At 41.0% G+C, this 57,671-nt stretch carries 50 protein-coding genes (1 of these 50 only partly in view); 31 read left to right on the forward strand and 19 right to left on the reverse strand.

The annotated features are described in order from the left end of the window. Positions 1-1,437 carry the 3' portion of a M14 metallopeptidase family protein gene (locus KZZ04_RS13600; RefSeq protein ID WP_219422964.1) on the forward strand. Its footprint begins 1,113 nt before the window's first position, so 1,437 of the gene's 2,550 nt are visible here — the last part of the coding sequence; its start codon lies off the left edge, out of view; its stop codon occupies positions 1,435-1,437. 10 nt (positions 1,438-1,447) lie between these two features. Here KZZ04_RS13600 and KZZ04_RS13605 read toward each other — a convergent pair whose 3' ends face one another. Then, a complete protein-coding gene (locus KZZ04_RS13605) occupies positions 1,448-2,122 on the reverse strand; it encodes a ComF family protein (protein WP_219422965.1) in 675 nt (224 codons plus the stop codon). A 74-nt stretch (positions 2,123-2,196) separates the two neighbouring features. On the opposite strand from KZZ04_RS13605, the gene bioH reads away from it, so the two are divergent. The 3 genes from bioH (at position 2,197) to KZZ04_RS13620 (ending at position 4,191) form a co-directional block, all read left to right on the forward strand. Next, complete coding sequence (gene bioH / locus KZZ04_RS13610; RefSeq protein WP_138527380.1) at positions 2,197-2,937, forward strand: pimeloyl-ACP methyl ester esterase BioH; 741 nt, start codon at positions 2,197-2,199, stop codon at positions 2,935-2,937. 89 nt (positions 2,938-3,026) lie between these two features. Then, complete coding sequence (locus KZZ04_RS13615; RefSeq protein WP_006793799.1) at positions 3,027-3,335, forward strand: hypothetical protein; 309 nt, start codon at positions 3,027-3,029, stop codon at positions 3,333-3,335. A 4-nt stretch (positions 3,336-3,339) separates the two neighbouring features. Continuing rightward, positions 3,340-4,191 carry a putative metalloprotease CJM1_0395 family protein gene (locus KZZ04_RS13620; RefSeq protein WP_219422966.1) on the forward strand — a complete coding sequence of 284 codons (852 nt, stop codon included), beginning with the start codon at positions 3,340-3,342 and terminating at the stop codon, positions 4,189-4,191. Between the two features lie 161 nt (positions 4,192-4,352). On the opposite strand, the gene KZZ04_RS13625 is transcribed toward KZZ04_RS13620, so the two are convergent. The 4 genes from KZZ04_RS13625 to greB form a co-directional block, all read right to left on the reverse strand. Then, on the reverse strand, positions 4,353-6,677 hold the full coding sequence (locus KZZ04_RS13625; RefSeq protein WP_219422967.1) for a Tex family protein: 2,325 nt from the start codon (positions 6,675-6,677) through the stop codon (positions 4,353-4,355). A gap of 166 nt (positions 6,678-6,843) precedes the next feature. Next, complete coding sequence (locus tag KZZ04_RS13630) at positions 6,844-7,425, reverse strand: CBS domain-containing protein (protein ID WP_219422968.1); 582 nt, start codon at positions 7,423-7,425, stop codon at positions 6,844-6,846. A 47-nt stretch (positions 7,426-7,472) separates the two neighbouring features. After that, positions 7,473-7,784: a hypothetical protein gene (locus KZZ04_RS13635; protein ID WP_219422969.1), complete on the reverse strand. Its 312-nt coding sequence runs from the start codon at positions 7,782-7,784 to the stop codon at positions 7,473-7,475. A 110-nt stretch (positions 7,785-7,894) separates the two neighbouring features. Beyond that, a complete protein-coding gene (gene greB, locus KZZ04_RS13640; RefSeq protein WP_219422970.1) occupies positions 7,895-8,377 on the reverse strand; it encodes a transcription elongation factor GreB in 483 nt (160 codons plus the stop codon). A gap of 194 nt (positions 8,378-8,571) precedes the next feature. Here greB and ompR point away from each other — a divergent pair, with 194 nt between their 5' ends. The 5 genes from ompR (at position 8,572) to KZZ04_RS13665 (ending at position 13,334) form a co-directional block, all read left to right on the forward strand. Continuing rightward, positions 8,572-9,291, forward strand: coding sequence for a two-component system response regulator OmpR (ompR, locus tag KZZ04_RS13645; RefSeq protein ID WP_006793806.1), 720 nt, complete (start codon positions 8,572-8,574; stop codon positions 9,289-9,291). Between the two features lie 5 nt (positions 9,292-9,296). Further along, positions 9,297-10,613, forward strand: coding sequence for a two-component system sensor histidine kinase EnvZ (gene envZ / locus KZZ04_RS13650; RefSeq protein WP_006793807.1), 1,317 nt, complete (start codon positions 9,297-9,299; stop codon positions 10,611-10,613). 286 nt (positions 10,614-10,899) lie between these two features. Then, positions 10,900-12,672, forward strand: coding sequence for an RHS repeat domain-containing protein (locus tag KZZ04_RS21255; protein ID WP_368735893.1), 1,773 nt, complete (start codon positions 10,900-10,902; stop codon positions 12,670-12,672). A gap of 9 nt (positions 12,673-12,681) precedes the next feature. Further along, a complete protein-coding gene (locus KZZ04_RS13660) occupies positions 12,682-13,098 on the forward strand; it encodes a hypothetical protein (protein ID WP_138531023.1) in 417 nt (138 codons plus the stop codon). Positions 13,099-13,109: 11 nt separating this feature from the next. Next, positions 13,110-13,334, forward strand: coding sequence for a hypothetical protein (locus KZZ04_RS13665; RefSeq protein WP_138531025.1), 225 nt, complete (start codon positions 13,110-13,112; stop codon positions 13,332-13,334). A gap of 353 nt (positions 13,335-13,687) precedes the next feature. Here KZZ04_RS13665 and KZZ04_RS13670 read toward each other — a convergent pair whose 3' ends face one another. Next, a complete protein-coding gene (locus KZZ04_RS13670; protein ID WP_219422971.1) occupies positions 13,688-15,724 on the reverse strand; it encodes a glycoside hydrolase family 97 protein in 2,037 nt (678 codons plus the stop codon). Between the two features lie 162 nt (positions 15,725-15,886). Between KZZ04_RS13670 and KZZ04_RS13675 the strand changes: the two genes are divergently transcribed. The 3 genes from KZZ04_RS13675 (at position 15,887) to KZZ04_RS13685 (ending at position 19,406) form a co-directional block, all read left to right on the forward strand. Next, the gene (locus tag KZZ04_RS13675) at positions 15,887-16,513 is read left to right on the forward strand and encodes a methylamine utilization protein (protein ID WP_219422997.1); all 627 of its coding nucleotides are present in this window, start codon (positions 15,887-15,889) and stop codon (positions 16,511-16,513) included. Then, entirely contained in the window at positions 16,503-17,735 is a 1,233-nt protein-coding gene (locus KZZ04_RS13680; protein ID WP_219422972.1) for a hypothetical protein, read from the forward strand. The genes KZZ04_RS13675 and KZZ04_RS13680 overlap by 11 nt, the downstream gene beginning before the upstream one ends. Before the next feature lie 69 nt (positions 17,736-17,804). Next, positions 17,805-19,406 (forward strand): methyl-accepting chemotaxis protein, encoded by a 1,602-nt coding sequence (locus KZZ04_RS13685; RefSeq protein WP_219422973.1) that lies wholly within the window; start codon positions 17,805-17,807, stop codon positions 19,404-19,406. 51 nt (positions 19,407-19,457) lie between these two features. On the opposite strand, the gene speE is transcribed toward KZZ04_RS13685, so the two are convergent. Further along, positions 19,458-20,321: a polyamine aminopropyltransferase gene (gene speE / locus KZZ04_RS13690; protein WP_058403599.1), complete on the reverse strand. Its 864-nt coding sequence runs from the start codon at positions 20,319-20,321 to the stop codon at positions 19,458-19,460. Between the two features lie 197 nt (positions 20,322-20,518). On the opposite strand from speE, the gene speA reads away from it, so the two are divergent. Genes speA through KZZ04_RS13710 form a run of 4 tightly spaced genes read left to right on the forward strand, consistent with a single transcriptional unit; the run spans position 20,519 to position 25,533 of the window. Beyond that, positions 20,519-22,399: a biosynthetic arginine decarboxylase gene (speA, locus tag KZZ04_RS13695; protein WP_010557735.1), complete on the forward strand. Its 1,881-nt coding sequence runs from the start codon at positions 20,519-20,521 to the stop codon at positions 22,397-22,399. 57 nt (positions 22,400-22,456) lie between these two features. Then, positions 22,457-23,341, forward strand: a complete 885-nt coding sequence (locus KZZ04_RS13700; RefSeq protein ID WP_219422998.1) for an acyltransferase — start codon at positions 22,457-22,459, stop codon at positions 23,339-23,341. Between the two features lie 18 nt (positions 23,342-23,359). Then, the gene (locus tag KZZ04_RS13705) at positions 23,360-24,280 is read left to right on the forward strand and encodes an acetyltransferase (protein ID WP_058403598.1); all 921 of its coding nucleotides are present in this window, start codon (positions 23,360-23,362) and stop codon (positions 24,278-24,280) included. Next, positions 24,277-25,533, forward strand: coding sequence for a mechanosensitive ion channel family protein (locus KZZ04_RS13710; RefSeq protein WP_058551405.1), 1,257 nt, complete (start codon positions 24,277-24,279; stop codon positions 25,531-25,533). Before KZZ04_RS13705 ends, KZZ04_RS13710 begins: the two co-directional genes overlap by 4 nt. On the opposite strand, the gene chrA is transcribed toward KZZ04_RS13710, so the two are convergent. Next, positions 25,496-26,650, reverse strand: coding sequence for a chromate efflux transporter (chrA, locus tag KZZ04_RS13715; protein ID WP_219422999.1), 1,155 nt, complete (start codon positions 26,648-26,650; stop codon positions 25,496-25,498). The two genes, KZZ04_RS13710 and chrA, sit on opposite strands and share 38 nt — an antisense overlap. 178 nt (positions 26,651-26,828) lie before the next feature. On the opposite strand from chrA, the gene KZZ04_RS13720 reads away from it, so the two are divergent. After that, the gene (locus KZZ04_RS13720) at positions 26,829-27,461 is read left to right on the forward strand and encodes an OmpA family protein (RefSeq protein WP_219422974.1); all 633 of its coding nucleotides are present in this window, start codon (positions 26,829-26,831) and stop codon (positions 27,459-27,461) included. On the opposite strand, the gene KZZ04_RS13725 is transcribed toward KZZ04_RS13720, so the two are convergent. Continuing rightward, positions 27,458-29,236, reverse strand: a complete 1,779-nt coding sequence (locus KZZ04_RS13725; RefSeq protein ID WP_219422975.1) for an ABC transporter transmembrane domain-containing protein — start codon at positions 29,234-29,236, stop codon at positions 27,458-27,460. The two genes, KZZ04_RS13720 and KZZ04_RS13725, sit on opposite strands and share 4 nt — an antisense overlap. 88 nt (positions 29,237-29,324) lie before the next feature. On the opposite strand from KZZ04_RS13725, the gene KZZ04_RS13730 reads away from it, so the two are divergent. The 5 genes from KZZ04_RS13730 (at position 29,325) to pulA (ending at position 37,904) form a co-directional block, all read left to right on the forward strand. After that, on the forward strand, positions 29,325-29,723 hold the full coding sequence (locus KZZ04_RS13730; RefSeq protein WP_219422976.1) for a DUF3224 domain-containing protein: 399 nt from the start codon (positions 29,325-29,327) through the stop codon (positions 29,721-29,723). A 17-nt stretch (positions 29,724-29,740) separates the two neighbouring features. Further along, positions 29,741-29,923, forward strand: coding sequence for a hypothetical protein (locus KZZ04_RS13735; protein WP_058403592.1), 183 nt, complete (start codon positions 29,741-29,743; stop codon positions 29,921-29,923). After that, complete coding sequence (locus KZZ04_RS13740; RefSeq protein WP_219422977.1) at positions 29,924-30,541, forward strand: LysE family translocator; 618 nt, start codon at positions 29,924-29,926, stop codon at positions 30,539-30,541. Between the two features lie 156 nt (positions 30,542-30,697). Continuing rightward, a complete protein-coding gene (locus KZZ04_RS13745; RefSeq protein WP_219422978.1) occupies positions 30,698-33,577 on the forward strand; it encodes a TonB-dependent receptor in 2,880 nt (959 codons plus the stop codon). A 22-nt stretch (positions 33,578-33,599) separates the two neighbouring features. Further along, positions 33,600-37,904 carry a pullulanase-type alpha-1,6-glucosidase gene (gene pulA, locus KZZ04_RS13750; RefSeq protein WP_219422979.1) on the forward strand — a complete coding sequence of 1,435 codons (4,305 nt, stop codon included), beginning with the start codon at positions 33,600-33,602 and terminating at the stop codon, positions 37,902-37,904. Positions 37,905-37,986: 82 nt separating this feature from the next. Here the strand turns inward: pulA and KZZ04_RS13755 are convergent, their stop codons facing one another. Continuing rightward, positions 37,987-38,736, reverse strand: a complete 750-nt coding sequence (locus KZZ04_RS13755) for a MipA/OmpV family protein (protein ID WP_219422980.1) — start codon at positions 38,734-38,736, stop codon at positions 37,987-37,989. Between the two features lie 260 nt (positions 38,737-38,996). On the opposite strand from KZZ04_RS13755, the gene KZZ04_RS13760 reads away from it, so the two are divergent. Together KZZ04_RS13760 and KZZ04_RS13765 are read left to right on the forward strand one after the other, a co-directional pair. Further along, positions 38,997-39,542 carry a PH domain-containing protein gene (locus tag KZZ04_RS13760; protein WP_219422981.1) on the forward strand — a complete coding sequence of 182 codons (546 nt, stop codon included), beginning with the start codon at positions 38,997-38,999 and terminating at the stop codon, positions 39,540-39,542. Positions 39,543-39,649: 107 nt separating this feature from the next. Further along, positions 39,650-40,411, forward strand: a complete 762-nt coding sequence (locus tag KZZ04_RS13765) for a hypothetical protein (protein WP_219422982.1) — start codon at positions 39,650-39,652, stop codon at positions 40,409-40,411. Positions 40,412-40,493: 82 nt separating this feature from the next. Here KZZ04_RS13765 and KZZ04_RS13770 read toward each other — a convergent pair whose 3' ends face one another. Further along, positions 40,494-40,838, reverse strand: coding sequence for a rhodanese-like domain-containing protein (locus KZZ04_RS13770; RefSeq protein WP_219422983.1), 345 nt, complete (start codon positions 40,836-40,838; stop codon positions 40,494-40,496). Positions 40,839-40,843: 5 nt separating this feature from the next. After that, positions 40,844-41,032 carry a DUF2892 domain-containing protein gene (locus KZZ04_RS13775; RefSeq protein ID WP_006794224.1) on the reverse strand — a complete coding sequence of 63 codons (189 nt, stop codon included), beginning with the start codon at positions 41,030-41,032 and terminating at the stop codon, positions 40,844-40,846. A 131-nt stretch (positions 41,033-41,163) separates the two neighbouring features. Here KZZ04_RS13775 and KZZ04_RS13780 point away from each other — a divergent pair, with 131 nt between their 5' ends. Genes KZZ04_RS13780 through KZZ04_RS13790 form a run of 3 tightly spaced genes read left to right on the forward strand, consistent with a single transcriptional unit; the run spans position 41,164 to position 45,810 of the window. Then, a complete protein-coding gene (locus KZZ04_RS13780) occupies positions 41,164-41,466 on the forward strand; it encodes a metalloregulator ArsR/SmtB family transcription factor (RefSeq protein ID WP_058403585.1) in 303 nt (100 codons plus the stop codon). 5 nt (positions 41,467-41,471) lie between these two features. Beyond that, positions 41,472-44,747: an efflux RND transporter permease subunit gene (locus KZZ04_RS13785; protein WP_219422984.1), complete on the forward strand. Its 3,276-nt coding sequence runs from the start codon at positions 41,472-41,474 to the stop codon at positions 44,745-44,747. Beyond that, positions 44,737-45,810, forward strand: coding sequence for an efflux RND transporter periplasmic adaptor subunit (locus tag KZZ04_RS13790; RefSeq protein WP_219422985.1), 1,074 nt, complete (start codon positions 44,737-44,739; stop codon positions 45,808-45,810). Before KZZ04_RS13785 ends, KZZ04_RS13790 begins: the two co-directional genes overlap by 11 nt. On the opposite strand, the gene KZZ04_RS13795 is transcribed toward KZZ04_RS13790, so the two are convergent. Beyond that, the gene (locus tag KZZ04_RS13795) at positions 45,803-46,480 is read right to left on the reverse strand and encodes a nitroreductase family protein (RefSeq protein WP_058403582.1); all 678 of its coding nucleotides are present in this window, start codon (positions 46,478-46,480) and stop codon (positions 45,803-45,805) included. The two genes, KZZ04_RS13790 and KZZ04_RS13795, sit on opposite strands and share 8 nt — an antisense overlap. Before the next feature lie 187 nt (positions 46,481-46,667). Between KZZ04_RS13795 and KZZ04_RS13800 the strand changes: the two genes are divergently transcribed. From KZZ04_RS13800 to KZZ04_RS13815, 4 genes are all read left to right on the forward strand, one after another. Then, complete coding sequence (locus KZZ04_RS13800; RefSeq protein ID WP_219422986.1) at positions 46,668-47,549, forward strand: ABC transporter ATP-binding protein; 882 nt, start codon at positions 46,668-46,670, stop codon at positions 47,547-47,549. A gap of 9 nt (positions 47,550-47,558) precedes the next feature. After that, positions 47,559-51,137: a M1 family aminopeptidase gene (locus KZZ04_RS13805; protein ID WP_219422987.1), complete on the forward strand. Its 3,579-nt coding sequence runs from the start codon at positions 47,559-47,561 to the stop codon at positions 51,135-51,137. 171 nt (positions 51,138-51,308) lie between these two features. Beyond that, entirely contained in the window at positions 51,309-51,620 is a 312-nt protein-coding gene (locus KZZ04_RS13810) for a Bor family protein (protein ID WP_058403580.1), read from the forward strand. Then, a complete protein-coding gene (locus tag KZZ04_RS13815; RefSeq protein ID WP_219422988.1) occupies positions 51,617-51,946 on the forward strand; it encodes a hypothetical protein in 330 nt (109 codons plus the stop codon). Before KZZ04_RS13810 ends, KZZ04_RS13815 begins: the two co-directional genes overlap by 4 nt. 13 nt (positions 51,947-51,959) lie before the next feature. Here the strand turns inward: KZZ04_RS13815 and KZZ04_RS13820 are convergent, their stop codons facing one another. The 6 genes from KZZ04_RS13820 to KZZ04_RS13845 form a co-directional block, all read right to left on the reverse strand. After that, positions 51,960-53,198 (reverse strand): ABC transporter permease, encoded by a 1,239-nt coding sequence (locus tag KZZ04_RS13820; RefSeq protein ID WP_138530237.1) that lies wholly within the window; start codon positions 53,196-53,198, stop codon positions 51,960-51,962. After that, complete coding sequence (locus tag KZZ04_RS13825; protein WP_058403577.1) at positions 53,191-53,898, reverse strand: ABC transporter ATP-binding protein; 708 nt, start codon at positions 53,896-53,898, stop codon at positions 53,191-53,193. Before KZZ04_RS13825 ends, KZZ04_RS13820 begins: the two co-directional genes overlap by 8 nt. Then, positions 53,898-55,064: an efflux RND transporter periplasmic adaptor subunit gene (locus tag KZZ04_RS13830; protein WP_219422989.1), complete on the reverse strand. Its 1,167-nt coding sequence runs from the start codon at positions 55,062-55,064 to the stop codon at positions 53,898-53,900. Before KZZ04_RS13830 ends, KZZ04_RS13825 begins: the two co-directional genes overlap by 1 nt. A 55-nt stretch (positions 55,065-55,119) precedes the next feature. Then, a complete protein-coding gene (locus tag KZZ04_RS13835; protein WP_058551422.1) occupies positions 55,120-55,833 on the reverse strand; it encodes a YIP1 family protein in 714 nt (237 codons plus the stop codon). A gap of 266 nt (positions 55,834-56,099) precedes the next feature. Continuing rightward, entirely contained in the window at positions 56,100-56,765 is a 666-nt protein-coding gene (locus KZZ04_RS13840; RefSeq protein ID WP_219422990.1) for a hypothetical protein, read from the reverse strand. 168 nt (positions 56,766-56,933) lie between these two features. Then, complete coding sequence (locus tag KZZ04_RS13845; RefSeq protein WP_219422991.1) at positions 56,934-57,620, reverse strand: TorF family putative porin; 687 nt, start codon at positions 57,618-57,620, stop codon at positions 56,934-56,936. Between the last annotated feature and the right edge of the window lie 51 nt (positions 57,621-57,671).

Here is a 57,671-nt window from a genome sequence, read left to right on the forward strand (position 1 = left end):
AAATTTTATAATCAAGCAACAGAGCTTGCAGGTGACGAAAACTTTGCAGGTTACGTGGTTGAAGGTGCAAAAGACAGCACTCGCATTACCGACTTTTTAGCGCTATTAAAACAACATAAAATAGAGGCATTCGAGCTTACTAAACCATTAAAAGCAGGAGGCATAAACTTTACTACTAACAGCTACTACGTCCCTTTAGCCCAGCCCCAATATCGTTTAGTTAAAGCGATATTTAGCGAGCAGAAAAACTTTGCAGATAATACATTCTACGATGTATCTGGCTGGACATTAGCGCACGCATTTAATCTACCTTTTGCAAAAGTAAAAAGTAACTGGGGGCTAGGCGTTGCAGACACGCCTTGGAGTAGCGAACCTAAAGCACCCTTAGCAAGTTTAGAGTCTGCGTACGCGTTTGGTTTTGCATGGGACGACTACTTAGCGCCTAAAATGCTAAATACATTATTAAAGCAAGGTATAAAAGCACGCGTGGCATTGAGCGCCTTAACGGCAAAATCGAGCGCGGGCGACATAAATTTTGAACCAGGTAGTATTATTATTCCGGCTGGTTTACAAACACAGCAAAACTGGATTACTTTGTTAAACAGTGCGCAAAGTGAATTTGGTATTGCCATAAAACCTATTACAACAGGTTTAACGAGTAAAGGTGCTGATTTGGGTTCACGCTCTATGGCAGTTGTTAAAGCACCTAAGGTTTTACTGATTGGCGGCCAAGGCACTAGCCAGTACGAAGTAGGTGAAGTGTGGTATTACCTAGATAGGTTTGTAGGTGTTGCCCCTACGATTGTTGAAATGACGCGTTTAAGCTCGCTTGAGCTCAGTGATTATAGTCACATTGTGTTGGCCCACGGTAATTACACTAGCTTAACCGATGCAGAAAAAGTAGCGATTAAAAGCTGGGTAAGAAAAGGCGGGGTTATTTGGGGTCATAAAGGCGGTGCTAAATTTTTAGTCGACCAGCAATTACTTAAAGCAAACTATTTGTCGCGACAGGATTTAGCCGGCGCTTTCAAAACTGAAGGCCTTAGCTATGGCGATAAAGATCATCTAGCGGGGCGTCAGCGTATTGCTGGGGCTATTTTTAATACTAGCGTGGATTTAACGCACCCAATGACCTTCTCACTGACGCGCGACACCTTACCGGTATTTAAAAACAGTACATGGTTACTGGAAGCGTCAGAAGCCCCATTTGTTAATGTACTTACTTATACAAAACGCCCGTTATTAGCAGGCTTTACAGACTCTGTAAATGTAGAGCAAGTAGCTGAAGGCGCTGGTTTAATAGCACATTCGTACGGACGCGGCAGTGTGATTGCTATGACCGACAACCCTGTATTTAGAGGTTACTGGTATGGTACAAGCCGATTACTCAGTAATGCACTGTTTTTTGGCCATACATTCCGCGCGAGTGGGCAGTAAAATAAATTAACTAAATTGGCGTTAAACAGGTTGTAAATGCCCACACCTGTTTGGCGCCTGCCTTTTTTAAAGCCTGAGTTGCGGCATTTAATGTTGCGCCGGTTGTCATAATATCATCAACAATAGCAACTGTTTTGCCACTCATGTCTTCAGTACATATAAATGCATTAGTCAGATTTTTAATACGCTTTGCTTTAGTGAGTTGCGATTGTGCATGGGTTTTTTTATTGCGAATAAGCGCATTACTTAAAACAACGCGAGAGCGTAAACAAGGGTGCCATACTTGGCTTACTTGATTAAAACCTCGCTTTAAAAAGCGGCTTTTGTGCAAAGGTAAAATTATAAATAAATCAGGGGATTGCGTACTACATGTAAAAAACGCATCGAGCTGCTTTTGTACAATTTGTTGAAGTGTTTTTTTGTAATGTATTTGGTTACTAAATTTAAGTTGAGTTAACCACTGTTCAAATGGAGGGCGGTAAAAAGCGCAAGCAAATAACCTTTCAAATTCGCAGTTAGGAAACATATCAACAATATCAGGGCGATGAAGTAAATTTGGGTGTTTGGTTACATCTATTAATGCTAAATCTTCTAAGCAATAACCACATAAACCCAGATCAGCGCATATAGGGCTTTTGCATTGTACGCAGTAGGATGGAAACAGCCAGTTAAACAGACCTTTCATGAGATAGTGCCCTGCATTGCAATCATCTTTTTAAACGTTATTATGAGCCTAAGTTTGGTTAAGATTATGCAAATATGCAAAAAGAGTTAGTACTTTTACATGGTTGGGGAATGAATAAAGGCGTTTGGCAGCTTATACAGCCAGAGCTTGAAAACGTATATACAGGACAAGTGCGTAGCCTTGATTTACCAGGGTTTGGCAATAGCGCAACCACATTACCAACCCCATATAATTTGCATGATGCCGCTATGCAATTAAGCCAACAGTTAAAACCTGATTCTATTTTAATGGGGTGGTCTTTAGGTGGTTTGTTTGCTTTGTATATTGCAAAGCACTGGCCTGAAAAAGTGTCTAAGGTTATTTTAGTGGCATCTACGCCTTATTTTGCAGAGCAGGACGAATGGCCAGGAATTAGTGAAAAAGTACTAACTCAGTTTAAAGACCAATTGGTTAATCATAGAGAAAAAACCATTGAACGCTTTTTGGCTATCCAGGCTATGGGAAGTGAGTCGGCCAGAGACGACATAAAACAGCTTAAACAATTGCTAAACCAATATTCAGCACCCAATAATGAGGCGTTAGCCGCCGGCTTAGATATTTTACAAAATGACGATTTACGCGATTTATTTGCAACGTGTCCGGTAAAAATTATGGGTATATTTGGTCGCTTAGATGCATTAGTGCCGTATAAAGCAATAGCTAAAATGTCAGTACTAAATACTGAGTTTGAATACCAAGTAATAGATAAAGCATCTCATGCACCGTTTATTTCTCACAAAAGTGAGTTTTTATCTATCGTTAAATCAATGCTTTAAAAATGCAACGGTCATTGTGCCTAGTAAAGCTTTATTTTGCGCACAAACTGAGCGATAATTAAACAATATTTAAGTGGTGGAGGTTTACCATGTCAATCGGATCTGTATTTAATAATGGTGTTGAAGGGTTTAATCGTGCAAGCCAAGGTATTGAAAAGGCCAGCGCAGAAATTAACCGTGCCAGTATAGAACAGCAAGATGATGCGCAACTTGCACAACAGCGACAGTTAGTCGCAGCAACGCCGGATGAAGCTGTAACAGCACCGGTTGCTCAGCCTGCGCGTATTGACGAATCACTTGTTAACCTAAAAGTTGAAGAATTTAACGCTAAAGCCAATGCGCAAACAATTCAAACAGCTGATGACGTACTGGGTACGTTAGTCGACATTAAAGTGTAATGTAATGAATATTGTCACGCCATTTCCATCAATTAATATAAACACAGCCAATGTTTATACGGAAACCGCTCGGCGTGACAACCAACTACGGGAAGTGATCCCTGCTCCGTCTGCAAATAGCGCAAGTAATACCGAAACCAAAGCGCAAAGCGATGCTGAAAAAGCTAAATTACCGGGCAATAATGAAGGTGCAACATATAGCGCGTCGGGTAAGTTAGCTGACGAAAAAGTCGTTCAAGCACGCGATGATGAAAACGCCGAGAACCCTGAGCGCTCTGAAGAGCAAAAAGCGCAGCAACAGGAGTCTGAACAAGAACAGCAAGTTTTAGAGCAAGAGCAGCAGCAAATAAAAGAGCTAAAAGCGCGCGATACTGAAGTGCGTATTCATGAACAAGCGCATGCTTCTGTAGGTGGTAAATACGCAGGTTCGCCAAGTTACGAATACCAGCGTGGCCCCGACGGCACTAACTATGCAGTGGGCGGCGAGGTACAAATTGACGTTGCTGAAATTCCAGGTGATCCCCAAGCAACCATAGAAAAAATGCAAACGGTTAGAGCCGCAGCCCTAGCTCCTGCCGAGCCTTCGGGTGCTGACCGATCAATAGCGGCAGACGCAACTCAAAAGCTGGTAGCAGCTCAGGCTGAACTTGCAGCGCCTCAAAATGATGAAGACGACAGCGCTGAAAACAACAGCAAAGCGTCATTCACAAGCAGTGAAACGCAAGAAACTAAAACGGCAGACAGTGAACAGCAAACACGAGATGCAGACGTAGAAGCACGCGCAGGACGAATTGCTAATTTTTATCAAATGGCAACTTCGCCATCCACACAAAGTGGTTTTTCAGCAATCTCTTAGCGAATAGCCTTAACACCGACTATTAAACTCTCCTCAATAAATTACTTTTAATGCTTACTGATTTGAATTGAATAAAAAAACCGCTTTCGCGGTTTTTTTTATTTTATAGCGTGTAGCGCTTTCCAGTTTTTACTTAAAAGCTAAACAAGCTGTATGGCCAGCTATTTTTTTACTTTGGCATTCGCAAATGCATCGGCAAACGCGTTACCCATAACCGCATTACCGCTATCGCGTTTAGGTTTAGCTGCCTTTGGCTGCGCGTTGCTAGTGCGCGGCTGTTGTTTTTGTGCAGTAGGGGCTGGTTTGTTGCTGGTGTCTATTTCGTCATTTAAACGCATGGTAAAGCTAATACGTTTACGCGAGGCATCAACCTCTACTACTTTAACTTTTACAATGTCGCCCGCTTTAACTACTTCGCGAGGATCAGATATAAACTTATTAGTAATCGCCGAAATATGTACTAAACCATCTTGGTGAACACCCACATCAACAAATGCACCAAAGTTAGCAACGTTCGATACAACACCTTCTAAAATCATGCCTGGTTTTAGGTCACTTATTTTCTCTACACCCGCTTTAAACTCAGCAGTTTTAAACTCTGGACGTGGATCGCGACCCGGCTTATCAAGCTCAGCAATAATATCGGTAACCGTAGGTAAACCAAATTTCTCGTTGGTGTAGTCGTTAGCAACAAGCTTGTTTAAAAATTCGCTGTTACCTATTAACGTGGTTACTTCTGCGTTGTTCTTTTCGCAAATTTGCTTAACAACAGGGTAAGCTTCAGGGTGAACTGATGAGTTATCAAGCGGGTCGTTGCCATTGTTTATTCGTAAAAAACCAGCAGCTTGTTCAAATGCTTTCGGCCCTAAACGTTCAACCTTTTTCAGCTCGCTGCGTTTTGAAAATGACCCATTAGAATCGCGGTAATTTACAATGTTTTGCGCTAAGGTTTTGTTTAATCCTGATACGCGTGTAAGTAAAGGAACCGATGCCATATTTAAATCAACACCTACCGAGTTTACACAGTCTTCAACAACCGCGGTGAGTGTTTGCCCCAGTTGGCTTTGTGATACATCGTGTTGATATTGTCCTACACCAATTGATTTAGGCTCTATTTTAACAAGCTCAGCAAGCGGGTCTTGTAAGCGACGTGCAATCGATACCGCGCCACGTAAAGATACATCTAAGTCAGGAAATTCGTTAGCTGCAAATTCAGATGCCGAGTAAACCGACGCACCCGCTTCGCTCACCATAATTTTATTTAGTTTTAACTCGGTATTTGCTTTCATTAGCTCAGCAACCAATTTATCTGACTCGCGCGACGCTGTACCGTTACCAATGGCAATCAGTTCTACTTTGTGTTGGCGGCAAAGTTGCTCTAATGTACGCAGTGATTTATCCCAATGGTTTTGCGGGGCATGAGGAAAAATAGTTTGCGTAGTTAGCAGCTTACCTGTGCTGTCTACAACAGCAATTTTGCAACCGGTACGTAAACCGGGATCAAGTCCAAGTGTTGTGCGTGGACCTGCAGGTGCCGCCATTAGTAAGTCTTTTAAGTTTTTAGCAAATACATCAATAGCGCCTGCTTCTGCTTTTTCGCGCATGGCTGCAAAAAACTCGTTTTCTAAGTGTAAACCTAGCTTAATTTTCCACGCCCATTGCACCACGCTTAAAAGCCAAGCACTCGCTGTTTGGTCGGTAATATTTAAGCGGTAGTGCTGTGCAATCATGTTTGCACAAAGTTGAGCGGGGTTTTCTGAACTTGGCTCTGGGTTCACATTTAATTGAAGTATGCCTTCGTTGCGAGCTCGCAGCATGGCTAATGCACGATGAGAAGGAACTTTAGTAAGTAGCTCCTGATGATCAAAGTAATCGCGATATTTAGTGCCCGCTTGTTCTTGACCTTTAATTACCGTGCTTTGGATTGCACCGTTTTGGCTTATGTGACTTCTTAATTTAGCGAGTAATTTTGCATCTTCAGCAAAACGCTCCATTAAAATAAACTTAGCACCATCAAGCACGGCTTTTATGTCATTAAAACCATTTTCGGCATTAATGTACTGCTCAGCGTGTTGCTCAGGGTTTAAACTCGCGTCGGTAAATAACGCATCGGCTAGGGGCTCTATGCCTGCTTCTATGGCTATTTGGCCTTTGGTGCGGCGCTTTGCTTTATAGGGTAGATATAAATCTTCGAGTTCTGTTTTACTTTGCGCGCTAGTGATGTCGGCTTTAAGCTCTGCGGTGAGCTTTTTTTGAGATTCAATGGTCGATAAAATAAAGCTACGACGTTCTTCAAGTTCTCGAAGGTAAGATAAGCGCTGCTCTAGCAAGCGTAATTGAGTGTCATCTAAACCGCCGGTGACTTCTTTTCTGTAGCGGGCAATAAAGGGAACTGTTGCGCCTTCATCAAGTAATTTTGTTGCAGCAACAACTTGCTGTTGTTGTGCATTTAGCTCACTGGCTAAACGTGCAGAGATATCGCTCATGCAAAAACCTTTTTAAACAAAAAATAAGACCAGAAATAAATATCTGGGTCGGCTAATTGCTTGAATAATATCACATGAAGTTGTAATAAAAAGCTCTTAAAGCAAGCTATTTAACTTGCTTTAAGACGGTTGCTTTGGTTGAGACAGTTAAGCGATAAAACAGCCTCTAATGAGGGTGGTCTACGCTTTCTAGTACGTCGCTAAACGAGTTGGCAATTGGGCTAATATGCAGCGGAATATGCAATGTTTTAGCTATTTGGCGAGCTGAAATTAATCCACATATTTCGTTATTAGCTGTTGTGACTAATAAAAACATCGACCCTTGATGCTCCATTGTTTGCAAAGCATCGCCCACACAGGCATAACTTAAGCTTTGCATGCTGACACCCATTAGCTGGTTTATTGGTGTCATTATATGGCGAAGGCTTACTTCATTTCGTGGTGTATTTAAACGTTGAGCAATAATCGTAATTTTAGCGCTTTGTAAATCAGCACTTGAAACAATACCTATTAGCTTGTGGTCATCATCTATCACCAATACAAAGTCAGACTGTTGGCTGCTCGTTTGTTTAAGCGCATCAGCGATTGTTGTTTCGTGATGTGCTCGAACAGGTGTTTTTTGCGTAAAGTTATTCACCATTTTTAAAGCGGGTGAGGCTAAATCGATTAACGGTTGATTGTCAGCTAATGGTTTTGCAATAACCCCATGAGAAACATTTTGGGTACGTAATTCTTTAAAGTTAGACATAATATCCACCTATTAGTTAAAAATTTAATTAAATTGAAAGTAATAAATTAAATTAAATAACAGGGGGGGCCACGTTGGTACGCAGTGCTAAACGGTCTACTAAAAGATGAACTCTTGTAAAAAGAGTGAGCGCCTTTAGGGAGTGGTTGAGCTGCCTTAAGGGAAGTGACATCAACAAATGAATCTTCGTCAAAGTCAGGAGTTGCCTGGTCGGGAATATCTAGGGCAATTAAATTATTTAAAACGGTTGGGTGTTTTAGGGTGGTGTGTTGGTTGCTGGCATGCAAAGTCAAACTCACACTCATAAAAAGTGCAAACAATACGGCATTACTAAATATGCGCTGTACTACGTTTGACATAACCATTACAACCTTTGCTAATCTCACATTGCAATTATGTGCGAGCTATTTATATATAGCCTAATGCCATAATTTAAACAATCAAAAGTTAATATGATCTGAATCAAATGCTACTTAGCCGTTTTTTGATACTCAATTGAGTTTATGTACCATTCTTTTTTTCCCTGCGGGGTCATTACTTCAAAATCGTCATCAACTTGTTTTTTAATCAGTGCCCGGGCCATGGGTGAGTCGATAGAAATATAGTTTTTTCTGTCGTAAATTTCGTCGGGACCGACAATTCTGAACTTTTTTATGTCGCCTTGCTCATTTTCTATTTCGACCCACGCGCCAAAAAATACTTTTCCGTCTTGCACGGGGGAGTAATCAATAATATTTAAATCGGGAATACGCTTTCGTAAATAACGAACGCGTCGGTCTATTTGGCGCAGCAATCGCTTATTATATTGATAGTCGGCGTTTTCAGAGCGATCGCCTAAGCTTGCTGCCCAGCTGACTATTTTTGTTACTTCAGGGCGTTTTACATTCCATAGGTGGTCGTGTTCTTGTTGCAGTTGCAAATAGCCTTCACGGGTAATTAAATTTGTTTTCATCGACTTTTAATTATTAGCTTCAATGATGGGCACGGTAATAAACTTAGAAAAATTTGTCGAGCTTAAAGTGTTTAAAGCAGCCATTATTGTTGTTTGAAATGTTCAGTAACAATCTAAGGCCGTAATTAGTTTTTGATTATTTGGTTTTTCATTTATATTAATACTTAATTGGATATAAAAATAAGAAACAGGTAATGGGACACGAAACGACAAAAGTATTGGTTGTAGACGACGATATGCGCTTACGTAGCTTATTGGAGCGTTATTTAGTAGAGCAAGGTTTTATTGTAAGAACCGCTGCAAACTCAGAGCAAATGGATAGGCTTTTAGAGCGCGAAAACTTTCACTTAATGGTGCTCGACTTAATGCTTCCCGGAGAGGATGGCTTATCTATTTGCCGTAGGTTACGCCAAAAAGAAAACGAAATCCCTATTGTTATGCTCACCGCAAAAGGTGACGAAGTCGACCGTATCATTGGTTTAGAGCTTGGCGCAGATGATTACATTCCAAAGCCATTTAATCCTCGTGAGTTACTTGCGCGCATTAAAGCCATATTACGCCGCCGCGCTAAAGAAGTGCCAGGTGCGCCCGCCGCAGAAGAAAACCTAATTGCCTTTGGTAAATTTACGCTTAATTTAGCCACTCGTGAAATGAGCGAAGGCGATAAAACAATATCGCTAACCAGTGGCGAGTTTGCCGTACTTAAAGCGCTTGTGTCACACCCAAGAGAGCCGCTTAGCCGCGATAAACTCATGAACTTAGCGCGTGGCCGAGATTACAGTGCCCTAGAGCGCAGTATTGATGTGCAAGTGTCGCGCCTTCGCCGCATGATTGAAATAGATGCGGCTAATCCGCGTTATATTCAAACTGTGTGGGGATTAGGGTACGTGTTTGTTCCTGACGGTGAAAAGTAGTTTTTATGGGATTTTTTCCACGTAGCGCGTTTGGGCAAACTGTATTTTTGGTAGCGGCGTTATTACTTATAAACCAAGTTGTATCTTACGTAACAGTTAGTTTATATGTTGTAAAACCCACCATAGAGCAAGTTAACTTAATGCTTGCTAAGCAAGTTAAAACCGTTTTTATTGACTGGGAAGACGGTATAGAAATAAACGACGACTTATCAGAAAAGTTTTTTGAAATAACCGGTATTGATGTCATGACCCAGCGCGAAGCCATGCGCCAAGGGCTTGGTCAAACCCGTGAGTACCCGATGCTTTCACGTAGTATGTCTGCGCAGTTAAATGGCTCGGCGCGGGTGCGTATTACGCAAACTGGGCCACTCGTTTATTGGATAGAGGCCCCGCAAGCGCCTGGCTATTGGGTTAAAATTCCGCTTTCAGGGTATCAAGAAAACAACCTCGAATTTTTAACGTTTTACTTATCAAGTATTGGCTTTTTGAGTGTACTAGGTGGTTGGTTATTTGCACGCCACCTAAACCGCCCGCTTAAAGCACTGCAACAAGCGGCAGTAAAAGTAGGTAAAGGCGATTTTAGCACCAAGTTAGAAGAGGAAGGCTCTACCGAAGTAATCGAAGTAACGCGTGCGTTTAACCAAATGTCGCGCGGTATAGCGGCCCTTGAAAACGACCGCCGCTTACTTATGGCGGGTGTGTCTCACGATTTACGCACACCACTTACCCGCATTCGTTTAGCAACCGAGATGATGAGCGACCAAGACGAGTATCTTCGCGAAGGGATTATTTACGATATTGAAGATATGAACGGTATTATCGATCAATTTATTGAATATTTACGTCACCACAAACGTGAAGAACTCAGTTGTGAAGATATAAACGCGTTAGTGGGTGAAGTCGTTAATTGCGAGTTAAAGCATCAGCGTTCTATTACCTTTAAAAGTAACCCAAGTATAGAGAGTATTCCGCTTAGCAGCGTGGCTATAAAGCGTGTTGTAACTAACATGATTGAAAATGCCATTCGTTATTCTGACGGCGATATAGAGGTACTTAGTTATTATAACTCCAATAAAAAATACGTGGTCATTGCGGTAAACGATAATGGCCCAGGTATTCCTGAAAGTGAATTAGAGTCGGTATTTGAACCGTTTAAGCAAGGTGATGCCGCGCGAGGCAGTGAGGGCAGTGGCCTAGGCCTTGCCATTATTAAGCGCATTGTTGATATGCACGACGGCAAAGTAAAACTTGAAAACCGGCCTGAAGGCGGCTTAAGTGCACAAATTTATCTGCCTATAAAAATACAAAATTCTGCACAGTAACCTGTGCAGAGTTTGTTATTTGTAACACTTAAATATCTGTAAAACTGATATAACCGTGAAGCTTAAAGTGCTTTAAAGCGGATGGCAGTGCCGCCGCAACGACAATCGTGGTCGTCCAAGCGGTCAAACCATTGCAGGCAGTGGTAAAAGCTATACCACAACCACCTTCTACGACAGTAATTATGGCCGTGTAAAAGGGCTGCGTTACCCCAACAACCTCACACTTGAATACAGTTACAATGACGCAGGCTATCAAACGCAGGTAAAAAATGCGGCTAGTGGTTATGTGTATAAAAATATAACTGAATTCGACATATTTGGTAATGGCTCTCAAAATACGCTAGGTAATGGACTCACTGAAAATACTGCTTACAGTAACAAAAGTGGGCAAATGCTCCTAAAAACAATAGCTAAAAATAATAGCAACATTATGAACATCGATTACTCCGCGTACGATGGTTTTGGTAATTTAAAAGCAGTTGATATTACGACAGGTAATATTGGCAATCAGCATAGCTTTAGTGAAACATACGATTATGACGCACTACACCGTTTAGAGAGTAATGCCGTTAATGGTATCAGCACCATCAACTATAGCTATGATGCGGTGGGTAATTTGTTATCAAAATCAGACTATGCAACGCAGTATGATTATGAAAACGGCGCAACAGGCGGGCCCAATGCAGTAAAACGTGTTTATCGGGGTGGTTGGAAGTCGTTTGGTTATGATACGAGAGGCAACATGACCAGTGGTGATGGTTTAACCAGCGCCACCTATAACGCGATGGATAAACCCACACAAATAGTAAAAGACGGTAAAACCCTCAATTTTACCTATGGCCCGCAGCATATGCGCTTTAAACAAGTAAATGGCAGCGTGACTACTTTTTACAGTGGTAAATTATATGAAGAAGAAGTTACTGACACAAAAACCACCTGGCGGGCTTATATAGACGACATCGCCGTTATAAGCCAAACAACAAATGAAGGTGCTACAATCCGCTATACCCACCGCGATCGCTTAGGCAGTGCACGGGTATTTACCGACCACAACGGGCAAGTAGAAGCAGAGCGAAACTACGACCCATTTGGCAAACCACGTTTAGCCAGTGGTGGATTAAAATCATTTGGGGCTTCAAAACTAGGTGATTTGGCGGATGCAAAAACGAATCGAGGCTTTACTGACCATGAGCATTTAGATAGTGTAGAGCTAATCCATATGAACGGGCGGGTGTACGATTATAACCTCGGTCGATTCTTGAGTGTTGATCCGTTTATTCAAGCACCGGGCAATAGTCAGTCGATTAACCCATATAGTTACGGTATGAATAACCCCTTAGCTGGGACAGATCCTACGGGCTACCTATTTTTCCTAATTCCAGCGATTGTTGAAATAGGTGGTGGTGCTCTCGCTTTATATGGAGCATGGGAAGGTGGACAAACAATTGGTAATGCCATAAATGATATATCTAGTGGCACACAATCCACTTCAGACGTTTTAGTCAGTGCTGGTAAAAGTTTAGCTGTAGATGCAGCAATGTCAGCAACGGGCGCTAAATTAGCTAAATTGGCTCCAAAATCATTAACTGATAAGGTAGATAACTTAGTTAATGGAAAAAGTAACGGTGCTGAAAACTCTCAGTCAGCTAGTAGTAATAAGCCTGAATCAACGACTGAGATTGGTGCAAATAGTAATACAGAAACTGTTTATCATGGCACTGATAGTGACTCTGCAAATAGCATTACAAATGAAGGATTGAGCGTAAGTAGAAATCAAAATGCAGATCATCTAGCTGATGAATCAGGCTTTTCCGTTACTTCAGATAAACAAGAAGCTATGGATATGGCCGAAGGAAAAACAGCTATGAGGAATGCAGATCAAAATAGAACAGATTTGAAACCTGCTGTTGTTTCTGCAAATAAGAGTGACTTACCAAATATGAAAACTTCTGCGAATGCAAAAGCTGGTGAGACATATGATAATGCCAATGAGTCGAAAATATCGAGGGATGATTTTGATAAAGTTGGCCCTGATGTGTTTAAAAAAGAAGACTTATAAAGGATAGTTATGAAATCAATACAACTTAATATTAAAGAAGGTGGTTTCGATAAACTACAAGGACTTACCTTTGAACCAGAAGTTGTCTTTTTAAACTTACGGGAAATATTTCCTGAAGTTGATAAGGTTCAAGTAGATGAATTCAGCTCGCGTATAGCGTGGGCTGAAAGTGAGTTGGAAAATAAAGAATCAAAGCAAAGCGAAAAATTTCTAAGAACAATTATTAATGATTATAAGGCTAATTTACCAGCTATATCCTTTAAAATTAAGAGTGGTAAACAAACTGATATCGATGGAATAGTGTTTAAATATGGCATTCGTTTTTTTGGTAATAAAGAGTACCGTGAAGGAAATATTCCTGAAGGTTATATTGAGAAATTAGAAAACTTTCTTAGTAAGTTTTCTCTAAAATTAACCAAGTCATAAAGGGAATAACCATGCTTAAAAAACTACTCCTCACCTGTGTTTTGTTATCAAGCACACAAGCGCTAGCGGCAGTCAAATGCCCAGAAGCGAAAATACAGATGTTGAGACCAACGGCTGAAAAAGTGTTTATTCAGTTAGAAGGTCAAAGCTGGCATGTGTTGGCATTGCAAGGTGATAACGATTACGATAAAAAGTTATCACGCGCCATGTCAGCACAACGCAACGGTCAAAAGTGATTAGGGTCAAATCTTGACTTCAGACATCAAAGGTCTAGATTTATAGTTTACAGCTAATTGCTTATGGGGTCACTTATGGGGTCAGGTCTTGTTTTTTGCTTTTTAGCCGACTAGTGCTTAATCTTTAGTTATTAATTTACTAACATAGATAGGTAAAAAGGTGGCTAGGCCGTTAATATTAGAGTTCGAAGGTGCTTTGTATCATGTTACGTCGCGAGGGAATGAGCGAAGAAAGTGGCTTAAGTGCACAAATTTATCTGCCTATAAAAATACAAAGCTCTGCACAGTAACCTGTGCAGAGCTTTGTTATTTGTAACACTTAAATATCTGTAAAACTGATATAACCGTGAAGCTTAAAGTGCTTTAAAGCGGATGGCAGTGCCGCCGCTGGTGGCAAGTGTTAGTGTTAGCTTGTCGTTTGCGGTCACCATGCGGTTTTCGATGTTTAAATCGTACGGGTTGTTTTTCCATTCTGCGTTTTTACCGTCTTGGTATATATGCGCTTCAAACTTTTTACCTTTTTCTAAAAAGTCGAGTTTTACCTCAATGGTGCGGGCTTTTTCGTCAGTCACTGCACCTAAGTACCAATCGTTTCCTGAATATTTATCGCGTTTTCGTTCTTTACGAGCGAATACAATAAAGTCGCCCACCTCGCCATCTAGCGCAATACTCTGCTGCCAATCGGTTGGTACATCTTGAATAAATTGAAATGCATCAGGTTTAGCTAAGTAGTTTTTAGGTAGGTCGGCAGCCATTTGAATCGGGCTATACAGCACAACATAAAGTGCAAGTTGCTTGGCAAGCGTTGTTTGTGGGCGGTTTGTATCATCGCCTAAGCCATTAAAGCCCATATCAAATATACCGGGAGTAAAGTCCATTGGCCCTGCCAGCATACGGGTAAACGCAAGCATAGGGATATGCTCTGGCGGGTTAGGCGGTGTGCCCCATGCATTAAACTCTTGCCCACGTGCGCCTTCGCGCGCAATCCAGTTGGGGTAGGTACGGCGCAGGCCAGTGTCTTTTATAGGTTCGTGAGTGTTAATACTAATTTTATGTTTAGCAGCGAGCTTTACGTTATAAAGGTATTCGTTAACCATAAATTGGCCGTCGTGCCACTCATGGCGGGCAATATCGTTTTCATCTATGCGTTTTATGTTACCGCCATCGGCCACATAGCCCGTTTTAACTTGGCTTACGTTTGACTTTTCGTAAAGGGCAAAGGCATCTTCCATTTGATTGCGATAGTTAGTTACATTGCCCGAGGTTTCGTGGTGGCCAATTAACTGCACCCCTTTTTGTTTACCGTAGCGGGTAAGCTCCTCAATATCAAAGTCGTCGTAGGGTTGTGTAAAACTAAACACATCGCCATTAAAAAACCAGTCGCCATCCCAGCCTATGTTCCACCCTTCTACTAATACGCCGTCAAAGCCATATTCTGCGGCAAAGTCCATGTAGTATTTGGTTGTTTGAGTTGTAGCACCGTGTTTTTCACCACTGCCCCATGTTTGCGTATTTATGTGCATACCCCACCAAATACCGACGTATTTACCGGGTTTTACCCACGATACATCGCCCAATTTATTTGGCTCATTAAGGTTTAAAATAATATCGGAGTTAATCAGGTCGACCGCTTTACTGCCTATTTGAATAGTACGCCACGGTGTATTAAATGCGCCTTGCTTTTTTACTGCAATGCCGTCAGACCATGGTGTTAAATCGGCTTGAAAAACACCTGGTCGACGCTGGTTAAGGGTCATACCTGCATAATCGACAAGGGCTGCTTCGTGAATGCTAACGTGTACGCCCTCTTTATTTTTAAACGTAAAAGGGGTATGTACTAAGGGGGCGTCGTTAACTGGGGTGGTGTTATAAACATATTCGTAACGGTTCCAGCCTCGGGCTGGGATCCACCACGCTGTTGCACTTTGGCTGTCGGTAATGGCAAATTCGGTAAGTTCTTTTGTGATTTCTATATTTTCAAAACCGGGTTGCTTGGGTACTTCGTATCTAAAGCCCACGCCGTTGTTAAAGGCTCTAAATTTAACGGTAAATACGCCGCCTTGTGGTTTTTTAAATGTAACAGCAACTTCGTTATGGTTGTCGGTAACGATTTGTCGTTCGCCCCAAGGTTGTTGCCACTGGGTGTTTTGTGTGTTTTTTTGTGTATGGGTTATTTTAAAACCTTCGCTAAAAGGGGCTTGTTGTTTAAATTTAAACCCCAGTGCGGAGTGATTAATTACCGGTTTGTTTTTAAAGTCGATTGAATAGCTGGGGGTCGTTAATTCGTCAGAAATAGTTATTTTAATATTGCCGTTGGGCGATTGTAATGTGGCTGTTTGTGCAAAACAGCTGCCCGAAAAAGCGAAAAGCAGAAGTGCTGATATTCTCATTTAAGAGATCCTTACTGTGTCAGTGTGACTTATCAGAATAAAGGCTGTTGTTAGCAAATACGAATGTCTACATACGTATTCATTATCAAATAAAATAGAAAGAAATAAGTCACCTAATAGGTCTATACTGTAAATAATTTGAAAAATAAGAATAGTAAGATGATGTTCAAATATTTAACGTTAATGACTGCCATGCTGTTAACGTGGCAGGTACAAGCAGTTTCTATCACGATTAACAATAATAAAAATGAGCCTATGGCTAACGCCGTGGTGTGGCTGACTTCTGAGGTGCTTTCTAGTCAACCCAGCCAAGCAGATACACTTTATTCTATGGTGCAAAAGGATAGGGAGTTTACGCCGCGTATTTTAGTTGTACCACAAAATGCAAAAGTGGAATTTCCGAACGCCGATTCAATTTTGCATCATGTGTATTCGTTTTCTGAGGCAAAAACGTTCGAATTAAAGTTATATAAGGAACAACCCAAGGCGCCATTAGTGTTTGATCAAACAGGTGTTGTTGAGTTGGGCTGTAACATTCATGACTGGATGCTTGGTTATATTGTGGTTGTTGATAGCCCTATTTTTGCTATTACTGATAACAGCGGACATGTAAATTTAAGCGCAGAGCCAGGTGAGTACACCCTTAATGTGTGGCATTCAGGGTTTGGCGATATAAGCCATGTTGAGTCTAAAAAAGTCACCATAGGGCAAGCTTCATTTATTTATAAAGTGAAACAAGCCATAACCGAGCAGTTTGATTTTGCTACGGATGAATTTGATGATTATTAACCACATGCTTAAATATGCGGTTGTAAGTGGTGTGTTTTTATTTAGCGCATCAATTAGTGCACAGGTTAAGGGGCTGCTACAAGTACGTGCAGTTCAAGGCGATGCGCTAAAAAGTTTTCAAGACGGAGGCACTGGCTTATACCGGCACGATACTAAAAGCGATAGCGTGTTGTTATCGCAAGGTATTATTGATGTGCGCGCCGATTTAGCAACAAGTTGGTCTGCTCATGGCGTGTTAAACGTTAATCAGGACCGTGATGTAGGATTAGGTTTAACGCAAGCCTATTTCACATATAAACCATTAACCAGTAGCGCTTATAAGTGGCATGTGAGAGTGGGTGGGTTTTATCCGCTAATGTCGCTAGAGAACCCAGATATTGGCTGGACATCTCCTTACAACTATACCAATTCAGTAATTAATAGTTGGATTGGTGAAGAGCTTAGAACCGTTGGCGCAGAGGTAACAATAAAACGCCCAGCTAAACGTTTTAATAGCCCGCATAGTTTTAGTTTAGTGGGGGCAACATTTAAAGGTAACGACCCTACAGGCACGCTGCTGTCTTGGCGCGGTTTTGCCATGCACGATAGGCAAACTACATTTAACGAAGGTATTAGGTTTGCACCCGTTGCGGCACTTGATGACTTTTCACTGCGTTGGCAGGCAAACCAGGTTTTACCGTTTGAAGAAGTTGATGGGCGCTTTGGCTATTACCTAGGTGCACACTGGGATTATTTAAAACAGTCACAATTTAGGGTTTACTATTACGACAATAACGGTGATCCGACTAAACTAAACATTAGTTCTGGGCAATATGCATGGCATACACGCTTTACCAGCGCTGCTTGGTTATATAAATTTAATAATAAAACGCGTTTTATAACGCAGGTATTAACGGGTAAAACCGAAATGGGGCATAACAAATTAATAGATAACGCCTTTTATAGTCATTATTTAATGTTAAGCCATAAAGAAGGTAAACATAGAGTATCGGTACGGTACGACTACTTTAAGGTAACCGATAACGACACGACAGTATTTGACCCAAATGCAAGCGATGGCGAAGGGTTAACAGCCTCATGGCGTTACGCGTTTAGCAAACATGGTCAACTAGGTATTGAAGGCTCAGCACTAAAAAGCTTTATAGACAATAGAGCTGCAATGGGGTTACAGCAGCGAGTTTCGCAGCAGCAAGTAATGATTAACACGCAATGGAAGTTTTAGGTTTTATCAACCTACTGCAATTTTAGGTTTAATTTGTAATAGGCGTTTAGGGCCTTGTAGGATGATAAAATGAATTTGCATAGTATTCGCGTTAAAGTGTCGTTTCCTATTGTTGTATTAGGACTTGCCATACTCTCGTTAATTGTGGGGTATACCTACTTAATAACTTTACAAAAAAATGCACTTGATGTGCAGTCTGAAAAGTTTATTAAGGCGCTGTCTCTTGCTTTAAACGCAGACCGCGACCTATACCAAGCTAAAGTTGCCGAATTAAATTTAGTAACCCATTCAAAAAATACAGAAAAGTACCAGGCAGAGCACGAAGAAAATGCAATGCAAGTTACTGATAAACTAAATCAGTATTTATCTTTAATGAAAGATTACCCCAGTATAGCTAAAGAGCTAAGTGGCTTTGAAAACGACTTTAATACGTGGCTAGCAGCGTCAAAAAGCTACATGGCCGATAAAAATAACCAGGCTAAACAAACGAATTCAGAGCAAGCATTTGCCACTCTAAGAGTTAGGCTTGATAAAGCCGGTGAACTGGCAGAAAAAACCTCTGAGCAAGAAATTATCACGCTTTCATCTAATATTATTTCAACCAAGATTATGATGTTAGTCATCGTTGTTATTATTTTAATTGCAGCGAGTTGGTTTAGTTACAGTGTGCCTAAACAACTTACTCGCCAAATCAATTATGTAACTAAGCGTATTAGTGATATTGCCTCCGGGGATGGTGACTTAACTGGGCGCATACAAGTAATGTCTAAAGATGAGTTTTCTGACTTAGCCACCGAATTTAATACCTTTTTAGATAACTTACAGCAGTTAATACGCGACATATTAGAGCAATCTAAAGAGTTAAATGGTTTAGGTGTTGAGCTAAGTAAAGTGGCCACACAAAATAACAATGTAAACCAAGCCTTGGGGCAAGCGTCTGAGTCTATTGTAAGCGCAGTCCATGAAATGAGCACTGCCAGCAAAGAGGTGGCAGGGGTTGCGCAGCAGTCATCAAGCGAAGCCGATAACTCGTTAAAACTGGCTCAACAAGGACTTAGTGCAGTGGCTAACTCTAGTTCGCGTATAACTTCCCTTTCTAACAATATGGAGCAAGCAATGGCTCGCTCTACAGAGCTACAGCAAAGCTCTGACAATATCGCTAAAGTTTTAGAGGTCATTCGCGCCATAGCAGAGCAAACAAACTTATTAGCACTTAATGCGGCAATAGAGGCGGCACGCGCTGGTGAATACGGGCGAGGCTTTGCGGTTGTGGCTGACGAAGTAAGAACGCTTGCTACGCGCACACAAGATAGTACCAACGATATTCAACAAATGATTGAGCTGTTTGCATCGAGTGTATCGCAGTCAATTAAAGCCATCGATGAAAGTAAGCAATTTGCAGATGATGCTGTGGAGTCGTTTTCACAAACTAACGATATACTCAATGCTATGCAAAGCTCATCGACTAAAGTAAACGATATGGCGATGCAAACTGCGCAAGCTACGGAAGAGCAAACAACGGTTTCTGATGAAATAAGCCATAACTTATCGTCACTTAACGATCAAACCTTAGAGGGTGGGTCGCTGGCGCGCACAACGCAAGATGTATCAAATAAAATGGAGCAGCTAACAGATGAACTTAATCGATTAGTTAACCGGTTTAAGGTTTAATATAACAAAAAGGGAGCCTGTAGAGCTCCCTTTTTGGCGTATTAACATTTATTATTTTTTATCAAACGCGCGTTTCATAAAGTTAGGTGTTGCTAATGCACCATGGTGAATACCGCTGTTGTAGTATTCACTTTGCTCGGCTATTTGTGCTGCGCCATCTTCTCTGAAGCCGTTAAAGGTTTCAGACTTACGAGCAAGAGTTACCGACCATAAACCGCTTGGGTAAATTGGTTGTGGGAATGGTAATGTTTGTAAATCGTTAAAGCCAACACTTAGCATCGCTTCACGCATTTCTACCAGTAGTGGCATATGCATAAGTGGCGATTCACTTTGCTGTACTAAAATACCGCCAGGGCGAAGTGCATTTAAGCAGCTTGTGTAAAATGCATGGTTAAATAGACCTTCGCCAGGTCCTACCGGGTCTGTGCCGTCAACAATAACCACGTCGATAGACTCACTAGCTGCTTCGCGCATGTACTTAATACCATCGTCAAACATAACTGTAGCGCGTGCATCGTTATTAGATTCGCACAGCTCTGGGAAGTATTTTAACGACATTTGCGTAACTACTTCGTCTATGTCAATTTGCGTTACGCTTTCTACGCCAGGGTGCTTTAATACTTCACGTAACGTGCCGCAGTCGCCGCCACCAATAATAACCACATTTTTAGGGTTTGGGTGTGCTAAAAGTGCAGGATGGCTGATCATTTCATGATAAAAAAAGTTTTCGCGGGTTGATACCATGGTACAACCGTCGATGATCATTAAATTACCAAAGTCTGTGGTTTCGAACATTTCTACTTTTTGAAAAGGAGACTGTTTTTCATCTAACTTTTTGTTAATACGTAATGAAAATGCGCTGCCGTCACGATCGCTAATTTCAGTAAACCACTTACTTTGATCTAAGTTTGCCATAGTTGCTGATACACTTTTTAGGTTGAGGTAAAAAAAGGGCAATTCTGCCAGTGCTTGGCAGTTTGCTCAATGACATTTTAACTGATTTAGCGAATAAAGTTAGTTAGGAGAGAGTGAAAGTTCAATTTTTGTTAGCCTAGGAGATAGCGACGTATTAAAATGCGCCTTTATACCTAATTGACGAAAGAAGAGTTGCCATGACCTGGGGTTTAGAAACAGCACGTGCCACTTATAATGTTGCTCATTGGAGTGATGGCTATTTTGATATTAATGCACAAGGCGAATTGGTTGCCTACCCCGACGGCGATCAAAGCAAAGCTGCAATCTCTTTAACCGATTTAACTGAGCAATTTAAACAGCAAGGGTTAACACTGCCTGTTTTAGTGCGCTTTACCGACATTTTAAAAAATCGTGTCGATACGCTTACTAATGCTTTTACTAAAGCGCGCAGCAGTCGTGAGTACAATGGTAAATACACCTGTGTTTATCCTATCAAAGTAAATCAGCAGCGCTCTGTTGTTAGTAAATTATTGGCGCACCCAAGCGGGTTAGTTGGCCTTGAAGCGGGCTCAAAACCAGAGTTAATGGCTATTTTAGGTGTGGCAAAAGAGCCAATCACTATTGTATGTAATGGCTATAAAGACAGTGAGTTTTTACGTTTAGCGTGCATTGGCCAAGCTATGGGGCACAGCGTAAAAATAGTAGTAGAAAAGCTATCTGAGCTAACTACTTTACTTGAAGAAATCGATAATTTGGGTATTGAACCTGCAATAGGTATTCGAATTCGTTTAAATTCGGTGGGTAAAGGTAAGTGGCAAAATACCGGTGGCGAAAAAGGTAAGTTTGGTTTAACTGCAGGGCAAGTATTAAGTGCGGTAGAAGTGCTTAAAAAACACAATAAATTACACTTGATGCAAATGGTGCATTTCCATATTGGCTCTCAAATTGCCAATATACGTGATATACACCGCGCACTTCGTGAATGTGCGCGTCACTTTGCAGAATTAACACAGCTAGGTGTGCCGCTCAATACCGTAGATGTTGGGGGCGGTTTAGGCGTAGATTATGAAGGGTCAGGCTCTCGTAGTGCATGCTCAATGAACTACACAGTGGAAGAGTATGCTCGTAATGTAGTTAATGCGTTTGCTGAGGTGTGCGACCAACACGATTTAACCCATCCGGCTATTATTACAGAATCAGGTCGTGCTTTAACCGCGCATCATGCGGTACTCATTACCGATGTGATTGACGTTGAAAAAGCACCCAATCATTTAAATCCTGAGCCACCGCTTGAAAACAGCGTGTTAGTGCTTGATGAAATGTGGCAATGTTTACAGCGTTTAAATCCGCGTATGGCGCTAGAAATTTACCACGATGCGATGCACTTATTTAGCGAAGCTCACGATCAGTACGTACATGGTTTAGTAAGCATGTTAGAGTGGGCGAAAATAGAGCAGCTTTATTTTACTATTTTACACCGCGTGCGTGCATCGCTTAGTAATAACGCCCGCGCACACCGAGAAGTACTCGACGATTTAAATGAAAAATTAGCCGATAAACTGTTTGTTAATTTTTCACTGTTTCAGTCGTTACCTGATGTGTGGGGCATACAGCAGTTGTTTCCGGTTATGCCAATCGAAAACTTAACGCAACCACTTACTCAGCGCGCTATTATCCAAGATATTACTTGTGACTCGGATGGGCAAATACGCGAATACGTTGAAGGTGCAGGTATTGAAACCAGCTTACCAATCCCTGAATATAAGCATGGCGAACAATACCATCTTGCTATGTTTATGGTTGGCGCGTATCAAGAGATTTTAGGTGACCTACATAACCTCTTTGGTGATACCGATTCAGTGCATGTTGAGCTAAACGACGACGGCTATGTATTAACCAATGCCATAAAAGGTGATAGCGTTAAGGATGTATTAAAGTTTGTTGATTACGATAGCGCTATTTTAGCTGAAAATTTTGCTTATCAAATTAATAAACTAGACGCCTCAGAGCAGTGTAAAGCCGGGTATTTGGCCGAACTTAATGCAGGGCTTGAAGGTTATACCTATTTTGAAGATTAATTTTTAAGTATAAAAGCGCAGTGTTTAATGCTGCGCACCGTTAAAGGAATAGAAGTAATGTCAGTTATTCGTAGTGTTTTTAGTCTTATTTTTTATGCATTAAACACACTTTTTTGGTTTATACCTATTTTTATTTGTGGCTTATTAAAGCTTATTCCTATTAAACCATTACAAAAGTTATTGAGTTGGGTTGCTAAGCAGTGCGCCACTATTTGGGTGTCGTTCAATACCTTAAACCAGCGCCTGTTTACACCAACAAAACTTAACGTAACGGGCTTAGACTCTCTTAAACTAAAAGATTGGTATTTGGTGATTGCCAATCATCAAAGCTGGGTAGACATTTTAGTATTGCAGCGCGTATTTAATCGTAAAATTCCGTTTTTAAATTTCTTTTTAAAGAAAGAGCTCATTTATGTGCCTGTTTTGGGATTATGTTGGTGGGCACTCGACTTTCCATTTATGACGCGCACCAGTAAAAGCCAGCTTAAAAAGAACCCTAAACTACGTGGTAAAGACTTAGAAACAACACGTAAAGCCTGCGAAAAATTTAAAGAAATGCCTGTAACGGTAGTTAACTTTGTTGAAGGTACGCGCTTTACGCAAAGTAAACATGCAAAACAGCAAAGCCCATTTCCGCATTTACTAAAACCAAAAGCCGGTGGCATTGCCTTTGTTATGCAAGCAATGGGTGAGCAAATTTCTCAAGTAGTGAATGTTACCTTGCATTACCCTGACGGTATTCCTACGTTTATGGACTTTGCTGGCGGAAAAGTAAAAAATATTAATATACACGTGAATGTTATGCCGGTAAGTGATGAACTAATTGGTGATTACACGGGCGATTCTGAATTTAGAGTTCGTTTTCAAGGCGAGTTAAACCGTTTATGGGAAGAAAAAGAACAAACATTGCAATCACTTGACGCCCCAACAAGTACAAAATAACACGGTGAGCTTACAGTTATGCTAAAAAAATGGTTACCAAATTGGCTAAATGGCCTAATTGTAGGCTGCGTATTATTTACTAACCTTATAATTTTTGGCGTATTGGTATTACTTTTAGGATTAGTGAAGTTATTACTGCCTATCCATGCTGTTAATCTTTTATTACATAGCGCTTATCGGGGGTGGTGTAACGGTAATCGGTTAGGTTTATGGCTAGGCTGCCCAGATATTAAAATTGATGTAAAAGGTGATTTAAACTCAAAAAGTTGGTACTTACTAATTTGTAATCATATGAGTTGGTTAGATATTACGGTACTTAGTTCGATGCATGCGTTACCCGCCCCTAAGTTTTTTTTAAAAGACGATTTAAAGTATGTGCCATTTATTGGCACTGGCGCATGGGCGATGGGAATGCCATTTATGAAGCGTGTAAGCAAAGCGCAAATAGCTAAAAATCCAAAGTTGAAAGGGTTAGACATAGAGCGTACCAAAAACAGCTGTCGTAACTTTCGTAACCACCCAACAACTATTATCAACTTTGTAGAAGGAACGCGTTATACCCCCGCTAAACATGCACAACAGCAAAGCCCGTTTAAGCATTTACTAAAACCAAAGGCAGGCGGAATTGCCTTTGCACTGGAAGTACTCGGAACCCAGTTTGATGCTATGTTAAATACCAGTTTAGTCTATAGCGGTAAGTCAGATCATGTGTGCCGCAACTTATTAAAAGGTGAGCTAGACTCTATTCACGTATCAATTGATGTAATGGCTATTACCGACACTATGTTAGGTAGTTATCAAACAGATGAAGCGTTCAAAGCTAACTTTCAGCAATATGTGAACGATTTATGGGTTGCAAAAGATAAGCAATTGGCAGGTATTTATGCCCAGCAGGCAATGCCAGATGCACAAATTAGTAAGGAAGCCAAAACACTATGACCAACACCCATATACAAGAGCTAATTGCTCCTTGGTTTGAAAATGTCCCCGACGCTGCTTTTTTTAGTGCGTTAACGGCTACCGCCATTGGCATTTGCTCGTTACTTGTTGTGTATTTATTTACTCGCAGGCTTATGCTGCCGGGTATTCAAAAGGTGGTTACTAAGTTATCGCCTGAGCGTATTGGCGCGCTTTCCCCAATGTTAACTAAGCTTAATAAGCGTATTGCTGGGCTTCTGTGTTGTGTATTGTTTTTAGCCACCTTTGACAGTTTTTATCCGGTTGGTGAGTTAGCGGCTGAAATACTTAAAACCATAGGCCAAGCCTTATTAATTATTTACACCGGTTTTATTATTAGCAGTATTGTTAGTATCGCTGCTGCTATTTATAACCAATTAGACTTTGCTCGAGAAGTCCCCATTCAGGGCCTTGTTCAAGTTGTAAAACTAATTACCTTTATTGTGTGTGGCATTTTAATTGTTAGTATTGTGCTTGAAAAATCACCGACATATATTCTTTCGGGTTTTGGTGCTATTGCCGCCGTCACTTTATTAGTATTTAAAGATACGATTTTAGGGTTTGTTGCCAGTATACAAATTGCGGCTAACCGATTAGTGACTTATGGTGATTGGATCCAAGTTGATAATTACGGCGCCGATGGTGAGGTAATAGACTTAGGCTTAAACACGGTAAAAGTACGTAACTGGGATAACACCATTACGACGATTCCTACTTACATGCTGGTGGCAGGCTCGTTCAAAAACTGGCGAGGTATGCAAGAGTCGGGTGGAAGGCGGATTAAGCGTTCACTCAATATTGATATGAACAGTATTTGCCTAGTAAACGACGAGTTTAGAGCGCAAATTGATGCGGCTATTCCGCTACATGAGTATATTCGAGTGTCGGCATTACCAGAGCCTGTGTCTAATTTAGGGTTGTTTCGTCGTTATGCTGAAGGGTATTTAAAGCAGCATAGTAAAATAAACTCTTCGCTTACTTTAATGGTGCGGGAGCTTCAACCGTTAAACCACGGTTTACCTATTGAGTTTTACTGTTTTAGTGAAGATAAGCGCTGGATCTCTTACGAACATTTGCAAGCCGAAATAATGGATCACTTACTTGCCGTGCTGCCTATTTTTGGATTACGTGCTTATCAAAGTGTGAGTGGGCAGTTAAGCCCACCAACCAATGCGGGGCAAACTGAAAAGCCCAGTATTAAAGTGCCCAATAATGCTGTGCAAGACCCACGCTAATAAAGAATATTAATAGCCACCAAATAGGTGGCTTTTTAAATCGTAGCCATGCAAAAGTCACAACAACTAACCCAACATGTAACCAGCTGTGCACTGCCGATGTCCAAATAGGTGAGTATAAAGCTGCGGCCAAAAAGCCCACAACGGCGGCATTAAGTGCGGCAATTGAACTAGCAAAACGCGGTTTATTAGCCAAGTTAAGCCAGCTTTTTTGAAATGCTAACATCAATAAAAAGCCGGGTGCAAAAATTAATAACGTAGCAACCAGTGCGCCAAATAAAGGCTGCGCAGTATTAAGTTGTGCACCTAAATAAGTAGCAATAGTAAACATAGGGCCAGGGATTGCTTGAGCGCTGGCATAAGCGCTTAAAAATTGGTCATCGCTCAGCGCAGGTACACCAGCTTGCAATACGGGTAATACAACGTGCCCACCACCAAACACCATAGCGCCTGCTTGGTAAAAAGGAGCAAATAAAGCAAATTCTTTTCCAAGGGGGGCAAAGCTAATAGCCAGTAACAATGCAAATAAGCTCAGAGCAACCCAGTTAATATTACTTTTTGTGTTGGTATTCGTATTTTGAGTTGCCTCGCCTAATTTTAATAAAGGCCATATAGCACCAATAGTTGCAGCAATAACTAAAACTGCAATTTGCGTGCTTAACACCGGCAGTAGTACAAGCGCTAAGGTGCTTAATACGGCAAGTAACTTAAGCACCGCACTTGTGCAAAAGCTTTTAGCCATAGACAGTGTGGCATCAGCTACGATGACCACGGCAAATAGTTTTAAACCCGCAATAATGGCATAATAAACGGCATCAAATTGGTGTGCACTAATGGCCAGTATCACCATAATTAAAAAAGATGGTAGCGTAAAACCAACAAACGCGGTAATACCACCTAATATCCCTGCGCGTTCAACGCCAATAGCAAAGCTCACTTGGCTCGAACCAGGCCCCGGCAACGCTTGGCTTAAACTAATTAATTGCGCGTAGCGTGTGTTGGTGATCCAATTTAATGTATCTACAAAGTGGCGCTTAAAATAGCCTAAGTGTGCCGCTGGGCCACCAAAGCTCATGCAGCCAAGTAAAAAAAACTGTCTAAAAATAGCAATCAGCATTGCGCTTTTATCCTTTTTTGAATTCATTAAATTGTCACAAAGGAATATGACATATTTATTAAAACTCAATTTTGTAGAGTTAATAACAAAATTATAAGGTGATTGTTACGCACTTCATAGTTTGTTCATACAGGTAATTACATACTGTTGCTAATTTCTAAATGAATAGGACATCATCATGACATTAACAAAATCACTTTTAAGCGTTACAGTAGTGGCCGTATTACTTTCAGGTTGTGAAATGAATAATACCGGCAAAGGCGCGGCAATTGGCGCAGCTGCTGGTGGCGTGCTAGGTAAAGCAACGGGTAACCACAAAGACAAGCGCATATTTATTGGTGCTGCTATTGGTGCATTAGCAGGCGCTGCTGTGGGTGATTACATGGATAAGCAAGAAGAAGCGTTTCGTGATGAATTAGCAGGTTCGGGTGTTAAGGTGGTACGCGAAGGCGATAACTTACGCTTGGTTATGCCCTCTAATATTACGTTTGCAACCGACCAATCATACATTTCAACAGGGTTTAACGATACGCTAAACGCCATTGCTAAAGTTATGAACAAGTATGAAAAAACCTACCTAAGCGTAGAAGGACATACAGATAGCACAGGGCAAGATAGCTACAACATGAACTTGTCGCGCGAACGCGCTCAAAGTGTAAAGGCTTACTTAGCCAACCAAGATATTATGGCAGCGCGCATTAGCACTAGCGGCTTTGGTGAAACACGCCCAATTGCCACTAACGACACTGCAAACGGGCGAGCTCAAAACCGTCGTGTAGAGATTCAAATAGTGCCCAATACAGAAGGTTAATCCTTATTAAACTGTAATTCACACAGCTTTTGATACAGCGGGTTGCTTGCCACTAACTCTTGGTGAGTACCCGTTGCAATAATTTCTCCATTTTCCATCACTACAATCATATCTGCATGAATAACTGTTGCTAGCCTATGTGCAATAATAAGCGTGGTTCTATTTTGCATTAAGTGCTCAAGCGCGGCTTGAACATGGTGCTCGCTTTGCGCATCGAGTGCGCTGGTTGCTTCATCAAGAAGGAGTATTTCAGGGTCTTTCAAAATAGCCCTAGCAAGTACTATACGCTGCTTTTGCCCACCGGATAACCTAACGCCTTGCTCGCCTAAAAAGCTGTTGTAACCTTGTGGTAATTGTTTAATAAATTCATCGGCATGAGCATGTTTTGCAGCAGCATATACTTGTTCATCAGTGGCGTTTGGGTTGCCGTAACGAATGTTATGCATTACATCTGAGCTAAATAAAATAGGGTTTTGTGCCACCATGCCCATTTTGTCACGCAGGGTGTTTAAAGAGAGCGACTTAATATCAATATCGTGAAATTTTATTGCGCCACTAGCTGGGTCGTAAAAACGCTGTAGTAGCTCAAATAAGGTTGTTTTACCTGCGCCAGATGGGCCAACAATAGCCACTGTTTGACCTTGCGAAATGCTTAAGCTTATTTTGTTAAGTGCACTGACATCCGGGCGAGATGGATAATTAAAGCTGATATTTTCAAGCGAGATTGCAGGCAAGCTTGCGTTATTTTGTAGCTGAGCGTCTTGCGGGTTTTCAGGATTTTCAATTTCACTTTTAACCGCAAGTAATTCAAGTAAGCGGGCGGCTGCGCCTGCCGCTCTTTGCAATTCGCCGTACACTTCTGCAACCGTTGCCACCGACATTGCCACCATAATAGCGTAAAACACGAATGCACCCAGTTCACCCCCGGTCATAGTGCCTGCCAGTACATCACTGCCGCCAACCCACAGCATTGCGCTGATGGCACTAAAGGTTAAAAATATTACAGCAGCAATTAAAAACGAGCGCTGTTTAATGCGGCTTTTGGCAACGTTAAAGGCTTTTTCGGTTTCAAGTGCAAAAGCATGTTGCTCTTGCGTTTCGTGGCTATAACTTTGTACCACTTTAATATTTTGAATGATCTCGCCGGCATAGGTGCTTATATCGGCAATGGCGTCTTGGCTAGAGCTTGCAAGCTTACGCACCTTTTTGCCAAATACCATCATCGGCACTAATACTAGTGGCACACACGCAACCACAACTAGCGTGAGTTTTAAGTTAGTTATTAATAACATGACCAAACCGCCAACCAGCATTAATGTACTGCGCAGCGCCATTGAAAACGAGGAGCCAATAATAGATTGCAGTAAAGTGGTGTCGGTTGTTAAACGCGACATAAGCTCGCCACTGCGGTTTTCTTCAAAGTAGCTTGGATGCAATGTCACAATACGGTTAAACACGGCCTTACGAATATCGTTACTCACTCGCTCGCCAATCCACGACATTAGATAAAATCGGCTAAACGTGCCTACAGCCAATAAGCTAATTAAACCAATAAGTACCAATAAAGCTTGTTTAAGTTGCGCTTGAGATCCCGCAATAAAGCCATGATCTATAACAAATTTAACCCCTTGGCCTAACGATAAATTAACACCAGCCGTTACTAATAAAGCGCCAAGGGCTGCTACGACCATCCATTTATAGGGTTTAATAAATGCAAAAATAGGCAATAAACTGCTAAATGCAGCTTTTTCGGTTGCGGGGGTAATGTTTGGCATAGTGGATTCTTTTTATAAGTTGAGGTATAGATATGGCATCATTGAATTAAAAATCAATAGCTTTAAAAATCATCAATAAGGAATCGTTATGACAAGCAACATAATAACAGGCCAATTTACGATGGCATTAGCCCCAATAGATGGCTATGCCAAAGGTCAAAACGGCATTAATTTAGGGCGTATGTCTATTGATAAAACATTTAAAGGCGCACTTAATGCTACTAGCCAAGGCGAAATGTTAAGCGCCATGACGCCAGTGCAAGGCAGTGCCGGTTATGTAGCAATTGAGCAAGTAATAGGCGAGCTTGAAGGCAAAAAAGGTAGCTTTGTATTACAGCATTTTGGCACAATGGATAAAGGCCAAGACAGCCTAATTTTAAATGTAATTCCCGACTCAGGCACTGATGAGCTAGAAGGATTAGCGGGTAGTATGAAAATACGCATTGAAAACGGTGTACATCACTACGATTTTCAATACACGTTATAAAATACACAGGGATTTAAATGCAAAAAGTAATCGAATTTAGAAAGACCCGCTTTATGGGTGGGGTAGACATAGCGGCGCTGAATGATCGCATACAGGAATTAAATCAAGATGGCTGGAAGGTAATTAGCGCAGTGCCAATAACCGGTTTTTATGGGCAAGTGCATGGTTATACATTATTTATTGAAATTGACGAGCTGTAAATGACTCTTTCTATGTGGTTAGGCCTAGTGGCTATTTGTATGATGGGCGCAATGTCGCCGGGTCCAAGCCTTGCGGTTGTATTAAAGCATTCGCTTAACGGCAGTATGAAAAACGGCATGCTAGCGGCGCTAAGTCACGGTATTGGAGTGGGATTATATGCGGGAGCCTCATTACTTGGCTTGGGTGCGTTAATGCTGCAGTTTCCTACTGTGTATCAGGTGTTAGTGTATTTAGGCGCTGCCTATTTAGCTTACCTAGGGATTAAAATTTTATTGTCTAACCCCAACAATGGTGAACTTAAAATACAAAATAGTGAAGTGAGTAGCATTAAAGCACTACAAGATGGGTTTGCCATTGCCTTTTTAAATCCCAAACTTGCTATTTTCTTTTTAGCCTTGTTTTCACAGTTTATTGATCCAGAAAATCTTACCCTAAGCATTGCAATGGTGATGTGTTTAACTGTGTTTGTGATTGATACCGGTTGGTACTTACTTGTTGCCGCCCTAACAGAGTTTTCTAAAAACCGTTTTGGGTTTACTAAACACAATCCATGGTTAGACAAAGTACTGGGTTTTGTATTTGTTGCCCTAGCCATTAGGGTGGTAGTGAGTATTTAAGCTATTGCTAACTAAATTGCTCAAAATAGCTACAGCCTAAGTGGGCTATACTGCATACGTATTCATCACAAAGTATTCACCTTTTGGTTACAATTTGTTGGGTGTGTTTTTACTGCACTGACACACCACACAAAACAATAACCAAAAGGCACACACATGCAAAAGTTTAAATTAAATGCGCTCATGCTGGCATTATTTGCCGCCAATAGTGCTATTGCAGCTACTGAAGAACCACCTGAAGACACGAGTAAACCCGTTCAAGTTCAAACCGATGTAGAAGTGATTGAAGTGCGCGGCTTTAGTCGCAGCTTAATTCAATCGCTTAACCAAAAGCGATTTAGCGATACCGTTTCGGAGCAAATTTCTGCTGATGACTTAGGCGCCTTGCCTGATATTTCAATGGCCGATGCACTGACTCGTTTACCGGGTATTTCAGCTGTGCGTACTGGTGGGCAGGCTGCACAAATTAATATACGCGGGCTTTCGGGCGGCTTTGTATTTTCAACACTTAACGGTCGCGAGCAGGTATCTACAAGTGGTAGCCGCAGTATTGAGTTTGACCAATACCCATCAGAATTAATTAGCTCTGCGGCGGTATATAAATCGCCAAAGGCATCGCTTATAGAAGGTGGTGTGGCCGGTACGGTAGAGCTTGAAACTGCCAGCCCGCTTAATAATGATCAAAAACATAAATTTGTAGCTAATGTGCGCGGTATGTATAACGACCGTGCATCTGAGGTATCGGATGCCACTGAATTTGGCGACCGTATTAGCTTTTCGTATCAAGGTAAATATTTAGACGATACATTAGGTGTGGCACTGGGGTTTGCGCGTTTATTTCAACCAAGTGTAGCAACACAGTTCATTGGCCTTGCATACAACGATAGAAAAGATGTTGATGGCGCACCAAACGACACAAATGGCCCCATAGATAGCCCAGAAAGTGAATACATTAGCGAAGGCTTTGAGTTACAGCATTTAGGCGGTGAAGAAACCCGAAATGGTTATTTAGCTGCCATAGAGTGGGCACCGGTAGATAATTTTAAATTAAAAGGTGATGCGTTTTTATCTCGCTTTGATAAAGAGTCATTTGCCCGTGGTTTTAGGGTTAAATTAGGCGGCCCCTCGGCAGCATACGCAAATGCACAACTTGATGGCAATGCTGTAATTGGTGCAGCGGTTAATCGTACTTCGCAAAGTTATACCCGTGTTGAAATAGTGAATGACGACAACCAAGATTTTGACGAAGTAGACAGCTTTGGCGTTAATGCCGACTGGCAAGTAACCGATAGACTAAATGTTAATGCCGATGTAGCGCTTTCTCGCGCAAAAAGTAATTTTAGAAATGGCTTACTGTGGAGCTTAGTAGCAGAAGATGCCAATGCAGAAACGCCGGTATTTGATAACAACGTTGCAATTAACTATCAATTAAATGGCTTAAATTTACCTGACGTTGGGTTTAATCAGGCGGCCGCCTTTAGTGATATAGACCGAGTAATGGTCAGTAAATATGGTATTTACCCTGATCAAACCGAAGATGAAGTAACGGCATTTAGACTCGACTTTAGATACGAGCTAGAAAGCGACATATTTAGCTCAGTTGAGTTTGGTGCGCGCTATTCAGATAGAGAATACAGCCGAAAGCGTTCGGTATTTGAGTACGGTAACGACGGAGCATTTTCATCAACGCAGCCCCCTTTGCGTTTAACCGACGATATGGCATCAGTGGTTGATTGGCAGGGCGACTTTAGTTATTTTCCATCGTATTTAGCCATTGATTTAAATAAAGCGCTTAATGCGTGGTTTCCAGATGGCACGCCACAGCCCGTTCAAACCTGGGGCAACGCCGATGGCGTAGACGACGCGCAAGGTTACACAACGAACTACTCGTGGTCAGTGTTGCAAAGCGGCTCGGTATTTGAAGATGTGTTAGCCGCGTACGTTATGGTAAACATTAACACGCAAATTGCCGGACTTGACCTATCGGGTAATGTGGGTGTGCGCCGTATCGAAACCGATCAATCGGCAACCGTACTTGAAAACGTAGCAGGCGATGCGCGCTTAGGTGCGCAAAATATTGTTGATGAGAATGGCATTGTAAATGATTTATACGCGCCTAATGTATTAGGCACTAAATACACCGATTACCTGCCTTCGCTAAATTTAAACCTGCAACTTAACGACAACTCGCTAGTTCGTTTTGCTGCGGCTAAAGTCATGTCGCGTGCACCAATAAACCGCTTAGCGGGCGATGCCAGCGCAAACGTAAGTGACGATGGTGTTATTAACGGTTCAAGTAATAACAACCCATTTTTAAAACCCTTTTATGCTGACCAGTACGACTTATCTTACGAATATTATTTTGAAGAAGGTAACGGTACTATCGCTGCGGCGCTATTTTATAAAAATATAGACTCGTTTGTAGAAATCTTATCAATCGAAAACTTCGATTTTAAAGGGAATGGCTTTAACGTACCTGACTCAATAGAAGATCCAGTCAGTGGCGAGCAAGTTGCAACGACCAACGGTATTTATACCACGGCAGTTAATAATGGCGAGGGTGGCTACATTAGAGGGCTAGAGCTTGCTTATACGCAAGTGTTTACCTTTTTACCTGAACCATTTAATGGTTTGGGCGCTAACGCAAGCTACTCATACACCGAAAGTGAAATTGAATCGATCACCAGTTTAGGGGGCGATACTCTCGTTCAATCTTTACCTGGGTTGTCTAATAATGTGCTAAATGCCACGTTATTTTATGCTTTAGACGATTTTGAAACGCGCCTTAATGTGCGTTACCGCGATGAGTTTGTATCAGAACAGGTTGCCATTAACGAACAAGTGGTTAATTTTAATGCTGAAACCGTCATTGATTTTCAAACGTCTTATCGCTTTAGCGATTCACTCACCATGCTTTTGCAAGTTAATAACTTAACCGATGAACCAACCCAAAGTTACTTTGGGTCGCAGCAACGAACAGGGACTACTCAGTACTTTGGTCGTCAGTTTTATCTTGGTTTTACATACAGTCATTAATTAGCAAACGGAGCGTTTAAAAATGAAAATTATAACAATGTCTAAATATTTGCTAATAGCCTTAGGGTTAATGATATTAGCAGGATGTGGTGGGACAGATGAGGTTGAGTCAGGACAGCAGCTTTTAACCTGTAATGTGCCACAAGTACCAAACGAAGCAGGTTCGCAATGTGTGGACCCTGAGCCTATAACGTGTGCAGCGCCGACTGTACCAGATGAAAAAAACGAAAGCTGTGTTGTGGGCGCCGACCCAACATTGCCTGATCCTATTGTATTTGCTGGTGAAGGTGAGGCGGTTTTATTTTATAACCGTTTAGCTGACGATAACTACGAAGGTTACCGATTACATTCGTGGAATAATGATGTGTGTGATGCTTATGCACCTCCATTTGACACGAGCGATTGGGCTAACGGCCATGAATATGATGGCATTGACCCAAACTACGGTGCCTACTGGATAATTAACCTCAAAGAAGGTTATAACGTGTGTGCTAATTTTATTGTGCACATTGGTACCGAAGGATCGGGTAAAGCGTTTGGTGATGTTGATTTAACCATGCCGCTTATGCAGGACGATGAAAAGTTTCAGCGTATGAACTTTACCATCCATGGTGAGCCTTCGGTGTTTGAATACCCTATTCTAAGCTTGGGCGAACGTCCGGTAGCGATAGATGGTGCATCAGCACATTGGATTGATTTAAATACAGTATTGTATAAGCCAAGTAATGAGCTTACACAAATCATTAAGTTGCATTCTTCAGCAACCGCTGACTTGGTGGTTGATTTAGACACTGGACTAAATGGTGAAGCTGTTGAGCTGACTACAACCGAGTTAAGTGATGAGCAAGCTGTAAAAGTACCGCATTTAATGGATTGGACTGCTTATCAGGGAAATTGGGATGCAAACGCTGCAAAGCAGCTTATAAAGCAACAGCTTGTTGTTGCAGGCTACGATGCCGATGGCAAGCTGCTAGAAGCGACCTTTGTACAATCAGCAAAAGTATTAGACGCACTTTACACTCAAGGTGAAAGCGACGCGAATGAAGCCATGCTAGGTGTGCATTATAATAACAATGCAATCGATGTATCGGTTTGGGCACCCACTGCAAATAATATGATGATCACGGTTTTCGATGCTGATAAAACGCAAGTTGATAGCAGTGTGATGACGTTTGATAGCAACACAGGTATTTGGTCTATCAGTTTAGATAGCAAATACGATCGTCATTATTTCCGTTTTGCATTTGATGTTTATCACTCAACCACTAAAGCAATTGAAAGCTTATGGAGTACCGACCCATACTCACTCAATGTATCGAGTAATGGGCTTTATTCACAACTAATCAACTTAAGCGACGACGACACTAAACCCGAAGGCTGGGATGAGCGTATTGTGCCTACTATTACTAACCCAGAAGATGCGGTTATTTATGAAGGCCATGTACGTGACTTTAGTATTCGCGACCAGTCAGTAAGCGAAGCAAACCGCGGTAAATACCTTGCATTCACAGAGCTTGAAAGCGTGCCAATGCAGCACCTTAAGCAATTAGCAGATAAGGGCTTAACACACTTTCATTTACTGCCAGTGACTGATATTGGCACCATTGAAGAAGATGCTTCAGAGCGTGTGGAAATTACAAACACCTTAGGTAAATTGTGTGAGCGTATCAACGATGAAGCGGATGCATGTAAAATCGAAGATAAAAACAGCACCATTGTCGATATTATGCAAAGTTACCTACCTGGCTCAGATGATGCACAAGCATTAGCCAGTGCGATGCGTGATTTAGACGGCTTTAACTGGGGTTATGATCCTCATCATTTTATTGCGCCTGAGGGGTCATATGCATCAAGCAGCGATGGCATTGCTCGCGTAGTTGAGACTCGCGCTATGGTGCAATCACTGCAAGAAGTAGGACTTCGTGTTGTACTTGATGTGGTTTATAACCATACAACGTCGTCGGGTATCTGGGAAAAATCAGTGTTTGATAAGTTGGTACCGGGTTATTACCACCGTTATAACGAAGTAAGTGGTGAAATAGAGCGCTCAACCTGTTGTGAAAACACAGCAACTGAACATGTGATGATGGATAAGTTTGTTGCAGATTCAATGGTTATTCTTGCTCGTGACTTTGGTTATGACAGCTTTCGTTTTGATGTAATGGGCCATATGCCTAAATCATCAATATTAGCTGCGCGTGAGGCAGTGCAAGCAGTCGACCCTGATAACTATTTTTACGGTGAAGGCTGGGACTTTGGTGAAGTAGCTAACAATCGTTTATTCACACAAGCTAAACAGGCTGATATGGCAGGCTCAGAAGTCGGTACATTTAACGACCGTATTCGTGAAGCTGTGCGTGGTGGTGCAATGTTTAGTAATAACCCGACAGATGGCAACCTAGCCGAACAAGATACGTTACGGTTATCGCTGGCGGGCAACTTACAAAATTACATTCTTAAAGACTTTAAAGGTAATTCATCTAAAGGAAATAGCTTTACTTGGAATACGCAACCAACAGCGTATGCATTAGACCCAGCAGATAGCATTAACTACGTGTCTAAGCATGATAACGAAACACTGTGGGATCAGTTGCAATACAAACATGCATCAAGCATGAGTATTGAGCAACGTGTGCGCGCGCACAACATGGCATTGTCTATTCCACTTATTAGCCAAGGCATTCCATTTATGCAATTGGGCGCTGATTTACTGCGTTCTAAGTCAATGGATCGTGATAGCTATAATGCCGGTGATTGGTTTAATGCTGTTGATTTAACCAAGGAAAATAATAACTGGAACATTGGTTTACCAAACGCAGAGAAGAACCAAGAAAAATGGTCTGAAATTATGCCTATTTCTGCTAATCCAGATGCACAGGCAATGCCGCAAGACATAGCCTATGCAGGTGATGTATTTAACGAGTTTTTACAAATACGTAGCAGCAGCCCACTATTTAGATTAACCACGGAGCAAGATGTTATTGACCGTGTCGGATTTCATAATGTGGGTAAAAACCAGCAACATGGCTTAATTGTAATGAGCATTGATGATGGCGAAGGGCTAACAGACTTAGACCCAGCACTTGATGCGCTTGTTGTCGTGATTAACGCAACCGAGCAAACTCTTAGTCATACTATTGCTACCGCAGCGGGCTTTGAATTACACGATGTATTAAAAAACAGTGTTGATACAAGCATGACCAGTGCTAATTTTGCTGCTGGCGAAAACGAAGGCACATTTACTGTACCGCCTTACACGTTAGCTGTTTTCACTAAAAACCAAGGTGAGAGCCAAGGTACTGGTTTAAGTGCAAATGCAACCGTAGGCGCACCTGATGTTGTACCTTATGGCAGCACCGCAGTGTTTGTTCGTGGTACGTTAAACGACTGGGGCACACGCGATGCATTCGACTATATTGGCGAAGGTGAATACCGTATAGCAATTGCGCTAAGCGCTGGCGACTACGAGTTTAAAATTGCCTCTGAAGATTGGTCAACGGTTGATTTTGGCGCGCTTTCTGATGCCGATAAAGACGTTGTTGAAAATCAAAGCGAGCCATTAACGCGCTCAGGTGCAAACATGACCTTTAGTGCTGTTATTGATGCAACTTATGTATTTTCGCTTGATGCTTCAAACCCAGAAAATCCAACACTTACTTTATATAATGAAGAGCCATTTGTGGGTACTGCCATCTATGTGCGTGGGACGCTTAATGGATGGGGAATAACCGATGAGCTGAGCTATCAAGGTAAAGGTATTTATACTTTTACTAAAACACTGAGTGCTGCAAGCTATGAATTTAAAATAGCGTCTGAAGATTGGAGCACTGTTGATTATGGCTCTGGCGAGAGTGATGCAAGTGTAATGATAGGCACTGCAGAGCAGTTATCGGTTGCAGGCGCAAATATGACCATGGATATTGCAGAAGAAGGTGAATACCAGTTTATATTTGACGCCAGTGATTTAAATAACGTATCACTGAAAGTACTTAACGCTGAAATGTTTGCACAAACACCGGTGTTTATTCGCGGCAGTTTAAATGGGTGGGGTACAGACAACCCACTGATGTACCAAGGTAATGCGGTTTACTCTACATCCATAGAGTTAGAAGCGGGCGACTATGAGTTTAAAGTAGCGTCTGAAGATTGGAGCACCGTTGATTATGGCGGTACAGGTGATGCACCTGTAGCCACTGTTGGTCAGCTTACTTCACTCGAAGCCATAGGCGCTAATATAGCACTCAATATTACCGAACAAGGTACTTACACCTTTAAGGTAATAGGTCCAGATAGAGAAAATGTGAGCATACTTATAGATAAACAGTAGCAGTTATATTTTCCCAGACCTAAGCCGAGCACAATCCTGCTCGGCTTTTTTAATGCCTAATTAATACCCAACTAAAGTCATATTAAAAACGATAGTTAACCGACATCATAAAGGTTGTAGAGTAGTCGGTATCAATAATTGGAGAGTCTTCAATGTCTGAGTCGAGTTGCTTGTAATTAACCATGGCATTCGCGTTCCAATTTTTATTAATGTAATACATTAAAAATAACCCCGCATTGTAGTTTACTGTAGAGCTTAGTTTGTAAGGCGCATACGTGCTTGATTCGCCTTGGGCTACACCATAATAATAGTTAGATATATCACTGCTGTTTAACTCAACACCCACAGAAGGAACAAGCATTAATTGCTTAGATAACTTAATAGGGTAGCTGTAATTGGTTTTAAATTTAGCGCCATCACCGTGGCCTATTACATCATGAGTGGCACTGGCCGTAATTTTGCCAAAGCCTGCGCTGTAGCTCACTTGTGTACCAGCATAAAGTGACAGCTTTCGATCGTTCAAAGCCTTTATTGCTGCAAGGTCTGAATCGGAGGTATCAAAGTTATCACCTGGTTCAAGCACAAGTGACCAATTAAATCCGTTATGTTCTAATAATTTATAGTCAAGAGACAGCCCTCTCAAGCTGAGCCGTTCACCTTCGTAAGTGATCATAGGTAACACTAAGGTTTTATTATCGGTTCCCGCATAAGGTGAACTGGTAGAAATAACACCGCCCCCTAACGAAAATTGTGATTCAGCTTGAGCGCTGATACTACAAAGCGCAAAGGTGCTTACTATTATCTGTATTGAGTTTTTAATATAAGGATTCATAAAATACCTTGAATGTAAGATAAGAAAAAAATAGGTTTATATTCAGACGGATAACACTCTATCCTTAACCGGTGATTAGCTATAACTGGGTTTAGTGTAGCTTTATATGCTGCAGTTGTTTGTAAAAGAGTGTGTGAAAGTTTGTTTGAATGTAAGTAGCTCAATTGCATTAACTTCATTGTTAACGTAATTTGGATTTTTTAAGGTGAAAAAACGATCTAGTACAGGATACGCACCCAAATTAAATTAAGGATAAACACATGAATAATCTCGTTTTAAAAAGTGCATCTTTCGACCCGAAAGTGCAGCAATACTGGATGTTAATGGCCACTTTTTTTAGTGTACTAGCACTCGTGACGATTCCGTTGTTACCCATTGTTTTAGCGATAGTGTGGCTAGTGGGAGGGCGAATATTGGCAGCTATGTCGGCACAATTACTTACGCAAAAACTCGTTGTAAAACGCGGGATATTTTTTAAAGAAGAAAAATCAATACCGCTAGAAAAAATAACAGATGTAGGCCTAAGTCAAGGCCCAATAATGCGCATGTTTGGGCTGTATCGGTTAAGTTTTGAAACAGCAGGGCAGTCTGGCCACGGTGCATTAGTGTCATTACTTGGTGTTGAAAATGCCAGTGAATTCAGAGAAGCCATACTTGAGCAAAAAGATAACTTAACTGCAAACACACCAGCAAAATCATCAAATGAAGAAACCCCGCAAAGCCAACTAGAGTTAATACGTGCACTTACCTATAGCGTAAAAAACATAGAGAACATGCTTGTTACGCTACTTGATGAAAAAAAATAGCTTTTGCTACACAAAAAAGCACTTACTAAGGAACTTAAAAAAGTATGCTGAGATATGGACTGTTTTTATTTTTATTGATTAATGCGGCTACGATTAAGGCCAGTGGTATGCCACCTTATTTTAATGAGGATATAGACGCAGAATATAGAGCATTGCTAAAGCATGCTGGAGATATATTACCTAAAAGTGATTTACCTCTCGCGTATCTGCCGTTATTTTATCCTTTTAGTTTTCTTGATATTCATCCGACTAAGTTTAAAAGTGATAAAGATAAACAAGCGTTTGCAAACTTTAATTTAGGTGTTTTGGGTCGTAATTTTTTAAATATAAATAAGGCACAACTCTCCAAATTACCTACTGTTACGATATGTAAAAAACAAGCATGCAAAGAAGAACGGTTAGGCTTAATTGACGACTTTTTAAAAGTAACGATGAATGAGCTACTTAAATTCAATCAGTCAAAAGATCTAAATCTTATTCAGCAAACAGACATGTTTGTTTATCGAATAAATAATACATTTTTCACGCCAGCTCAACTTGTTACTTATTATCCATCTAAGTATGCGGGATTTGTTCCCTCAGCTAATTATAAAGTTTTTGAGTTAGGTGAAAATGAAGAGTTAATGACGTTATCAGCAGAAACTAAGCAAGTTAGGGAGTTAATGAATGCTTATAATGTTGCTGCTATCACTAAAAATGATGACAAAAGCATGAGCATAATTTTTGGAGGAGTGAGTGATAACCATTGGGGTGTTGTTGTTAATTACAGTTCAAGAATGCCAACTCAAGGTGAGTATAACCACATGGGCTTAGAATATGACATTATTGAAAAAATATCAGAAACGCGCTTTTATTTTCAAACAAATTAAGTCCAACCTGAATAAGTCAGCTCGACAATTTTTTATCGTCGAGTCTACTAACTAAGGCCCTAATTATTTGGGTGTATAATAATTAAAAAGCGTCACACACTTGCGCTGCGTTGCAAGTAATAACGGTGACGTTTTCGTACCCTATACGTGTGATTGCTTCAGCACTTAATGTGGCGCGTGCGCCACTAGCGCAGTGCAGATAAATAGGGCGGGCCGCGTCTTTTTCTATTTCCATTAACTTCATTTCAAGTAATCCGCGCGGAATATTAATTGCGCCAGTAGCTGCTTTGGTGGCATGTTCTGCGGGTTCGCGCACATCAATAAGTAAGCCCTTGTTTTCGCTAATCTCTTGTTTTGCTTGCTCAGCGTCGATACGTCGTTGGTTAGGTGTAATAACTTTTAGTAAATCGGGGATAGAAGTAAGCATTATATTTATTCCTTAACGCCAAATTTGCGTAGTAGTGTAATCATAGGGCACCAGCTAGTGAAAGCCGATTGCATTAAGTTTAGGGCAATAAACACAGTAAAATATACCCACCTAGGATCGTGATAGGTTTGTAATAAAATTGAGATCACAATCATTATGCCTGCGATCAGACGAAGCGCATTATTGAGTTTCATTATAGTCGGTCACTTATCCAGTTAAATACATAATTACTATAATCGTATTTTATATATTAGTAAATCCTAATATTAGACTTTTCTAATGTAACAATTTATACTGCTATCACATTAGATTATTAGAGCTTTATATGAATATTGATTTTACTGCTATGGCGGGGAATGTTGATCAAGCAGAGCAGCTATTAAAAATTTTAGCTAATAAAAATCGTTTAATGATTTTATGTTCATTGCAAGATACCGAAATGAGTGTAACGCAGCTTAATGAAGCGGTACCGTTAGCGCAGTCGGCACTTTCTCAGCATTTGGCTGCCCTTAGAAAAACGAATATTGTTGCTACTCGCCGTGAAGGACAAACTATTTATTACCGTGTGATTGATCAAAATGCTATTCATCTTTTGGGCACATTGTATGGTTTGTTTTGTAAGGGGTAGTGGCCATGAATATGATTGATAATGCAGTAAAAAGCAGTTTAACGGGTCGTATTCCAGTTATTATTTTTGTGTTATCAATTTTGTTAGGTCTGTTTGCTTTAAAACAAACACCTCGCGAGGAAGAACCGCAAATAGTGGTGCCTATGCTCGATATATATGTATCGGCTCCTAACGTAGAAGCACCCGAAGTGACACGGTTGGTGACTCAACCACTTGAAAAGTTACTTGCCCAGCTTGGCGGTGTTGAACATATTTACTCAACCACACAAACTGGCGCTAGCGTGGTGACACTTAGGTTTGCGGTGGGCCATGATCGTGAACAAGCTATTTTAGATACCTACGCCAAACTTAATAGTTACCAGCATACAATGCCTTCTGTTATTGAACACTGGCAAATTCGGCCCATTGAAGTCGATGATGTTCCCATTGTTATGCTTGGGCTATACAGCAAAGATCCGCAGCTGTATGGCGATTACGAATTAACGCGATTTGCAAACGAAATTGCTAATGGTTTACAACGTATTGAAAACACTAGCGAGGTAAAAGTGATTGCTGGGCGTAAACGCACGCTCACCGTCAATTTAAATGCCAGCGCGTTGGCTGCTCACCAAACGACTATATACGATGTACTTTATGCATTAAATATATCTAATCAGCTCACACAGGTGGGCAGTGTTATAAATGGCCAGCAAAAAATAGCCCTGCAAGCAGGTGACGTTTTACGTAATAAGTCTGCAGTAGAGCAGCTTGTAGTTAATGTAGTAAATGGTAAAAGTGTTTACTTACTTGATATTGCAAATGTGATTGACGGCCCTGGCGAGATTGAACATTACCAATGGCTTGCACAATCTTCTAATGAGCAACACTCACCTATGGTCACATTAAGTGTGGCTAAGCAAACAGGCACGAATGCTGTGTCGGTTGCAAACGATGTTCATCAAATGATGGCTGAGTTATCACGCACGCTTTTACCGCCCGAGGTGAGTTATTCGGTATTAAGAGATTACGGGCAGACCGCCAATGAAAAAGTAAATAATTTAACATCAAGCTTGGTGTTTGCTGTATTTACGGTAGTGATTTTTGTTGGGGTATTTTTGGGTTGGCGACCCGCCATTGTTGTTGGGTTAGCTGTGCCTATTTGCTATGGCATTACACTGTCACTGGATTTTGCGTTTGGTTATACCATTAACCGAGTAACGTTATTTGCACTTATTTTATCGTTAGGGTTATTGGTCGATGACCCAATTACAGGCATTGATAATATAAGCCGTTTTTTAGATAAAAAAGGCAATAAAAAACAGCAAATAGTTGGCGCAATGAGCGAAATTCGCGGTGCGTTACTTATGTCTACTTTAACTATTATGATGGCATTTATTCCGCTGGCATTTATTACCGGCATGATGGGGCCATACATGGCACCGATGGCATTTAATGTTCCAATCAGCGTGATGGTGTCTACCATTGTGGCGTTTTTTGTAACGCCTTGGCTTGCGATGAAGTTACTCAAGCCCAATACAGATACCCACACAGAAGTTGAGCCAAAAATAAGTATTTATCAAACGTTATTAAGCCCATTGCTTGTCTCAAGGCAGCGCGCAAAATGGGTATTATGGGGCACATTAATTTTATTTATTATTAGCGCCATGCTACCTGTTATGCGTTTGGTGCCTTTAAAGCTATTACCATTTGATAATAAAAACGAGCTACAAGTATTAATAGATATGCCAGAGGGAACACATTTAGAACGAACGGCTGCCTTTACTCAACAGGTGCAAACACTCACATGGCAATTAAACGAAGTAAGTGAAATAGCGGCGTACGTTGGTAAGCCTTCAAGTATGGATTTTAATGCGATGGTACGTGGCTATTATCGGCGTGAAGCTGCACATTTAGCAGAGCTAAGAGTGTTATTGATTGATAAGTCTGAACGCGAGCATCAATCACATGCTGTGGTTATGCGCTTACGCAAACAGCTCGCACCTTTAGCAAAACAAGGCATAGTAATAAAAGTTGTTGAGGTGCCTCCTGGGCCGCCGGTATTAAGTACTTTAGTTGCTGAGGTTTACCGAGATGATTTTGTTGATCAGCAAACTCATTACCAAGCAGCTAAACAATTAGCTGAACGTTTAAAGCAAGAGCCACACGTAGTTGAAGTGGATACCTCTTTGGTTGCACCTTCACTTTTGCAGCGTTTTGTAACCGATAAGAGCAAAGCAGCACTCAGTGCCATTTCCACTCAAAATATTGCTCAATCGTTAAGTGTTGCCACACAAGGTGAAACCGTGGGGGTGCTTTACGTAAGTAACGAAACAGAGCCTGTTGATATTAAATTACAGTTACCATACAGCGAGCGTAATCAAATTTCGCAATTACTTGCATTGCAAGTCAGGGGGGATAGAGATTTAGCTAAAACCAGTAATGAATTTGGCTTACAAAGTGCACCAAGGCCATTAGTGTCGCTTTCAGAATTAGGTAAATTTACGCAACATCAGGTTGCTGACATTCGGGTTCGTAAAGATCAACGCGATGTAATTTATGCTATGGCTGAGCTAAACGGGCGAACGCCAGCAGAGGTTATTGCAGACGTAAATGCTGATTTTAACGCCGAGCCTAACTATTTTGAAAAAACACCGTGGATAAACCGCCACTTTTTTAATAATGGCGGTACTGTGCCATGGCAGTTACCTAAAGGCACTTATGCTAACTTTAGTGGCGAGGGAGAGTGGCGCATTACCATAGATGTGTTTAGGGATATGGGAATTGCATTTGCCTTTGCGCTTAGCGCCATATTTATTATTTTACGTGTACAAACACAATCAGCGAGCTTGTCGTTAATTATTATGTCGGCTATTCCGCTCACTGTTATAGGTATTATGCCAGGCTTTTGGTTTTTAAATCAGTTTGGAGAGCGTGTTATAGCCGGCGCTCCTGAGCCGGTACTATTTACCGCTACAGCGATGATTGGGATGATTGCCCTTGCTGGGATTGTGGTTCGTAATTCGCTTATTTTAGTTGAATTTATTAATCAAGCACGAGGCCAAGGCATGACTATAAAAGATGCGCTGGTTGCTGCAGGAACAGTGCGTATGCGTCCTGTATTATTAACCGCAGGCACGACCTTATTGGGTAACTTAGTAATCACACTAGACCCGGTATTTAGCGGGCTCGCGATTGCGATAATTTTTGGTATTGTGGCGTCTACTGTATTTTCGTTATTTGTAGTGCCACTTGTTTATTATTTAGTGTTTGCAAGTTCAGAGGGTGAAGCGCATGCAGGGTAAATCAAAACTAATCGGCGCTTTAATCGCTTTATTGGTAATCATTATGGCTGTGCTTTACATGGCAGGCAGCTTTTCTGACCAACAAACGGATGGTTTAAAAGAATCACAACACAGTAATTATAAGGGCGAGCGCGTCACCATTGCGCTGCAAAGCATTACTGGTAGTGAGCAGGTGCCGGGTAGTGTAATAGCAAAACAAAATACGCAAATTTCATCAAATGTGATGGCGCAGGTTGAGCAGTTAAAGGTACGAGCGGGCGATAAAGTCACTAAGGGCGATTTACTTATTACCCTCAAGCAAGATGATTTTAAAGCGGCGTTGGCACAAAGCGACGCTAATATTAACGCCGTGCAAGCATCGTTGACACAAGCTCAAAAGCAATTAGCCAGACTGACTAACTTAAATGCTAAAGGGTTAGTATCTGTTAGCGAAGTAGATGACGCTAAAGCTAAATTTGATAACCTCACGGCTAATTTAGCCGCCGCTAAGCAGCAGCAAGCACAAGCCAAAGTGGCATTAAATTATACTCAAATAACGGCACCCATTTCGGGTGTGGTGGTTGAGCGCTTAACAGAGCCTGGCGATACCGCAACACCGGGTAAGCCACTCATTACTGTATATAACCCATTGCAATTACAGGTTGAATTTAATGTACGTGAACAACAAGCAGTAAAATTAAAACTAGGGGATAACTTAAACGTAGTACTGCCATCGCTCAATTTAACTATTTCGGCTACAGTGAGTGAAATAGTCCCTGTTGCGGACAATAGCGCGCGCAGCTTACTTATTCGTTTAGACACGAATACACAATTAGGCTTGATCCCTGGGCTTTACGCACAGCTACAATTGCCCACAAAAAACGCTCAAGGTATTTTAATTGAGCCAAGCTGGGTGCATGAGTTTGGTCAATTAAGCATGGTGTATGTATTGGAAAACGAAACGCTAGTTAAACGTTTCGTCCGTTTAGGCGCCAGGGTAAATAATAAGCAGCATGTGGTTGCTGGCCTGAAAGAAGGGGATGTACTGGCTATTGATTATGCCCCCTTGCAAAGTATTAAATAAAACTGGCTATTTCATCAATCGTTTTTTTATCTAGGGCATGCATTGGTACTGTTGCATGCTCATCGGGGTAGCCTGTAATCAATAGCATGTAAGGGCGTTCGTTGTCTTTATCTCGGTCACAAATGTCCGTTAAAAAGCTCATCGGTTTTGGGGTGTGGGTCAGTGTTGCAAGGCCTGCACGGTGCAGAGCTTGTATTAAAAACCCCGTTGCTAGCCCAACAGACTCATGCACATAATAATTGGTGTTTTTATCATCGGTACTCACACCGCCCTTTTTTTGACTAAATACAGCAATAAGCCAAGGTGCATGCTCTAAGTAGGGTTTGTTAGCATCGGTGCCTAAAGGCTTTAATGCATCTAACCATTCATCGCCTGCTCGCCCTTCGTAAAAAGATCGCTCTAGCTTTTCAGCCGCGTCGCGTATTTGCTTTTTAACATCTGCACTATTAATAGCCACAAAATGCCAAGGCTGGTGGTTTGCGCCACTGGGTGCTGTACCTGCTGCTTTTATGCAGGTTTCGATAATCTCTTTTGGCACTGGGCGGTTGCTAAAGCTGCGAATACTATGACGACGTTGGCTTGTTTGTAAAAATTCATTTGCACGGGCTAACATCTCATCCTGTGGATATTCTATGAAATCGGTCAATGGCTGGTTTTTATGTTCTTGCATGGCTTTTCGCTTCTTATCAGTAGTGTGTGGTTTTTATACCCAGAGGCTCACTGCTAAGCAAGTGTTATTAGAATGAATTGTTGTTTATTTATTGTTACAAAGTTAACTGGTTCCTAACTTATGTTCCCGTTTTTAATGTGGTATAAAACTGTATAAAAATAATACTTACAATTCAAGGAAGTAAAAAATGCTATCAATCACAGGGTTATCAAAAACCTACGACAACGGCGTACACGCACTGCAAGGCGTTGATTTATCAATAGGTAAAGGTATGTTTGGACTACTTGGGCCAAATGGTGCCGGTAAGTCATCATTAATGCGCACCATTGCAACGTTACAATCTGCCGACGCGGGTTCAATTATCTTTGATGGTATTGATGTGTTTAAAGACCCACAAGCACTGCGCCAACGCTTAGGTTACCTTCCACAAGATTTTGGTGTTTACCCACGTGTTAGTGCTTACGACTTGTTGGATCATATGGCTGTTTTAAAGGGCATTCATAACAAAGCTGAGCGAAAAGAGTCGGTTGAAGGCCTACTGGCACACACTAATTTATATCAACATCGCTCAAAAGCGGTTAGTGGTTTTTCGGGCGGGATGCGCCAGCGTTTTGGTATAGCACAAGCATTGCTGGGCGACCCAGATTTACTCATCGTTGATGAACCAACTGCAGGTTTAGATCCTGAAGAACGTAACCGTTTCCATAACTTATTAGTTAGTTTGGGCGAACAAAAAGTCGTTATATTATCAACCCATATAGTAGAAGACGTGGCAGAGCTATGCCCTAATATGGCCGTACTGGCTGGCGGTAAAATTTTATTAGAGGGCAACCCGATTGCGCTTACCGATAAACTGCAAGGCCAAATTTGGCGCAAAGCCATGAGCCAAGAAGAGGCGCAAGAGCTTGAGCCACAGCTGCCTGTTATTTCTAAACGCTTATTTGCTGGGCAAACCATATTGCATGTATTAGCCGAGCAAGCTCCTGAAGGTTTTCAACCAAGCCATGCAAACCTAGAAGACGTGTACTTTTCTACTTTGCTCAATCATCGTAATAGCCAAGTAGCATAAGGAGGCGTTATGTTTTTTAATATGCTCGCGTTTGAGCTGCGCTATTTTGTGCGCCAGCCTTCGTTTTATATTGTTTCATTAATGTTCTTTTTTATGGCGTTTTTTATCAGCTCTTCTAGCAAATTTCCGCTAGGCGGCGCTAATGTACATATGAATTCGCCTTTCTCAATTATGATGTTAACCATTACATTTTGTGTATTTGCGATGTTTTTGGTAGTTAACTTTGTTGCCAGCTCCGCCATTAGAAATAGTGAAAGTAAAATGGACGAACTGGTTTTTAGTAAGCCTGTTAATCCTATTCCTTATCAAACTGGGCGTTTTTTTGGTGCTTACTTAGTGGTACTGGTTGTATTTTTAACCGTGCCGTTAGGCGTGCTTTTAGGGTCGCAATTTGGCTTATCAGTTGGGTGGCTCGATAGTGAGCTAGTAGGTCCAAATAAGTTTGTGTATTACGCCGCACCTTATTTTTATATTGCAGTACCAAGTTTATTGGTGCTTTCAGCTATTTTTAACAGCGTGGCTGTCTATTTTAAAACCATGATGTCGGTGTATGTAGCAGCCGTTGTTATTTTTATCGCTTATCAAATCGCCAGTGCTTATTTTGATGATTTAGCATTTAGAAATATAGTTGTTTACGCCGATCCATTTGGGCTAGGGTCTTTAATTGATTTGACGCGTTACTGGACTGTGAGTGATAAAAATACAGAAGTGCTCACTCTCAGCGGTGATCTGTTAGTTAACCGTATTTTGTGGGTTGTACTGGGCTTAGCTATGTTTGTTAGCCTTGGAAAATTAAGTAACCGCATAGTAGCTAAAAAACAGAAAAAGCAATTTAAAGTCTCTGCATTTGTGCAAAATAAACAAGCTGCACTGATTAATAATGCTAAAAATTACAAGTCAAAAGGTGTAAGTACGCAATCTCAGCTAGTAATGCGCAGCTTATTTGAACTTAAACAAGTTATATTTAGCGCGCCATTTATGATTCTAGCGGGTGTAAGTATTGTAACGCTTATGATTCCGCTGTTTGCTCCCATTGGCGCTTACGGTACAACTAACTGGCCAATTACCGCGAATATGGTCAATATTATTAGCGGTATTTCGGGTTTGTTTTTGTTTGTTATTATCGCTTTTTATAGCGCTGAGCTTGTTTGGCGAGAACGTCAAAGTGGTATGGGCGATATTGTTGACAGCTTTCCAGTACACAACAGTGTTTTTTGGGTATCAAAAATACTGGCGTTAATAACAGCTATTTCAGGCTTGTTTATTGTTGGAATGATACTAACAATCACAGTGCAGTTATTTAAAGGGCAATTTAATTTAGAGTTAGGGCAGTATTTATTCAGGATTGTTTATTTATCGCTTTTACCGTTAATTATGCTTACGGTGCTTGCCTTCTTTTTACAAATTATTAGCCCAAATAAATACGTAGGAATGGGGTTATTTATTTTGTACTACATAGTGCAAATGGTAATGGATTCGTATGGATTTGAACACCATATGTATCATTTTTCGAAAAGCAGTAGCGTACCGTACTCTGATATAAACGGCTATGGACACTTTTTGCAAGCAGCGCATTGGTACACATTGTATTGGGGCGCGTTAAGTCTTGTTTTGGCTATTGTAGGATTTGCGTTATGGCATAGAGGACCTTCACAAACGCTGCTTACACGCCTGTCTATGCTTCGTTATAATATGTCGTTAAAGGGGCAAGTAATTGTTTGTGTTAGTGCACTGGTGTTTGTTGGTGCAGGTTATAACATTTATTACAATACGCGTGTTTTAAACGAATTTACCACAAGCGATGCGTTTCAAGACAAGCAAGTAAGCTATGAAAAACAGTTTGCACAATACAAAGATTTAGCCGTGCCTATGGTGACCGATGTTGACTTAACTGTTGATATTTATCCTAAAAAGCGTGCTTTGAGTGCAGTTGCAAAAATAAAGTTTACTAATACATCTAATGAGCCAATTTCGCGAGTGCTAATAAGTTCACCGCAACACGCCAAAAGCTGGGATGTAACGATGGCTGGCGGTAAAATTGTTGAAAAATTACCAGCGCTTTATTCTGCATGGTTTGAATTTGATCAGCCCCTTATGCCAAATGAAATAAGAGAAGGGCAGCTGTCTGTCATTCGCGAGCATACAGGCTTTACCGATAGTGGCTCTGATACACAGTTAGTGGCTAATGGCACGTTTATTAATAACTGGGAGCTGTTTCCCAATTTTGGTTACAACCGTCGTTTACAGGTGGCTGATAAATTTGAGCGCCGTAAACATGATTTACCTGAGCTAGAACGAGCAAATAAACTTGAAGATAGCCAGTACTATACACAAAGTGATTTTGGTCAAGCCACGGGGTTTATTAACTTTAAAGCAACGGTAACGACCGATGAATCGCAATTTGCGATTACGCCTGGTTATTTACAAAGTGAAAGCGTAAAAGATGGGCGCCGAACCTTTGTTTATGAAATGGATGCACCTATTATAAACTTTTATGCGGTGCAGTCGGCCGAACTCGAAAGTAAAAAGGTTGAGCATAATGGTGTAAATATTGAGGTTTATTTCCATAAAAGTCATGCGTGGAATGTTGACCGCATGATTGAATCGGTTCAAGACTCGATAGATTATTTTACACAAGCATTTGGTCCCTATCAGCATAAGCAATTACGTATTATTGAATTTCCTCGCTATCGCTCATTTGCGCAAAGTTTTGCTAATACTGTTCCTTATTCAGAAAGCATTGGTTTTGTTACAGACTCAAGGGATGAAAGTAAAATTGACCTACCTTACTATGTAACCGCACATGAAGTGGCGCATCAGTGGTGGGGTCATCAAGTATCGGGAGCCAATGTAGAAGGCGCCGCCGTTATGTCGGAGACGCTTTCACAATACAGTGCGCTTATGGTGCTTGAAAAACGCTTTGGCCCAGAAAAGCTACGTAAGTTTTTAAAATACGAGTTAGATAGGTACTTAATGGGCCGCACAGGGGAAGCGTTTGAAGAAATGCCGCTATATAAAACACAAGCCCAGCAATACCTTCATTACAATAAAGGATCTGTGGTGATGATGGCGATTTATGATCGCTTAGGTGAAAAACGTTTAAACGCTGCCCTTAAGGCATTTTTAAATGAGTTTAGATACCAATCAACGCCATACCCAACAACGCTTGATTTACTCAGTTATTTAAAACAAGACGCAACGCAAGCTGAGCAAAACTTTATTGATGATCAGTTTAAATATATCACTTTGTATGAGCTAGAAATGAAAGAGGTTTCAATTTCAGACGAAGCCGACAGTGATGGCTTTTATAGCGTTACGTTAAACGTTGAAGCTGTTAAGCAACGTGCTGATGGTCAAGGTGAAGAAACAGAACAGCCACTCGACGAGTTAATTGATATTGTGTTGTTTAGCGATGATCCTGAAAACCTACTCGCTGAAGATTTTGTGATTTACTCACAAAAACACCAAATAGTAACGGGCACTAATATCATTGAGTTAAGGGTAAAAGAAAAACCTTTATTTGCAGGAGTCGATCCGTACGTAAAACTGGTTGATAAAGACAATGTAAATAATTTGGCTAAGTTTTAATAGCTGACACAATATTTACTCAAAGGCCGCAATTTTGCGGCCTTTTTTTGTGTAAAAAACTGTTTGAAATCTGTAAGGTTGGCTACATTTTTCGCACAGCTTTTTACGCATTAAGTTACTGGTTTACTGTAAAGTTTATTTACTGAAAGTGAGTACTAAGTAAGGACAAACATGAAATCATTAATAATGGGGTTTGTAGTATTAGGCTTAAGCGCCTGTTCTGCGGTTACCATACAGCCACACGCTATCGCAAAAATTACAAGTAAAGCAACCTACGAGGATAGCCGTCCATTTTACTTATGGGGGTTAGTAGGGGAGGAACGCGTGGATGTAAAACAGATTTGTACAGATACACAAGCTGCTCAAATGCAGTCGCAGCAAACATTTAGCGATGGTGCGTTGAGTTTAATTACGCTAGGTATTTATTCACCACACACAGTAAAAGTATGGTGTGAAGAGCAAAATACGCAGGAGGCGTTATGAATCTTAAATTAATTTTAGGCAGTATTACATTTGCTATGTTAACTGGTTGCACAAATATTTACTTTGATAATGGTGTACCTGAAAAAGTTAACAATCAAACACATAATAGCTCTCAGTGGCATCATAATTTTGCTTTAGCTTTGTATGAGGGATCTGATGCGGTTGATTTGAGTGAGCATTGCCCGCAAGGACAATGGCAGACGGTGCATACTTATAAGTCATTTAGTAATGGAGTGGCGGAGATTGTAGTTAATCAGGTAGGCCCAGCTTGGTACCCTAAAACAGTTGAAGTAAGCTGCACTAAGGTACCTTTTAAAGCTGAGTAGCGATTGATGCCAATTATTCGTATCGTAATGCTTCAATAGGGTTTAGCCTTGCTGCTTTAATAGCGGGGGCTAAGCCAAATACAATACCAATGAGAGATGTAAAACCGAACGATAACATCACAGCCCAACCAGGTATGTAAGCATCGGGCATACTGGGAACAATAAACGAAATAAATGTGGCAGCACCATAGCCTATAGCTAGGCCAATTAATCCGCCAAACAACGACAGTACCACTGCTTCCACCAAAAACTGCAGCATAATAAAGCCGGGTGTTGCGCCCAATGCTTTGAGTGTACCTATTACTCGGGTGCGCTCAGTCACCGATACCAGCATGATATTCATTACGCCAATACCTCCTACAACAAGGCTTATACCAACAATACCGGCAGTGATCGCCGTGGCGCTCCCCGTAAACTTATCAACATTAGCACGGGCTTTTTCTGCGGTTTCAAATTCAAAGTCGTTTTCTTCACCGTCTTTTAATTTATGTAATTGGCGTAAAATACGCGTTATTTTAGCTAAAGTAAGCTCTTCATCGACTCCTTCTTTAAGTCTAAACATTATCTGTACGTTACTCGTGCTGCTAGCGCCCTCTAGCGCGCTCATGGTACTGATTGGAATATTTATATAATCATCTTGATCAAAGCCAAATAAGCTACCTTGTTTTTCGGCTACTCCAATGATCCTAAACCATTCGCCACCAAGTTTGATATATTCTCCTACGGGGTTGTCGGGTAAATTTAACTTTTCAATAATAGAAGGACCAATAAACGCAACCCGACGGCGTTTTTCGTCATCTTCCGCGCGAATAAAGCGGCCTAACTCTGGAAACGTGCGGTATGCTTTTTGATAATCTTGTTCGGTTCCCATTACCCGTGATGAATGACTTTTATTTCCGTATTCAGCGCCACCAGAAAAGCGCCATGTAAACATAAGCGCGGTTAGTGTTTCGGCTTCTTTTATGCGTGCTTTTAGTGTTAAAAAGTCGGAGTAAGTCAGCTTTGCGTTTTTACCAACCATTTCTTGCTCAATGCTTGTAAATGGTTTGATTGAGGTTACATCGGGTGCCATATCAGCAAGTTGATCGTTAATTTGTTTAGTAAAGCCCTGCATAACTGCAACCACAGTTATAACGGCTGCAACACCAATAATAATACCTAAACAGGTTAATGCGCTGCGCATTGCGTTGGCCTTAATAGCCATTAATGCTGCTTTTGTTCCTTCCATAATGGCAATGGCAGATTTAAACATGTTGTTTTTCTCCTTCGCCTTTTTTTACGTCACTTACTACCTTACCATCTACCAAGCGAATAACCCGCTGGCAATGGTCTGCAATTTCTTGCTCGTGGGTCACTAAAATAATAGTGTGTCCCTCATTATGCAGTTCATCAAACAAGGTCATTATTTCGGCGGTGGTCTTACTATCAAGATTCCCCGTGGGTTCATCTCCTAGTAAAATATGTGGTTTAGTTACTAATGCGCGAGCAATAGCTACACGTTGACGTTGCCCACCTGAAAGCTGACTAGATAGGTGATCAACCTTGTCGCCAAGGCCAACCCGTTGCAATGCTTCAAGTGCTTTTTGTTTGCGTTGTTTTGCGGGTATAAAACGATAAACCAAAGGTTGCATTACATTTTCAAGTGCAGTTGCCCTAGGCAATAAGTTAAAGCTTTGAAAAATAAATCCGACGCTTTCATTACGTTGATGCGCAAGTTCGGTTTCGGTCATACTTTTTACAAGTTTATCTTTTAAAAAGTAATCGCCACTAGTGGGGGTATCTAAGCAGCCAAGTAAGTTCATTAAAGTTGATTTACCTGAGCCTGAAGGGCCAATAATGGCTACATATTCATTTTCATTCATGACGATATTTACATCATCTAACGCTTTAAATACCTGCTCGCCCATTACATATTGTTTGTTAATGTGTTCTAACTTAATTACCGCAGACATTATATTGCTTCCTCGTCTGCATCATTTTTAAGTGAAACAACATCGCCTTCTTGCAGCTTACTAATTGGTCGAGCAGGGCCAATAACCACATTATCGCCTTTGCTTAGCCCTTCTGTTATGGCTTGCTCAATGTCAGACGAAATACCAACACTTACTATTACTTTACTCACGGTATTATCGCTATTTAAGCGCCATACAAAGGTTTTACCCTCTTCTTTTTGTATAGCTTCAATAGGGAGCTTTAAGCCGTTTTCGGCAATGCTTGTAGCAATTTCTGCCCGGCAACTCATACCTGCATAAAGCTGGCGATCTGTTGGGTCTAATAGTACTTTAACTCTAAAAGAAAGCCCTTGCGACCCTGGTTGGTTTTTAGCTGATGTACCAATATTAATGACTTTGCCGCTAAAAGGTTTGTTAGGGTAAGCTGCGGCATAAATATCAGCTTGTTGATTTAGTTTTATGCTGGCTATATCTGTTTCATCAACTCGAAGCTCTGCTAAAATAGCGCTAGGGTCGGCAACAAGCATAAGGTCTGAACCAATAATATTAGTTGTGCCTGCAATAACCGTTTCGCCTTCTTTAATATTAACCGATGCTAGTAAGCCACTCATTGGCGCTCTAAATACACTTTTACTTAGGCGATCTTGTGCTATTTGAAGCGACGCTTGTGCTTGGTTATATGACTCTTTGCGTGATTCGATATCTATTTTTGCTAGATCGCGAGCGCTTTCTATATTTTCAAAGCTTTCTTGATTTCCTAATCCAACATCGTATAGCTCTTTTTGCCTTTTTAATTGACGCTCTAAATTAGCAAGACGAGTTTGGCTATGTTTTATTTCAATTTCGGTAGCGCGTAGAACGGCTTGGTTTCGGTTTACTTCTGATTCGAAGGCCGTTGTATCAAGGCGCATTAAAATATCCCCTTGCTTAACGCTTTGCCCTTCTTCTACAAAAACCTTATCGACACGACCAGTTACCTCAGAGCGCAATTGCACTTGGGTATTAAAAACTAGATTGCCCGACGCCATGATTGAATCAGCAATACTTCCTTGCTCAACCTGTGCAATATTTACTAGTGCTTGCTTTTTATCATCTGTTACTTGCTTAGAAACTATTAGGCCTATAAACGCGACTACAGCTATCGTTATTATTATTGCTTTTTTCATATATACATCTGTCCGTGAATAAGTAGCGCAGAGGTAAAATACCTCTGCTTATTAATTACATTGCAGCAATAATTGCCCAAATACCAAAAATAACCAATGTTGGAAGCGCCGAGAAAAGTAACGCTTTATTTGTTGAAAAATTTGTCCAACATTTTAAGCCAACCATTCCTAGTCCAATCCCCCAAAGACTACTTAGCTTTAATGATTCTAGTAATGTATAAAATGGGCTGCCGGGTTCTAACCCAACAACAAGCTGATTAATTGAATCAAAGTTAAATACTGCTGTTTGAGATATTTGATCGGTACTTGCACTAAGTACAAGCGCTAGCGTACCTAGACTTAAAACAATATTTGGCATTATTGTCCAAATAGTAAAACCATACCAAGCACCATAGCTGTGCTCTGATTCTGGGTCTAATTTAGCAATGAGCATATAATACACAGCCATTATCGCGGCTATGATTGCAGTACCTAATACGATTGATATCATGCTAATCCATACTTGTATTTCGGCGTTTTGTTCAATGCTTTGGCGAATCATTTTTTGCTCGCCAATTGTTGCATCAACACTTGCAGCTGCAAATTGCTCGTTAATCAAAAACTGCATATCAACGGTGGAATAAAAAATATAAATACTCGTCATTGAAACTAAAGAGATTGCTATAAAAGCAAGCCATGACCAACCTTTGGCGTGTTCAACACCATTGAAAGCTTTGCTTGGGCTAATGTAAATATCGAGTAGGGCGCTAAATGCGTTAGGTGATTTCATTATTATTCCTTAATAACCTATATGAGATTTGGTAAACACGTGATACCAATGGATAGATTAATAATATAGGAAAAAGTATGTACTAATTTTATTCAATTGTAACCGATTGTTAACAACGGTGGGCATTGTAAAAGTAATAAGTAATAGACGTATTACTAAGTCCTATTGTTGCTATGTGGTTTTAATATGATTGACCTAATCAGGAGTAGAGCTTAATAATCACGTTATTATGGCTGTATCTAATGCAAACACAGCCATTCATTTAATTAGCTATCAGATAAGCTTAAACCGCTAGGGTTATCTGTTGCGATGTATAGTGCTTTTAGTTTTTTATCACCACTTTCGGTTTCAGTAAATTGCTGAAAAGAATAGTTTTTAGAAAAGCTTGAAAGGGTGTCAATAGATGCTTGGTTACTACTTTGCGTATAAGTAAGTTCTATCGCGCAAACCTTTCCTGCACACTCTAAGTCTTGCTGTAAAATGGTAACGTCTTTTAATTCATTTATAATAAATTCGTTTAACTTATCTTTACGTATCTGGGCAACTTCAGAGTATTCAATATCAGACATGCGTTGCAGTAATAGTGAAGTGTCATTTTTGAATACGTCATCTAATGCTTTTTTTGACACAAACTCTTTGCCATTTTCGGTAGAGACAAACTCATCAGAAAATACTTCAGCAGTTAAGACTTGTTGCTCTGGTTTATCTAACTGTTCTGGTGTTATTGAATTGCTTTTATCGGTGATGGGCAACACGTTTTTAGTTTTTGATGTAGTTTTTACAGGCTTTATATCACTTAATTGGGTGTTTTTATTGGATTCGCTAACTGATTGCTGAACCGATAGATTAGGCTCTTGTGAGTAATGTAATGTGAAGATAACCGCAAAACTAACTGCAACAACAGAAATAGTAATTAACACTTTATGTTTCATTTTTACTTTCCTTAGTAATTGGTAGGTAATGCTTTATTTTTACACTAACATAGTAAGAACCTTCCCTCTACTCATATAGTCATGGATACTTAAAAAAATTTGCTAGTTTTTTAAGTATAAAAAAAGGGCCAAAAGGCCCTTCAGTTGCAGCAAGTAACATATGTTTGTTTATAAGCTGAAGTCTACAGCGTAAGCAACGTAAACTTTTACATCTGACTCGTCCATATCAGTGTCTGATACGCCAAACGTAAACCCATCTTTTGATACAGAGATACCGTAATCAATGATGTCTTCATCACCAATGAAATCACCCGAGTAATGGCCTATATGTAAAGCCATTTCTGTACCATTACTGCCAACAGCAAAGCCGTAATCAGCTGTTAAATAAAGTGAGTCACCAAAGTCTGTACCGTCACCACTTGCCGCTGACGTAGCAAGCACTGATGCACCAAAGGTAAACCCTTCAACACTGATGCTACCGTAAATTTCAGAGAAATCAGCATCAGCACTTGATGCCGCGTCTGGGTAAGCATAGTAAATATAACCTACGTCGTAGCTAACGCCTTCGCTAATATCGCCACCAAAACCTGCGTAAAAATCTAGTTCGTAGGTCATTTCGTCAGCCCAAGATGCATTTGATACCCATGTACCAGCATAAAATCCTGACTCATCAGCGTAATCAATACCACCAGAGATAGCTGCGTCGCCACCAGTTTGTTCTTGTCCACGCCATAAGTAGTTTGAGGTAGCGGCTACATTAGCAGACACTTCAGCATTTACTGCTGTTGATGTTAGTGATGTGGCAGCCATTAATGCTACGGCGCTAAAAGCGATTGTTTTTTTTAGTTTTAACATGTTCCATTTCCCGTTATATGATTTTTTGCATAGGAAGGCTTTTTATTATGA

It is taken from the genome of Pseudoalteromonas sp. CR1 (assembly GCF_019392235.1).
Lineage (GTDB): Bacteria > Pseudomonadota > Gammaproteobacteria > Enterobacterales > Alteromonadaceae > Pseudoalteromonas.

Coding starts and splice junctions, on each gene's coding strand:
- KZZ04_RS13605 (WP_219422965.1), bottom strand. CDS start 2,122: ATGAAAGGTCTGTTTAACTGGCTGTTTCCATCCTACTGCGTACAATGC.
- bioH (WP_138527380.1), top strand. CDS start 2,197: ATGCAAAAAGAGTTAGTACTTTTACATGGTTGGGGAATGAATAAAGGC.
- KZZ04_RS13615 (WP_006793799.1), top strand. CDS start 3,027: ATGTCAATCGGATCTGTATTTAATAATGGTGTTGAAGGGTTTAATCGT.
- KZZ04_RS13620 (WP_219422966.1), top strand. CDS start 3,340: ATGAATATTGTCACGCCATTTCCATCAATTAATATAAACACAGCCAAT.
- KZZ04_RS13625 (WP_219422967.1), bottom strand. CDS start 6,677: ATGAGCGATATCTCTGCACGTTTAGCCAGTGAGCTAAATGCACAACAA.
- KZZ04_RS13630 (WP_219422968.1), bottom strand. CDS start 7,425: ATGTCTAACTTTAAAGAATTACGTACCCAAAATGTTTCTCATGGGGTT.
- KZZ04_RS13635 (WP_219422969.1), bottom strand. CDS start 7,784: ATGTCAAACGTAGTACAGCGCATATTTAGTAATGCCGTATTGTTTGCA.
- greB (WP_219422970.1), bottom strand. CDS start 8,377: ATGAAAACAAATTTAATTACCCGTGAAGGCTATTTGCAACTGCAACAA.
- ompR (WP_006793806.1), top strand. CDS start 8,572: ATGGGACACGAAACGACAAAAGTATTGGTTGTAGACGACGATATGCGC.
- envZ (WP_006793807.1), top strand. CDS start 9,297: ATGGGATTTTTTCCACGTAGCGCGTTTGGGCAAACTGTATTTTTGGTA.
- KZZ04_RS13660 (WP_138531023.1), top strand. CDS start 12,682: ATGAAATCAATACAACTTAATATTAAAGAAGGTGGTTTCGATAAACTA.
- KZZ04_RS13665 (WP_138531025.1), top strand. CDS start 13,110: ATGCTTAAAAAACTACTCCTCACCTGTGTTTTGTTATCAAGCACACAA.
- KZZ04_RS13670 (WP_219422971.1), bottom strand. CDS start 15,724: ATGAGAATATCAGCACTTCTGCTTTTCGCTTTTTCGGGCAGCTGTTTT.
- KZZ04_RS13675 (WP_219422997.1), top strand. CDS start 15,887: ATGTTCAAATATTTAACGTTAATGACTGCCATGCTGTTAACGTGGCAG.
- KZZ04_RS13680 (WP_219422972.1), top strand. CDS start 16,503: ATGATTATTAACCACATGCTTAAATATGCGGTTGTAAGTGGTGTGTTT.
- KZZ04_RS13685 (WP_219422973.1), top strand. CDS start 17,805: ATGAATTTGCATAGTATTCGCGTTAAAGTGTCGTTTCCTATTGTTGTA.
- speE (WP_058403599.1), bottom strand. CDS start 20,321: ATGGCAAACTTAGATCAAAGTAAGTGGTTTACTGAAATTAGCGATCGT.
- speA (WP_010557735.1), top strand. CDS start 20,519: ATGACCTGGGGTTTAGAAACAGCACGTGCCACTTATAATGTTGCTCAT.
- KZZ04_RS13700 (WP_219422998.1), top strand. CDS start 22,457: ATGTCAGTTATTCGTAGTGTTTTTAGTCTTATTTTTTATGCATTAAAC.
- KZZ04_RS13705 (WP_058403598.1), top strand. CDS start 23,360: ATGCTAAAAAAATGGTTACCAAATTGGCTAAATGGCCTAATTGTAGGC.
- KZZ04_RS13710 (WP_058551405.1), top strand. CDS start 24,277: ATGACCAACACCCATATACAAGAGCTAATTGCTCCTTGGTTTGAAAAT.
- chrA (WP_219422999.1), bottom strand. CDS start 26,650: ATGCTGATTGCTATTTTTAGACAGTTTTTTTTACTTGGCTGCATGAGC.
- KZZ04_RS13720 (WP_219422974.1), top strand. CDS start 26,829: ATGACATTAACAAAATCACTTTTAAGCGTTACAGTAGTGGCCGTATTA.
- KZZ04_RS13725 (WP_219422975.1), bottom strand. CDS start 29,236: ATGCCAAACATTACCCCCGCAACCGAAAAAGCTGCATTTAGCAGTTTA.
- KZZ04_RS13730 (WP_219422976.1), top strand. CDS start 29,325: ATGACAAGCAACATAATAACAGGCCAATTTACGATGGCATTAGCCCCA.
- KZZ04_RS13735 (WP_058403592.1), top strand. CDS start 29,741: ATGCAAAAAGTAATCGAATTTAGAAAGACCCGCTTTATGGGTGGGGTA.
- KZZ04_RS13740 (WP_219422977.1), top strand. CDS start 29,924: ATGACTCTTTCTATGTGGTTAGGCCTAGTGGCTATTTGTATGATGGGC.
- KZZ04_RS13745 (WP_219422978.1), top strand. CDS start 30,698: ATGCAAAAGTTTAAATTAAATGCGCTCATGCTGGCATTATTTGCCGCC.
- pulA (WP_219422979.1), top strand. CDS start 33,600: ATGAAAATTATAACAATGTCTAAATATTTGCTAATAGCCTTAGGGTTA.
- KZZ04_RS13755 (WP_219422980.1), bottom strand. CDS start 38,736: ATGAATCCTTATATTAAAAACTCAATACAGATAATAGTAAGCACCTTT.
- KZZ04_RS13760 (WP_219422981.1), top strand. CDS start 38,997: ATGAATAATCTCGTTTTAAAAAGTGCATCTTTCGACCCGAAAGTGCAG.
- KZZ04_RS13765 (WP_219422982.1), top strand. CDS start 39,650: ATGCCACCTTATTTTAATGAGGATATAGACGCAGAATATAGAGCATTG.
- KZZ04_RS13770 (WP_219422983.1), bottom strand. CDS start 40,838: ATGCTTACTTCTATCCCCGATTTACTAAAAGTTATTACACCTAACCAA.
- KZZ04_RS13775 (WP_006794224.1), bottom strand. CDS start 41,032: ATGAAACTCAATAATGCGCTTCGTCTGATCGCAGGCATAATGATTGTG.
- KZZ04_RS13780 (WP_058403585.1), top strand. CDS start 41,164: ATGAATATTGATTTTACTGCTATGGCGGGGAATGTTGATCAAGCAGAG.
- KZZ04_RS13785 (WP_219422984.1), top strand. CDS start 41,472: ATGAATATGATTGATAATGCAGTAAAAAGCAGTTTAACGGGTCGTATT.
- KZZ04_RS13790 (WP_219422985.1), top strand. CDS start 44,737: ATGCAGGGTAAATCAAAACTAATCGGCGCTTTAATCGCTTTATTGGTA.
- KZZ04_RS13795 (WP_058403582.1), bottom strand. CDS start 46,480: ATGCAAGAACATAAAAACCAGCCATTGACCGATTTCATAGAATATCCA.
- KZZ04_RS13800 (WP_219422986.1), top strand. CDS start 46,668: ATGCTATCAATCACAGGGTTATCAAAAACCTACGACAACGGCGTACAC.
- KZZ04_RS13805 (WP_219422987.1), top strand. CDS start 47,559: ATGTTTTTTAATATGCTCGCGTTTGAGCTGCGCTATTTTGTGCGCCAG.
- KZZ04_RS13810 (WP_058403580.1), top strand. CDS start 51,309: ATGAAATCATTAATAATGGGGTTTGTAGTATTAGGCTTAAGCGCCTGT.
- KZZ04_RS13815 (WP_219422988.1), top strand. CDS start 51,617: ATGAATCTTAAATTAATTTTAGGCAGTATTACATTTGCTATGTTAACT.
- KZZ04_RS13820 (WP_138530237.1), bottom strand. CDS start 53,198: ATGTTTAAATCTGCCATTGCCATTATGGAAGGAACAAAAGCAGCATTA.
- KZZ04_RS13825 (WP_058403577.1), bottom strand. CDS start 53,898: ATGTCTGCGGTAATTAAGTTAGAACACATTAACAAACAATATGTAATG.
- KZZ04_RS13830 (WP_219422989.1), bottom strand. CDS start 55,064: ATGAAAAAAGCAATAATAATAACGATAGCTGTAGTCGCGTTTATAGGC.
- KZZ04_RS13835 (WP_058551422.1), bottom strand. CDS start 55,833: ATGAAATCACCTAACGCATTTAGCGCCCTACTCGATATTTACATTAGC.
- KZZ04_RS13840 (WP_219422990.1), bottom strand. CDS start 56,765: ATGAAACATAAAGTGTTAATTACTATTTCTGTTGTTGCAGTTAGTTTT.
- KZZ04_RS13845 (WP_219422991.1), bottom strand. CDS start 57,620: ATGTTAAAACTAAAAAAAACAATCGCTTTTAGCGCCGTAGCATTAATG.